Origin of the sequence: Gloeocapsopsis crepidinum LEGE 06123 (assembly GCF_015207655.1) — a bacterium.
GTDB lineage: Bacteria > Cyanobacteriota > Cyanobacteriia > Cyanobacteriales > Chroococcidiopsidaceae > Gloeocapsopsis > Gloeocapsopsis crepidinum.
Genome location: NZ_JADEWN010000052.1, coordinates 1 through 45142, shown reverse-complemented (window position 1 = coordinate 45142; position 45142 = coordinate 1). Strand labels below are relative to the sequence as shown.

The 45142-nt window shown below is 41.1% G+C and carries 44 protein-coding genes and 2 pseudogenes; 15 read left to right on the top strand and 31 right to left on the bottom strand.

Going from position 1 to position 45142, the window contains the following annotated elements; genetic code table 11:
• Positions 1–87: 87 nt before the first annotated feature.
• The 4 genes from IQ230_RS18745 to IQ230_RS18730 all read right to left on the bottom strand — a co-directional run bounded on the left by IQ230_RS18745 (position 88) and on the right by IQ230_RS18730 (position 3461).
• Positions 88–438, bottom strand: a complete 351-nt coding sequence (locus IQ230_RS18745; protein WP_228055125.1) for a hypothetical protein — start codon at positions 436–438, stop codon at positions 88–90.
• Positions 439–534: 96 nt separating this feature from the next.
• Positions 535–1530, bottom strand: a complete 996-nt coding sequence (locus tag IQ230_RS18740) for a helix-turn-helix transcriptional regulator (protein ID WP_193933778.1) — start codon at positions 1528–1530, stop codon at positions 535–537.
• A gap of 153 nt (positions 1531–1683) precedes the next feature.
• Entirely contained in the window at positions 1684–2121 is a 438-nt protein-coding gene (locus IQ230_RS18735; RefSeq protein WP_193933777.1) for a DoxX family protein, read from the bottom strand.
• Positions 2122–2321: 200 nt separating this feature from the next.
• Positions 2322–3461 (bottom strand): AI-2E family transporter, encoded by a 1140-nt coding sequence (locus IQ230_RS18730; protein WP_322742479.1) that lies wholly within the window; start codon positions 3459–3461, stop codon positions 2322–2324.
• Positions 3462–3680: 219 nt separating this feature from the next.
• Here IQ230_RS18730 and IQ230_RS18725 point away from each other — a divergent pair, with 219 nt between their 5' ends.
• The gene (locus IQ230_RS18725) at positions 3681–4322 is read left to right on the top strand and encodes an endonuclease dU (RefSeq protein WP_193933776.1); all 642 of its coding nucleotides are present in this window, start codon (positions 3681–3683) and stop codon (positions 4320–4322) included.
• 80 nt (positions 4323–4402) lie between these two features.
• A complete protein-coding gene (locus tag IQ230_RS18720) occupies positions 4403–4816 on the top strand; it encodes a gamma-glutamylcyclotransferase family protein (RefSeq protein WP_193933775.1) in 414 nt (137 codons plus the stop codon).
• Positions 4817–4843: 27 nt separating this feature from the next.
• Here IQ230_RS18720 and IQ230_RS18715 read toward each other — a convergent pair whose 3' ends face one another.
• The 13 genes and pseudogenes from IQ230_RS18715 to IQ230_RS18650 form a co-directional block, all read right to left on the bottom strand.
• Positions 4844–5404 (bottom strand): anti-sigma factor family protein, encoded by a 561-nt coding sequence (locus IQ230_RS18715; protein WP_193933774.1) that lies wholly within the window; start codon positions 5402–5404, stop codon positions 4844–4846.
• Positions 5405–5564: 160 nt separating this feature from the next.
• Entirely contained in the window at positions 5565–6221 is a 657-nt protein-coding gene (locus tag IQ230_RS18710) for a sigma-70 family RNA polymerase sigma factor (protein ID WP_193933780.1), read from the bottom strand.
• A gap of 218 nt (positions 6222–6439) precedes the next feature.
• Complete coding sequence (locus IQ230_RS18705; RefSeq protein ID WP_193933773.1) at positions 6440–6625, bottom strand: hypothetical protein; 186 nt, start codon at positions 6623–6625, stop codon at positions 6440–6442.
• Between the two features lie 154 nt (positions 6626–6779).
• Entirely contained in the window at positions 6780–7364 is a 585-nt protein-coding gene (locus IQ230_RS18700; protein ID WP_193933772.1) for a late competence development ComFB family protein, read from the bottom strand.
• 99 nt (positions 7365–7463) lie between these two features.
• Complete coding sequence (locus IQ230_RS18695; RefSeq protein ID WP_228055124.1) at positions 7464–8246, bottom strand: M23 family metallopeptidase; 783 nt, start codon at positions 8244–8246, stop codon at positions 7464–7466.
• Positions 8247–8983: 737 nt separating this feature from the next.
• The gene (locus IQ230_RS18685) at positions 8984–9559 is read right to left on the bottom strand and encodes a slr1658 superfamily regulator (protein ID WP_193933770.1); all 576 of its coding nucleotides are present in this window, start codon (positions 9557–9559) and stop codon (positions 8984–8986) included.
• Positions 9560–9609: 50 nt separating this feature from the next.
• Positions 9610–10248 (bottom strand): annotated as a pseudogene (locus IQ230_RS18680) (PP2C family protein-serine/threonine phosphatase).
• 176 nt (positions 10249–10424) lie between these two features.
• Entirely contained in the window at positions 10425–11354 is a 930-nt protein-coding gene (locus tag IQ230_RS18675) for a response regulator (protein ID WP_193933769.1), read from the bottom strand.
• Position 11355: 1 nt separating this feature from the next.
• Positions 11356–11730 (bottom strand): response regulator, encoded by a 375-nt coding sequence (locus tag IQ230_RS18670; protein WP_193933768.1) that lies wholly within the window; start codon positions 11728–11730, stop codon positions 11356–11358.
• Positions 11731–11827: 97 nt separating this feature from the next.
• Positions 11828–14782, bottom strand: a complete 2955-nt coding sequence (locus IQ230_RS18665; protein WP_193933767.1) for a response regulator — start codon at positions 14780–14782, stop codon at positions 11828–11830.
• A 207-nt stretch (positions 14783–14989) separates the two neighbouring features.
• A complete protein-coding gene (locus tag IQ230_RS18660; RefSeq protein ID WP_193933766.1) occupies positions 14990–18001 on the bottom strand; it encodes an amino acid adenylation domain-containing protein in 3012 nt (1003 codons plus the stop codon).
• A gap of 116 nt (positions 18002–18117) precedes the next feature.
• Positions 18118–18771: a diguanylate cyclase gene (locus IQ230_RS18655; RefSeq protein ID WP_228055123.1), complete on the bottom strand. Its 654-nt coding sequence runs from the start codon at positions 18769–18771 to the stop codon at positions 18118–18120.
• 245 nt (positions 18772–19016) lie between these two features.
• Positions 19017–19313 carry a hypothetical protein gene (locus IQ230_RS18650; RefSeq protein ID WP_193933765.1) on the bottom strand — a complete coding sequence of 99 codons (297 nt, stop codon included), beginning with the start codon at positions 19311–19313 and terminating at the stop codon, positions 19017–19019.
• Between the two features lie 286 nt (positions 19314–19599).
• Between IQ230_RS18650 and IQ230_RS18645 the strand changes: the two genes are divergently transcribed.
• On the top strand, positions 19600–21879 hold the full coding sequence (locus tag IQ230_RS18645) for a cation:proton antiporter domain-containing protein (RefSeq protein ID WP_193933764.1): 2280 nt from the start codon (positions 19600–19602) through the stop codon (positions 21877–21879).
• A gap of 271 nt (positions 21880–22150) precedes the next feature.
• Here the strand turns inward: IQ230_RS18645 and IQ230_RS18640 are convergent, their stop codons facing one another.
• On the bottom strand, positions 22151–23041 hold the full coding sequence (locus IQ230_RS18640) for a LysR substrate-binding domain-containing protein (protein ID WP_193933763.1): 891 nt from the start codon (positions 23039–23041) through the stop codon (positions 22151–22153).
• A gap of 138 nt (positions 23042–23179) precedes the next feature.
• On the opposite strand from IQ230_RS18640, the gene IQ230_RS18635 reads away from it, so the two are divergent.
• The gene (locus IQ230_RS18635) at positions 23180–23698 is read left to right on the top strand and encodes a GNAT family N-acetyltransferase (protein ID WP_193933762.1); all 519 of its coding nucleotides are present in this window, start codon (positions 23180–23182) and stop codon (positions 23696–23698) included.
• A 139-nt stretch (positions 23699–23837) separates the two neighbouring features.
• Complete coding sequence (locus IQ230_RS18630) at positions 23838–24254, top strand: GNAT family N-acetyltransferase (RefSeq protein ID WP_193933761.1); 417 nt, start codon at positions 23838–23840, stop codon at positions 24252–24254.
• 24 nt (positions 24255–24278) lie between these two features.
• Here IQ230_RS18630 and IQ230_RS18625 read toward each other — a convergent pair whose 3' ends face one another.
• A complete protein-coding gene (locus tag IQ230_RS18625; protein ID WP_193933760.1) occupies positions 24279–24494 on the bottom strand; it encodes an Hfq-related RNA-binding protein in 216 nt (71 codons plus the stop codon).
• Between the two features lie 120 nt (positions 24495–24614).
• On the opposite strand from IQ230_RS18625, the gene dapF reads away from it, so the two are divergent.
• On the top strand, positions 24615–25460 hold the full coding sequence (gene dapF / locus IQ230_RS18620; protein WP_193933759.1) for a diaminopimelate epimerase: 846 nt from the start codon (positions 24615–24617) through the stop codon (positions 25458–25460).
• A 44-nt stretch (positions 25461–25504) separates the two neighbouring features.
• Here dapF and IQ230_RS18615 read toward each other — a convergent pair whose 3' ends face one another.
• The 3 genes from IQ230_RS18615 to cofH all read right to left on the bottom strand — a co-directional run bounded on the left by IQ230_RS18615 (position 25505) and on the right by cofH (position 29258).
• Entirely contained in the window at positions 25505–27019 is a 1515-nt protein-coding gene (locus IQ230_RS18615) for a family 10 glycosylhydrolase (protein ID WP_193933758.1), read from the bottom strand.
• A 449-nt stretch (positions 27020–27468) separates the two neighbouring features.
• Complete coding sequence (psb27, locus tag IQ230_RS18610; protein ID WP_228055122.1) at positions 27469–27879, bottom strand: photosystem II protein Psb27; 411 nt, start codon at positions 27877–27879, stop codon at positions 27469–27471.
• Positions 27880–28094: 215 nt separating this feature from the next.
• The gene (gene cofH / locus IQ230_RS18605) at positions 28095–29258 is read right to left on the bottom strand and encodes a 7,8-didemethyl-8-hydroxy-5-deazariboflavin synthase subunit CofH (protein ID WP_322742477.1); all 1164 of its coding nucleotides are present in this window, start codon (positions 29256–29258) and stop codon (positions 28095–28097) included.
• 142 nt (positions 29259–29400) lie between these two features.
• Between cofH and IQ230_RS18600 the strand changes: the two genes are divergently transcribed.
• Complete coding sequence (locus IQ230_RS18600) at positions 29401–31071, top strand: glycosyltransferase family 39 protein (RefSeq protein ID WP_193933755.1); 1671 nt, start codon at positions 29401–29403, stop codon at positions 31069–31071.
• A 46-nt stretch (positions 31072–31117) separates the two neighbouring features.
• Here IQ230_RS18600 and IQ230_RS18595 read toward each other — a convergent pair whose 3' ends face one another.
• Positions 31118–31720: a DUF3318 domain-containing protein gene (locus IQ230_RS18595; RefSeq protein WP_193933754.1), complete on the bottom strand. Its 603-nt coding sequence runs from the start codon at positions 31718–31720 to the stop codon at positions 31118–31120.
• 205 nt (positions 31721–31925) lie between these two features.
• Between IQ230_RS18595 and IQ230_RS18590 the strand changes: the two genes are divergently transcribed.
• The gene (locus IQ230_RS18590; protein ID WP_099701571.1) at positions 31926–32180 is read left to right on the top strand and encodes a hypothetical protein; all 255 of its coding nucleotides are present in this window, start codon (positions 31926–31928) and stop codon (positions 32178–32180) included.
• 69 nt (positions 32181–32249) lie between these two features.
• On the opposite strand, the gene IQ230_RS18585 is transcribed toward IQ230_RS18590, so the two are convergent.
• The 6 genes from IQ230_RS18585 to IQ230_RS18560 all read right to left on the bottom strand — a co-directional run bounded on the left by IQ230_RS18585 (position 32250) and on the right by IQ230_RS18560 (position 39789).
• Positions 32250–33908, bottom strand: coding sequence for an iron uptake porin (locus tag IQ230_RS18585; protein ID WP_193933753.1), 1659 nt, complete (start codon positions 33906–33908; stop codon positions 32250–32252).
• 250 nt (positions 33909–34158) lie between these two features.
• The gene (locus IQ230_RS18580) at positions 34159–34725 is read right to left on the bottom strand and encodes a Crp/Fnr family transcriptional regulator (protein WP_193933752.1); all 567 of its coding nucleotides are present in this window, start codon (positions 34723–34725) and stop codon (positions 34159–34161) included.
• Between the two features lie 568 nt (positions 34726–35293).
• The gene (gene phoU / locus IQ230_RS18575) at positions 35294–35953 is read right to left on the bottom strand and encodes a phosphate signaling complex protein PhoU (protein ID WP_193933751.1); all 660 of its coding nucleotides are present in this window, start codon (positions 35951–35953) and stop codon (positions 35294–35296) included.
• 58 nt (positions 35954–36011) lie between these two features.
• Positions 36012–37286, bottom strand: a complete 1275-nt coding sequence (locus tag IQ230_RS18570; RefSeq protein WP_193933750.1) for a sensor histidine kinase — start codon at positions 37284–37286, stop codon at positions 36012–36014.
• A 266-nt stretch (positions 37287–37552) separates the two neighbouring features.
• On the bottom strand, positions 37553–38305 hold the full coding sequence (locus IQ230_RS18565) for a response regulator transcription factor (RefSeq protein WP_193933749.1): 753 nt from the start codon (positions 38303–38305) through the stop codon (positions 37553–37555).
• Positions 38306–38562: 257 nt separating this feature from the next.
• Positions 38563–39789 carry an FAD/NAD(P)-binding protein gene (locus IQ230_RS18560; protein ID WP_193933748.1) on the bottom strand — a complete coding sequence of 409 codons (1227 nt, stop codon included), beginning with the start codon at positions 39787–39789 and terminating at the stop codon, positions 38563–38565.
• A 54-nt stretch (positions 39790–39843) separates the two neighbouring features.
• On the opposite strand from IQ230_RS18560, the gene IQ230_RS26855 reads away from it, so the two are divergent.
• The 7 genes from IQ230_RS26855 (at position 39844) to IQ230_RS18525 (ending at position 44279) form a co-directional block, all read left to right on the top strand.
• Positions 39844–40635 carry a GTP-binding protein gene (locus IQ230_RS26855; protein WP_228055120.1) on the top strand — a complete coding sequence of 264 codons (792 nt, stop codon included), beginning with the start codon at positions 39844–39846 and terminating at the stop codon, positions 40633–40635.
• Positions 40636–40958: 323 nt separating this feature from the next.
• Positions 40959–41525 (top strand): Crp/Fnr family transcriptional regulator, encoded by a 567-nt coding sequence (locus IQ230_RS18550; protein ID WP_193933747.1) that lies wholly within the window; start codon positions 40959–40961, stop codon positions 41523–41525.
• Between the two features lie 87 nt (positions 41526–41612).
• Positions 41613–41738 (top strand): hypothetical protein, encoded by a 126-nt coding sequence (locus IQ230_RS27480; RefSeq protein ID WP_265576234.1) that lies wholly within the window; start codon positions 41613–41615, stop codon positions 41736–41738.
• Positions 41739–41928: 190 nt separating this feature from the next.
• A complete protein-coding gene (locus tag IQ230_RS18540) occupies positions 41929–42762 on the top strand; it encodes a class I SAM-dependent methyltransferase (protein WP_193933746.1) in 834 nt (277 codons plus the stop codon).
• Between the two features lie 126 nt (positions 42763–42888).
• Positions 42889–43053: a hypothetical protein gene (locus tag IQ230_RS18535; RefSeq protein ID WP_193933745.1), complete on the top strand. Its 165-nt coding sequence runs from the start codon at positions 42889–42891 to the stop codon at positions 43051–43053.
• Positions 43054–43320: 267 nt separating this feature from the next.
• Positions 43321–43737 carry a DoxX family protein gene (locus tag IQ230_RS18530; RefSeq protein ID WP_193933744.1) on the top strand — a complete coding sequence of 139 codons (417 nt, stop codon included), beginning with the start codon at positions 43321–43323 and terminating at the stop codon, positions 43735–43737.
• A 110-nt stretch (positions 43738–43847) separates the two neighbouring features.
• Entirely contained in the window at positions 43848–44279 is a 432-nt protein-coding gene (locus IQ230_RS18525) for a SufE family protein (RefSeq protein WP_193933743.1), read from the top strand.
• Positions 44280–44354: 75 nt separating this feature from the next.
• Here IQ230_RS18525 and IQ230_RS27735 read toward each other — a convergent pair whose 3' ends face one another.
• Positions 44355–44711: a hypothetical protein gene (locus IQ230_RS27735; RefSeq protein WP_322742474.1), complete on the bottom strand. Its 357-nt coding sequence runs from the start codon at positions 44709–44711 to the stop codon at positions 44355–44357.
• 42 nt (positions 44712–44753) lie between these two features.
• Positions 44754–44978, bottom strand: a pseudogene (locus tag IQ230_RS27730) (hypothetical protein); the annotation flags it as partial.
• Positions 44979–45142: the final 164 nt, after the last annotated feature.

The window sequence follows — 45142 nt, the reverse complement described above, 5'->3', positions numbered from 1 at the left end:
AATTTCTCTACAAATCAAGTTTTCTGAATTACTCTCTGCCACAAAAGCGAATTTCCGCTTCTGCTGTCACTTTCTTACACTACTTATTCATGTATTAGTGGTTTTCCTGATAGGTGCAAGATGTGAGACTACCTGCAAGCCTGTTTCAGTTGCTTCCACACGCACATTCGTAATTTGCACTATCGATGCTTCGATTTGCGCGAGCCACTCGGCAACGGTTGTCGCGGGTTGGTTTCCAGTAAGCTGAGGTAAAGAAGATACCCGTTCTTTTGTGTTAACGTTCTCTGACGCATAAACTGCTGAAGTTAGCAATAGGGTAAAGGCGATCGCTCCCATTTCCGCTACGCCTTGAATTAGCCATAGAAATCTGCCCTGCAAACCCATACTAACCATGCCCCATACCAAAAGAGAATCTTTATCAACAAACCTAGATTGCAAGATTACAGGATTTGTATGAGAACCGCCACACGGTAGAACGCCAATTTTTTATCCCCAAAGCGTCATTGAGTGAGTTAATTTATGACAACTCTTTAATTACAATGCATTAACTTTCCCCATCTGACATTGTTTTGGTGTCATACCAAACTTACGCTTGAATGCCTCGGTGAAATGTCCCAAGTGAGAATAGCCTACCGCATGAGCTACTTCCGAGACTCGCATTTCTCGGCTTCGTAAAAGCTGTTCTGCTTGCTCCATGCGAAGATTGTGCAGGTAGCCAAACACTGTTGTACCGAATAGTTCGCCAAATCCACGCTGGAGGGTGCGATCGCTTACCCCTACTTGCTGTGCCAACTCCGATAGCGATGGCGGGTTCTCAAATTGTATCGTCAAAATTTCTTTAGCGTATTGCAAACGCGCGATTGTCTCAGGCTTTAGCTTTGGTAAGTTACGCAGCTTTTGCTCGGCTGCAATCAAGTCGAGATGCATTGCTAATAACTCAAGCACCTTTCCCTGAAGATACATCCGTCTTGCCACACCTCGATAGGGTACATTCCATAACTGTTGCGCCACTGATCGCATTTTCAAAGTTACTGTTGGATAAAGCGATGTTTTCCAGTCATCCCCTTTAAACAGTAGTTTCCGAATGCCACAATCGTATTGCTTATCCTCTTGTAAAAACGAGTCCAGCCATTCTGGCTCAATGTCTACACCTATAGTGATTAAACGCTCTCCGCATCGGTACTTTTCAACATACGCTGGTGAAATTCCGCTACCGGAAAAATAGCCACACATCCCGCCCAAATTTGGATGAACTGCCTCGAAGTAGATAAATCCTGAAAGATTAATCCAAATTTGGATATCATGCTCGTGAACAGGTGCTTTCACCATCAAGTCCTGATAGTATTCGCAATCATAGAAATTCACCCACAGCCCTGGTGATAGCTCTATTCTGTGATTGTAGCCGCGACCTATGTACTCAGGTACGCCTGTAATGTGCTCCACATCATCAAGTACTAGATTGTCAAGTTGAAGTCTGGGAGCCTGCTGTTGCAATTCATCCCAGTCTGCTTGGTTGAGGATGAGTGTCATGATGGAGCTAAAGTGCTAAGTCAATAAATTAACACTAGATGAGAATTATTTTAATTAACTCTATCACACTCTTGCTTGCCAACCACAGAAATTGTGCAAGGTCAATGTAGCCACGCCACAAGCGATCGCCGTTTTAGCAATACGTATTATGACCTAAGTTTCTATTTCATACAAATTGATAATTGCTGCTTGGTTTTTAATATTATTTGCAGGCTTTGTATACCACCATGCCCACGTAATTAAAACGGCTTGAAAAGGCAACCTCACAACTTGAAACCAAGGTGAATCAGGAATGCCATCAATATGAATATGATTTACAGCCATATTAATATTAGCAGGAAACACTGCAATAAAAAGTGCGATTAGTCCCCAAGCAGCAGCACGACTAACTGTAGGAACAAGTAATCCAAATCCTCCTAAAATTTCAAAAACACCACTAAGATAAACCAACTCTAAAGGATACGATAAAAAAGAAGGTACAATGCTGACAAATGTTTCAGGTACGGCAAAGTGAAGCATACCAACTACAACAATCGAAGCTGCAAGAATGACGCGTAAAAGTTCTTTGTTTTTAGAAATTATCTTAAGCATAAAACGATTTATCTTAAAAAAAATGCTTAGCTTGCTAATAAATTAAATATACATTTTTATTCATATATATTAACAAAAAAAAAGTATTTTGAGTAAATTAACTTAATTATCAAAGCAGAAAAAATACCTTGCTCTGTAACTAAGTTATAGTAGCAAAAATAACAAAGTAATAATTAAATCAACTGTTTAAATGGCTACAACTAATTTACCTCATCATTTACTCTCGAACTGACCTTGAGTAAGATTTGATCGCTACTATCGAGTGGATTGTAAAAAAATGAACCAGTTTGAGGTGGTAGTGTCGGATCAAACACAATTTCTGACAAACTCTTAACCACACCAGTAAGAGGAATTGCTAAAATTACTCCTAAGAATCCACCAAATTGTGCCCCTAATAGTAAAGATACAAAAATAATTACTGGAGATAAACCTGTCAGGTTTCCCATAATTCGGGGAGCAACTAAATTATCTTTGATTTGTTGCAACGCCACTGCTGTTGCTAAAACTTGCAATGCCAGCAACCAGTCAATAAATGCCACAACGATTGTTACCGTTGCAATTCCTAAAGTAGCCCCAATAAAGGGGATGACTTCCATAAAACCAATAAAAACAGCAAATAAAAGAAAGAATGGTACGTGCAACGCCCAAAAAGCAGGTGTAAGCGTCGCTGCCATAAATAAACCTAACAACAATTGACCAGAAACAAATCTCTGGAGGTTACGCTGAAGTGATTCTGTCAGTTTTTCACGAATTGTTGGTGCAAAAATGCGCGTTAACCCTTGCCACAATCGCTCTCCGTCAATGAGCATATAAAATGAGATCACTAAAACAAAAATCAGGTCTAATACCCAGTTAAAAGTTCCTAGTACTAAACCAAAACCTTTAGTGGCGATCGCCTCACTTAAAGTTTGTGCCCGTGCAAGCAACTGTGATGCCAAGATCCGAACATCAAACGGTAAGTTGTGTTCTACACTCCAAGTTTGAAACATTGTCAACTGCTGTTGTGCAGAGCCTACCAGCGATGGTAAATTTACGACTAACTGCCGTGCTTGATTGAATACTGGTGGTACTAATGTCACAGCAGTAAGAACGACAACGACTCCAGCTAATAAGTAAACCAGAACTGCGGCAATACTTCGAGGTAAAAACGATTGCAAGGCTGCAACCGCATAATTGAGTAAAAATGCAATCAACCCAGCAGTAATCAAAATGCTGAGTAGTTCTCCGATATATCTTAAGGCATTTAGCGTTACCCAACCTGTGATTAAAATCAGCAACCAGGTAATCAAAAATTGTTGCAGTGGCGAAAAGACACGATTCATTACTAAAGCTGTGTTCACAAGCTACTTTCCAAAATGTAGCAGTAAATAAACACTATAGTCAGCGCAAGTAGGCGGGCGGAATGATTGAGCGCATATTTTATACTGATTAATGGTTAATAGCTGCTTAACTGACTATTGACCGATCGTAGCCCTTAAGTTACATTTATTTTCACCCACTTACTTAGCAACAACGCTTGTTGAATTGAGCTGTTGGCTGATCTCATTACCAATTGCTAAATGCTCGTCGTTTTGCTAAGTTTTGTTTACAAGTGTTGTGGTTTCAATCCACTGCAGGATTTAGAGACTCTATTACGACGGCGTCGTACTATTCGTGTTATTGGCTTTGATGATGCACCGTTTTCCCGCCTGAACAAAAGCGGAAAAGTCTGTATTGCTGGTGTAGTTTGTGCAGATACTCGGTTTGAAGGTATGGTTTGGGGAGAAGTGCAGCAAGATGGCTTGGATGCGACGGAAATCATTTGTCAATTGCTATTAGGAAAAAAGTTTTTACCGCAATTGCACATTTTGCTGCTTGACGGTATCGCTTTTGGTGGATTTAATATTATTGATTTACCCTTGCTTTCGCAAACGCTTTTGCTTCCATGTGTTACTGTCATGCGACGCTTACCTAATCTTCAAGCAATGCAAGAAGCAATACAGCAGCTACCGCAATCTACCCAAAGATTACAGACACTACAACATGCTGGTACGATTTATCAGTATCCACCTTTTTTCTTTCAGGTATCTGGTGTGAGTCCAGAAGTAACGTTTGCTGTACTACAACGCTTGACAGATCGTGGTAAAGTCCCTGAGGCATTGCGTCTAGCACATCTCATTGGCGCTGCTGTAGTCAAAGGAGAAAGCGGAAAATCGGCTTAAGCTTGATTTGGAAGGTTTTCCTACAGATTATCTAATTGCTAGAACTGTTATTGAGGTGCGCCAAACGCGTTTGATTTGTAATGAAATCAGAAGCCGTTAATGTATTTGTTTATGGAACACTAAAGCCTGGAGAGATCAATTATCAACGGTATTGTGCAGATAAGGTCTTGACAGTGAAACGGGCGATCGCATTTGGTCAGCTTTATCATCTTCCTTTCGGTTATCCTGCTATGACTCTTGGCAGCGATTGCGTTAAAGGTTTTGTCCTTTCGTTCCCTAATGTAGAAGTTTTAAATTATCTTGATTTACTAGAGGATTATCATCCTAGGCGACCTATTGAGGAGAATGAGTACTATCGCCAGCAAATAGATACTTATAATTTAGACTTAACTTCTCTTAGCTCTGCTTGGGTTTACTTGATGACACCAAAACAAGTTAATACATTTGGTGGTCGGCGGCTACCTGATGGTTGGTGGAGTGGTTGTTTGCCATAATTCAACCACTCTTACTATTTGCTTACCTTATTCATGTCGGTAGTCGGCTTGATTAACAAAGTGCGGTTCCGGAGCCACTACTGCTGCTTTGGGAATTTCAATAACTGGACTATTCACCGCAACCATCAAAGTTTCGCTAACTTCAGGTACTGGTTGCAGCCCAGCGATTTGAAGCGAAGGACGACCAGTAAATATACCCGATAAAGCGCCGACAAACATTGCAGCAACCGCTGTTCCTCCCCAAATCGCTACCCGCCGCGATCTTCGCTGTTCAATTCGAGTAAAGACTTGCTGGACAGTTTGTTCTACAGGTTGTTGTGGTGGTATTGGTAGGGTTCTTATACCTTGACGTAGCTTGAGTAATCTAGCGTACAAACGCTGAATTTCCGCATCATTTGCTAGCCATTCTTCGACTTGCTGCCGTTCTGCTGCCGTTACCTCACCATCGAGAAAAGCACTTAATAACTCGAAGCGATCGCGCTGACATCTATCCATAGCACCCATTGGTTGATTAGTATAACCAGTGTGTATTGCTTGCATACCCCTGTTGCGGGGTTGCTTACGTGGCAACTTTACCTCAGACGTCATTTTAACACTACTACCAAATGTGATTAGGGGAACACACTAAATATTCACGCCAGCTAACTGCTGCTTTTATTAATCTTCAAAGACACTGATATTTTGGGAATCTCCTTTAAGACATAATCCTCCTCTATTTTTTTACCTGTCTTCATAAAGTCAAGGATTGCTAACCATCTAAGTACTGTTGGAGCTGTGATTGTAGTCTAGAGCGTGCTCGCGCAATTCGAGACTTCACAGTGCCCAAAGAAACACCAGTAATCTCGGCAATGTCTTCGTAAGCCATACCTTCAATTTCTCGCAAGACGATTGTGGTGCGAAAGACTTCTGGTAAGTCCGCGATCGCTTCTTTGAGTTGTTCGTAGAACTCTCGTGTTGTTAATTCCTCATCAGGACTGGGGTGATCTCCTGCTATTTCCCAATCCATATCTCCATCTTCCACAGTACGAGGTGCATCCAATGACAACGGGCTAGCATTCCGCTTGCGTTTCCGTAGCTCGTCATAGAAGAGGTTTGTAGCAATCCGACTCAGCCAGCCGCGAAATTTAACTGGGTCGTTTAAGCGCTTGATGTTGCGATAAACACGAATCCAAACTTCTTGGGCTAAATCTGCGCGATCTTGCCAGTCGGGAGCCAGATGATATAGAACTTTATCGACATGGGACTGATACCGACGCAGCAATTCAGCAAATGCATTCCGTTCTGGGCGTAACCCAGCTTGACAACGCAAAATTAAGTCGTAGTTAGATAAGTTATCGATTTGCACTGGTGTTTGAGGAATATTTGCCTCAACAGATGACCAGCTTACAGGAATTGATTGACTCATAAAAGCCACTGGCTCAACACATCCCTCACTATTAGACATCACTAATGCGGGGAAGTTCCCTACCTGAGTGCCAGATTTATCACTGGCTCATTAGAGGGGTCAGGGATCAGAGGTCAGGGATCAGAAAATATCAATTTCAGTTGTAGTGAAAACAATTTTTATATTTTCTCTACTTCGAGGTGAATTTCCTCTTTCTCTGACCTCCGACCTCTTGTTAGCTACCATGGAATTGAAGCAGCAGGCAAGGACGGTATTTTTGAGCGACTCGCAGCATTAACTAATCGCGTAGGTGTTTCTCCTATGCGATAACTCGGATAAGTAACAGTTTTATTTGGTAGGTTAACTCCCAAAAACAAATTAAGGCAAAACGTAGCTGTGACCGCTAATACAAGTTTTTCTAGCATCACTTTTCCTCACGCCACACTATTCTTGCTGAATCACAAATTTCGATACCTAAGTTTGCACTGCTAAACCAAGTACCAAAAAATATGACGGAACTCCTAACTATAATGTGCCTGTGTTAAGGCAAAAAATGCATAAAAAACTCGTGAAGCTTTGTTAAAGTTCTGTCTTAGAATCAAAGGACAAATCAGATTTTTCAGTAGCTATTTGTTCTTCGTAGTTAGGTGCATAAGCTTGAAGTAAGCTACTAACTTGTTTGAGGACTTCATTGCCAGTATTTTTACTAATAGCTTGCCGTTCAGGGAAGAACTCAGGTCGATCTAAACTACGAGCGATCGCAGCACTGACTTGCTCGCGAATTAAATCTTGTAGTTCTTCACTAGCACGCTGGCTTTGATATTTAGCACCTTCTTCTGTTGTGGCATACAAAGGAGGAAGGCGATTTAAAGCGTAAGCAGCAATGTCACCTACATCGATGGTGTGTACACTTGTCACTTGAATTTCTGCTACCCGTGCGATCGCTTCTGTTAGTACCAATTCTTCCATCACGTTGATGAATTGCTTGCGTGGTACTGCTACAACTTCTCCTGTTAATAGCGCTCCCATTAATTTGTCGAGTGCCATGTAATCTTCAATGGAAAGTTCCGCTGCAGTGTCACAAATTCGACCAACTTCGGCCTCCATTGCTGGTGTTAGATAACCATCATGCAAAGCTTGTTCTACTATTTTCTGAATACTCATAACACTTTCAGACTCCACGGCGCTTGCTCACATAGATCGCAGTAACCCTATTTTGATTTTTCCCCGTTCTACCAGCAAAACGATCAAGCTCAACTTGAATTAATTAAATCCTCGTTCGCGCCAAGGTACAGGATCGACCGATTCTCCATGAACGTATAGCCCCCAATGTAAGTGAGGACCTGTAACTGCACCTGTAGATCCTACTGCACCAATGACTTGACCTGGTTTAACCATATCTCCCTGTTTAACATCAATTCTGCTTAGGTGTAAGAAAGCACTCGTCACACCTTGACCGTGATCGATGCCAACAATATTGCCATGAATGCGAAAGCCTTGAGATACTGTTCCTACCAAAGCAACACGTCCTGATGCTGGAGCAAAGACAGGCGAACCAACACCACCAGCATAGTCAACACCACGATGGTAGTAGTCTTTGGCAAATTTGCCGTTGTAGTAGCGGCGAACACCGTAAATTGCACTAATACGCCCTTTATTTGGTCTTGTAAATGGACCATTCCAGTATTTTTGTGGCGTTACCAGCTTTTTAAACTCTGCCACGCGGTCAAGTTCGTACTGTGTTGCGCTAGTTCCTGCTTTTCCTGGGGGAAGATTGATCCGCTGGATAGGGAATGAGCGATTCTTTACTTGTACTGCTAAATTACGTACCTGATCGCCAGCATTGACTCGAATTTGACGTACTCCTGGTTGTTCTAGGGGTGTTGTCGGTAACATTGCCCGAAATCGATTTGGGGCAATTTCAAAGGTAGGGTAAGTTTTCTGATTGATTGTAACTGATGGCTCACCTGCTCCGCGATTTTGCTCAATCAGAAGTGTCAGTGTATCTCCCAAATGAGGATTAGTTGGTGATATCTGCACTTGCATAGCCTGACTTGGAGTTACCAAAGCAACCAGCAATACTATGATGCTGCTTAGTAACAAGATGCTTTTAAGAAAACGTGAGTTTAGTTTCATCGTTGCTAAGTGGCGATCGCACACTTGGTATAGTTATTGCAGTCAAGAAAATCAATAATAACAATATCAACATAGAGTAGCTTATCTTTTTTGATTTTCATTGACATTACTTTTTTAGGTGAAAGTAAGTATAAAACTCACTGAAATCCCTTTCTTTTTATATATAAAGATTTTTTATAAGAAATGCTAAACGTTACCCTAATAAAAAAACATGAAATATTTAATTAGCTTTTTATATTTTTATTAAGTTAATTTAAACATAAAGTCTTAAATAATTTCTAGCTTAAGAGAAGGCATGAGCCGTTGTAATTTTTTTAATGACTTTCCTTGCCAGGGAATTTCTTGAGAACCAATGATAATCATCTGACTATTTTTTTATTGCGGACATTAATTACAAATTTTAATTACATACTAATACCCGAACTGTTGAGAAACTCCAATTTCTGCAAGTTTAAGATTATGATAGATGGATCTTGAGCTGTTACACTATTAAGGATCTGCTCAATCGGAGCATATTCTTCTGCTCCACTGAGACGAAGTGAACCTTGAAATATCACTGTAGCAGTAGAGACATCATAGAGAACACTATAACTTTTACCTTCTATTTTCATTACATCTAGTATTTTTTTCATAGTTGATTAAGTAGTTTATACTATCAACTGCACTATAGTGGTGACAGTTACCTGATGTGAGTTATCTTGACCTTCCTCAAATTTCCAACCTAGCTTGGTTGTATGGTCGTTAAGGATCGTTAGTAAACCCAATCCAGAGCAACTAGGTTCTTTGTCTATACTTTTTTCTATTTGACGGATATATAAATCATCTAAATCTGAGGTCAGTAATATGTTTATATATGACTGGAAAAATTCAAATTGTTGATAACTAATACTATTAGAAATGACAAAAATGATTCTATCACTATGCAGATGTAATTGAATGCTGATAGGAGCAGAATTTTCATAACTAAACTTCATGGAATTTTCTAATAGCTCGTTAGCAATATAGCTAACAGCCCTTTTTAGCTCAGTTTGCTTCTGGGCTATAATTGAACCATCATCATTGTCTGGAAAAAAAGTAGTTAAGTAATTGGCAAGAAAATCAGCCGAAATTCCGTTATTCCGCCATCTCTGCTGGAGTGAAGTATAACTGAGTGAAAAGCCAAAAATTAAATATTCTTGATTAAGAGGCAGGCAGGTTATAAAATCTCCAATTATTTGAGACATGACTTATTTATAGTAATTATTTTTATGATTAAGTAATAAGCTATTTCAAGCTATTTTTGTTTCAGAATTACTAAAGTGATATCGTCATAGACTTTATGCGAACCAATACGCCGGCAGACATCATCAAGAACAATTTTCCTAATTTCTTGAACTGATCTGTGCCAATTTTGTTTAACAACTTCACAAAGTCTTTCTAGTCCGTAGTGAACACCCAAACTATTTTCAGCTTCAGTAATACCATCGGTATATAGCACTACTACATCGCCAGCTTGTAACTGAATTTAAGTTTGGGAAACAAAGTTTTCAATGCTTTCCTCTAGCCCTATTGGAAAACCTAAATTTATAGTGTCAATGCATTCTAAAGTTTCATTAGAGCGGATGGCAATAATTTCTTCGTGTTGTCCGCTTAAATTTAATTTACAGTTATGAGAATTAACTAAAGAAAGAGTCAAATTCTTACTAGAATTCATGCGTTGAATATTATTATAAATTGTCCGGTTGAAAACTTCTAGAAATTTTATAGGGTCAGTTTCGTTGTTTTCTATAAGAGTTCTTACAGCAGTTTGCACCATGAGCATTAGAACTCCACTTTCTAACCCATGCCCAGTGACATCACCAATACCAATTTTGAACCCATTAGTTTGTAAAACGTCGTAATAGTCGCCGCCTACTTCGTCTGCTAGTTTCATATATCCAGCAATATCTAATCCTTCAATTTGACTTAACTCGCGATCTTTAGGTAAGATCATTTGCTGCAATTTACGTGTAACTTTGAGTTCAGCACTCAAGCGAAAGTTTTCAGCTTTAAGTCGTTCATTAAGAAAAGTTATTTCTTGATTAGCACTGTTAAGTTGAGCTAAATATTCTACTTCGCGATCGCGCAAGCGTTTTTTTCTAAGCAAGCCTCAAGGCGGGCGCGTAGCAAGATTGAATTAAAAGGCTTTGTCAGGTAGTCTTCTGCTCCCATTTCAATGCATTTAACAACACTATCAATTTCAGCCTTAGATGAAATTGCGATCGCTGGGATATGTCGAAATTGCTCGCGCAACCATTGTAATACCTCATATCCATTAACTTCTGGCATAAGGATATCGAGTAGAATCAGGTCATAGTTTGCTGTTTTAATCATTTGAATTGCTTGCAAACCATTAGCAGCAGTTGTGACAGTATAACCTTGCGCTATGATGAGTCTAGAAAGTAAGTCACGATTACTTTCATTGTCGTCAACAATTAAGATATGTCCTGAACGTTCTGCTGGCTTTTTCTGACGCTCTTCTAAATAAATCGCATCTGTAATAAAATCTTTTTTAATAGATGTAGTTAACTCTAAATAAGAATTCTTCCCCACAGTTTTAATATTGTGTAACTGGAAATAACGTTCAACTATACTAGTAATGTTATAAATTGTGCTTAGTAGCGATTGAGTAGCAGTACAAATTTTATCTACATCAGTTATTAGTTCTGCTGTAGCTTGTTTTAAGAGATGTTCGCAACAATCAATAACTATTTTTAAAGGAGGCTCTAATTCTAGAGGTAAAATTTCAATGACTGTAACTATAGTAAAATGTGAATTAGTAGCCAAATAAGCTGGATCGAGGTGTTTATTGATAAGTGTTAAAAGTTGACTGCCACAGCTAAAAATTTGTTTTAATTTAGAAGTTATGGATGAGTTAGAGTCAGTTGCTATTTCTTCAAGCAACATTTCACTATAACCAATGATGGCATTAATGGGCGTGCGTAATTTATGTTGCAGATATGAAATTAAAGCCAGTTGCGTAGAGTTATCGTTCTCCATGCTATTGATTCGTTTTCCTTAGAAGAACCTCAATTTTTTCTAGTAAACGTGGTAACTCGATTGGTTTAGTATCGTACTCGTCACATCCAGCAGTAAGTGCTTTCTCGCGATCGCCTGACATTGCATGTGCAGTCAAAGCAATGACTGGAATATTTTGAGTTTGAGGATTCACTTTTAGTTGTCGAGTTGCCTCCCAGCCATCAATTACTGGCAAACTCATATCCATTAAGATAATGTCAGGCTTTTCTGAAGAGGTCATTGATAAGCCTTGGGCACCATCAACGGCAAATACGATATCGTAACCTTTACGAGTTAACCGCCGAGAAAGCATATCTCGATTCATGTCATTGTCTTCGACTATCAGAATTTTGGTCATCGATTTCACCTAAAGCTTTGAATGTGACTGATTCGTAATCCTCGCGTGCACTCCTGCTGCTACTCAAGAAACTCCCGACTAATTACTAGCTATGCCACTATGACTGAGTAGTTATCAAAGTTTTTTGAAGATTGACCGCTTGTGACAACAGATAATGAACTTCTTTGAGCAAGGCTTGGCGATCGTAAGAACCTTTTTCAAAGACTTTGTAAACATGCTGTTGCAATCGTTGTTCTTCTGTCACTTCTTTCGCAGTAATAACAATGACTGGAATTGATGCCCACTGCGGAGTTTGACGGAGAATATGAATAAATTCAAAGCCATCCATTTCTGGCATCATTAAATCAGTAATAATTAGTCCTGGAGTATTCACTTGGAGAAGTTCTAGTGCTTTACGCCCGTTTTCGGCTTGAATAACTTGCCAGCCTTCTTTTTCAAGTTGACGACCGATCATCTGGCTGGTGACTTTATTATCTTCTACCATCATCACAGCCTTAAAAGATTGTGCTGCATGGTATTTGTGCAACATTGCCATCAAACGCTCGCGATCAATCGGTTTAAGAAGATAATCAGAAGCGCTCAGAGCATAGCCTAAATTTTTGTCATCGACAATAGTTGTCATAATGACTGGGATGTTAGCGACTTCAGGATCAGCTTTCAAGGAGGCTAACACTGTCCAACCATCCATACCAGGCATCATTACATCAAGAATAATTGCATCAGGTCGTATTTCTTTAGCCAGCGATAAGCCAGTAGCACCATTACTCGCGGCGATCGTCTGAAAACCCTCTTTATTGAGGTAGCGTTGGATCAAGTCCTTAATAGTTTGATCGTCATCAATCACAAGGATGGTGGTTAATTGGCAAGAAGAAGATTCCGCGATCGCAATTTTTTCAGTCGTTGCATCGTTAAAAGATTCAGGAATTTTAGTTGGTAACTCGATGATAAAGGTAGAGCCTTCACCTAGTGTACTACTTACGCTGATATCACCTTCCATTAGCTGACAAAATCTTTTAGTAATTGCTAGTCCTAAACCAGTGCCACCATATTTACGCGTTGTCGAAGCATCTGCTTGCGTAAAAGCTTGAAAGATTTTTTGTTGTTGTTCTAGAGTTAAGCCAATACCTGTATCTCTGACTTGAAAGCGAATCCAACCTTGGTTATCTTTCGTGTAGCGATTAACTGTCAGGACGATTTTGCCTTTCTCTGTAAATTTACAAGCGTTACTGAGAAGATTAAATAAACTTTGACGCACCTTTGTGAGATCGGCATACATTGTACCTGCGCGTTCAGGACAATTGACAATCAGGGCATTGTGATTTTTTTCAGCTAAAGGAGCGATCGTATTAATAACTTCATTAACAAGTGTCGTGATTTCAAAAGTTTCTTGATAAAGTTCCATCCGACCAGCCTCAATTTTAGACAAGTCAAGGATGTCGTTAATCAAGGACAATAAATGTTTACCTGCATTATGAATTTTGCGCAAGTCTGGGATAAACTCTTCTTGCTCCAAATCTTGTGCTTCTTCTTGCAACATTTCGCTGTAGCCAATGATTGCATTTAAGGGGGTCCGCAATTCATGGCTCATATTTGCTAAGAATTCACTTTTAGAACGGTTAGCAGCATCAGCAGTTTCTTTCGCTTCTTTAAGTTCAGCAGTTCTTGCTTCAACCCGCAATTCTAGTTCTTCGTTAGTCTTTGCTAGCTTCTGAAAAGATTCTCGTAACTGCTGTGCCATTTTGTTAAATAGGTAGGCTAAATGACCTAATTCATCTTGTCGAGATACATCTAGCTCAACGTTTAATTCACCTGCTGTAATAGTTTCAGTTGCCTCCATCATGTGAGTTAAGGGTTCAGAAATCTGCCGGCGTAAAATTAGAAAAATAATCGCAATTTCAATGGCTAGTGAGATAAGTCCTAAAAAAAGAATGAGCCGAGCACTAGAGAAGGCTTGCTGTTGAAGGAGACTTTTAGGATAAACTGTGACTAAATACCAATTAGGACCATCAATTTTAGTCACGGCTAGGTATTGATTATCCCTGTAATCATCAACAATGACTTGATTAGCTTGCTTATGCTTTACTAGTTTAAAAATATTACGTAAGTTAGCATTACCTGAGTGCGAAATGTTAAATTTTCCCTCTCCATCTTGAATTTCTTGCATAAAGTCAGGATGTGCTATCAAACGCCCATCTTCGCGAAAGATTATATTGTATGTTCCTTTTAAAGCATCTTGAATCGCGCGATCGCGTAATTCATCAATCAAAATATCGTGTCCAATTGTTGCGATGTGCTTACCATTTATATCTACTGGTGTAACGCAGGAAGCCATCCATCGCTTTGCAACTTTGTCGTAATATATACCAGACCAAACAGTTTGACGTTTTGGATTTTGGATTTTATTAGTAATATAAAAAGACTCATCATCAGTAACTCGAAATGATTTATCTGAAGGAGCACTTTGTGTCCAAGCATAACTAGGCATATAAATAGCAATTCCGTTTTCTGGAATTTGCATATAAGTGTTCACAAAGCGGTTGCGCCATGCAGGACCATAAGCACTAAGTAGCTCAAAGTAAGCAACCACCCGACGGCGTATGTCAGCATCAATATGAACATTGCTACCTAAGAACACTCCAGGAATCTTCTGTGGCTCAAAATTTTCAGGATGGTTGCGAGTAGTGCCATCAGGCATTTTGATAAATAGCTGTTCAAACTTGCTTTGAGGATCTTGTGTTTTCTCCTGAAGTGTTTCCAAAAGAGCCTGTTTGAGTATGACGTGATTATCTTCTGCCAAGCTAAAAATAGCTTCTTCTCTTTGTGCTCGCGAGAGAGCATACTTTTCAATTTGTGTTAGAGTCTGTGCTGTAATACGCGAAATCAACTGAAAGTATCCTACCCCAGTTGAGGCAACAATGACTGCGCCAATACTAAGTGCTGTTTTGATGAGGGTTTTGCGCGTTAATGATCCTGTATACTTACTTTGATTAGAAGCATCCCTCTGAGATGCACAAAAAGGGGTTTTTACTTTATTTATCCAATTTGCGTTCATTCACCAACTCTTGGACTTGCTTGGATGTTGTTTGGAGCAATCTACTAAGCCTGCCAACCTAGCAATTAGATTCAATTCAGTTAGAAGTCATAGAATCATCAGGGCAAGCTTAGTCGTACGTTATTAGTTTGCCCAAACCTGATTGCTAAACTCACCCTGATGAATAATCTGAGAGTAATAATTTTTATTGAATTTTCGTCAATCAAGCTAGACTGAGATCAAGCCTCCTGAGTGAGTAGTTAAGAGTTGCGACTTGCAGGAACCATGATACTTGAGTAAATGTGAAAAGTTATTAAGCAGTAACTCATCATCCACAGGAGGACACGTTAGATTGCTAGTAGCAAGAGTTTTTAAGGGTTCTTGTGAATCAAAGTAAAACGCTCCCAATAGTTTTTGAACTAAGTACTGATTAGCAAAAAGTCCTGCTAAGGGGGTTATGGTATTGTCTGAGGTCTGAGCAGCGAGCTTGAGTAGCTGAGAATACCAAGTAGTGTAAGAGTCTAAGTAAATTGAGTGACCCATCTTATTCAGCCATTCAATAAGTTGCTTCCACTCGATTGGTTCTGGATTGACTAGATGAAAAGCTTGAGTACAGGGTTCTTGCTTCTGTGACAGTAAAACAATTGCTTGACTGACATAATCTACTGGTACAAGATTCAACATTGCTTCTATGTCAGGAGCAACTCCCATCTCCAGACAACCCTTAAGCATTAAGGTAATGAATCCATCAGTTAGGCAAATGCCTGTTTTGCTATCTCCAACAATATTACTTGGTCGGTAAATGGAAATAGGTAAGCCTCTAGAAGCAGCCTCTATTAATAATTTCTCAGCCATGTACTTAGTTTGGGCATAGCCGTTACCAAGAGAAGATGTTGGACCTGCAACATCTTCTTCTTTGATTGTTCTAAGCGTATTGCTGCTAGTGACAGAAAAAACGTCGATTGTCGAAATAAAATGTACTGGTTTAGTTTTGGTTTGGCTTGCTAAGCGTAAAATCTCTTGAGTACCTAAAACGTTAGCGGCTTTCAAAGCTGAGTAAGGATATGCTACGTTAACCCAAGCTCCACAGTGGTAAATTAAGTCAATTTTTTCTGCTAGTCGAGCAAACTGTTCAGGTTTGATGCCTAGATAAGGCTGGCTTAAATCACCTAGAACAGGTATTATTCTTGTACTTAAGCGATCGCTCCAGAGTCCGTAACGCTTTAAAGCATTTTGAATTTTTGCCCGAACTTCCTCAATGCTACTAGCGCGAACAAGACAGTAGATGTCTGCACGAGTTTGCTGCAACAACTCATAAAGCAGATAAGCACCTAGAGTACCAGTAGCACCCGTTAGAAAAATTTCGGGAATAGGTTCAGTTAAGATATTTTCAGGATAAATAGCAGAATCTAGCTCTACTTCTGTTTCCTCATTTTTAGTTAATTGAGCAACATCTGCATGATAAAGCGACTCAATATTTTGAGCCATTCCCGCGATAGTTGGCATTTCTAAAAAACTTGCAAGGGGTAGCCTTATGTGAAAAATTTCATTAACCTGATGAACAAGTTGAATTGCCTGTAGGGAATGCCCGCCTAGTTCGCAGAAGTTGTCATGGATACTGGGTTGATCTACTCCAAGTAGTTGACTCCAAAGCTCAGCTAATTGTGTTTCTCTAGAGTTACGGGGTGCCAGATAAACTCCCTGTTCCATACAAGTCCACTTAGGGATAGGGAGTGCACGACGATCAATCTTACCGTTGAGAGTGAGTGGTAATTCTTCCAAAAAGACAAATGCTGCAGGAATCATAAAGTCAGGCAACTCCAGCTTAAGAAAATCACGCAAATCGCGGATCATCAAATTTTGTCGTGTTGGTTCTGAGGTAGAATTCGGAACTACATAGGCAACTAATCGTTTGTCGTTTGTAGAAACCTCACGGGCAACTACTACTGTCTGACTTACTTTAGGATGTTTTACCAAGACTGACTCAATCTCTCCTAATTCAATACGAAAGCCGCGAATTTTAACCTGGTGATCGATACGTCCTAAGTATTTGAGATTACCGTCAGGTAAACGAATTGCTAAATCTCCAGTTTTGTAGAGTCGCGAACCTGGCTCTTTACTGAGAGGATTGGGAATAAATTTCTCATCTGTCAAATCTGGACGATTGAGATAGCCTCTAGCTAAACCTGCCCCAGCAATATAGATCTCACCCTCCATTCCATCTGATACAGGTTTGAGTTGGGAGTCTAGCAGATAAATTTGGGTATTAGAAATTGGACGACCGATTGTCGGAGTTTCGGTGGCATCTTTTTGCATTAAAGCAACAGTGGAGTAGGTAGTGTCTTCAGAGGGACCATAAAGGTTAAATACTTGATGAACATGATCTAGCTGATAAAGTTGCTGTACTAAGCTATTTTGTAGCGGCTCTCCAGCAAGGTTGATCGTCTCAACAGAGGCAGGAATTCCCTTCATACGAAGTAAGGTAGCGATCGCTGAAGGTACTGTATTAATTAAAGTGACTTTTTGTGCTGCTGGTAGATCTGGTAATTGCAAGGCATTTTGTGCCAAGATTACCGTTCCTCCACAACTTAAAGTAACAAACAATTCAAAAACTGATAGGTCAAAGCAAAGTGAAGTAGAAGCTAACACTCCTTGTAGCTGCTTAGCGCTAAACCATTCTTTTGCCCAATCTATGAAAGCTACTGTATTACGATGTTCAATTGCTACTCCTTTTGGTTTACCTGTCGAACCTGATGTGTAAATGACATATGCAAGGTTGTGAGATTCGACCCCACTAAAAGAGTTATTTTCACTTTGTTGGGCAATTTTTTCCCAATCTGCGTCTATGTAGAGCGAATGTCCTTGATATAAAGGCAGCGAGCGTGCTAATTTTTGTTGTGTCAGTAATATAGGAATCTGAGTATCTTCAATAGTAAATGCTAGGCGATCTTTAGGATATGCAGGATCGAGAGGAACGTAGGCACCACCAGATTTGAGAATACCGAGTAGGGCAATAATCATCTCTATAGAGCGTTCAACGCAAACTCCTACTAAAACATCTGGTTTGACTCCTAATGATTTGAGGTAGTGAGCTAGTTGATTTGCTTTTTCGTTGAGTTCGCGGTAAGTTAATTGTTGATCTTGAAAAATAACAGCGATCGCATCGGGTGTTTTTGCTACTTGAATTTCTACGAGTTCGTGGATTAAAACGCCTTGATTAGAAAATGAGTTGCTTGACATTGTAATTTGCTTATTAATGTAAATAGTTAAATAGCTAGTTGAAATCTAGCCTCGAGTCAGGCTAAAGCTGTGTGTCGTAAAAAGACACAATCAGGTGATATGAAACCGATCAATCCTTAAGGTGTAAGGTTAGTAGGTAACGTCTGCAAGAACAAAGCGATCGCGTCCTTGGTTTTTGGCTGATACAGTGCTTTATCTGCTTTTGCCATCAATGCAACAGGTTCGCTGTCTGATGTCGGAATTGTGCTCGCAATTCCCAAACTCATCGTCACATAATCACTGATTACTGAGCCAGCATGGACAAGCTGAGAGTTTCTTAGTTGCATTTGAATCTTTTGGGCTACTTTAATTGCACCCTCAGCCTCAGTGTTGGGTAAGATGACTGCAAACTCTTCTCCCCCATACCGAGCAACTAAATCTCCAGGGCGCTCAAGCGTAGCACTAATGATTTGAGCTACTTGTTTTAAACAATGATCGCCTGCCTGATGGCCATAGTGGTCATTGTATGTTTTAAAGTAGTCAACATCGCAGAAAATTAAGGTTAAGGGTTGTTTTTCCCTTGCCATGCGCCACCATTCTTGAGCGATCGCTTGATCAAATTGGCGACGATTTGCTATTTGCGTTAAGCTATCGACGCAACTGAGGTTTTGCAGTCTTCTATTGACTTCTTGCAATGCAACTTCTGCTTTCAGGCGATCGCTAATTTCTCTATGTAATTCTAATTCTACAACGTCTAAATGTTCATTATTCGTCTCTAATAAAATTTCCAAATCGGTCTTTTCCTGCTTTAACTCTTCTAACTCTTGCTTAAGTCTTTCAATATGAATTAGTAACTACTCTCGAGAGAATTGCTCTTCTAAGTTACATTGAATTTTGTTTTTTTATGATGTTTTTGAACCAACAACTCAGACTCTATGAATGCCTCTATCCCCTGGCGTTCTAAAGCTTTGGAAAATAAAAAAACTTGACCATAAGTACACTTTAAAACTTTTAATTGAGCATATTGATGTGTTGTCTATATTCCTTCTGTAACTACTTCCATATCAAAGTTTAATGCATTATTTTTTATCTGAGATAAATGAATAAAGAGTGAACTAAATTTGAAGAATATTTGGTAATCAAAAGGCAAGAGAAATAGTTGCAACCAGCGCTCAGAAATTATTGTTGTGATATAGCAATCTCCAATATTTGATTTGCTGATACTACGAAATATGAGTTTTTTATTCTTTTGTTTAGTTGTAACTGCTCTTTTAATACCGTTTGAAGGTTTATCCAATTTTAGTTGGTTAGCTTTCTCGATAATTTCAATCATAAAATTACACCATAAACTCAGAACGCATTTCGCAGTAACCAATTTATAGCAAGGTTAAATTATTGATGAAAACCGTGAAAATATTGTCAGTGTTGGATTTTAGAAAAAGCTTTTTTTCTTAGAGATATACTGAAAATCGTTGAGGTTTGATAAAAATACGGAGAAAGTGAGTTTAGAGTTGAGTAAAGTAATTGCTATGTACTCAGTTAAGCTGACGCACTGGCTTTTAACTTAAAAAACCTTTATGGTGAAATTTATAGCTTTTATATAGTTCTGTTGAAGACTTGTGCAAGAAGATTTTCGGTTAATAGTTGATTTGGTGTTAGTTCTCGCGGTTGCAGCTGGTGGTGGGCTATTAGCCGCACTGTTGCGCCAACCAGTTCTCCTTGGTTATTTGCTTGGTGGTATGGTGGTTGGTCCTGCTGGACTAGGATTAATCAAGGAATTAATTCAAGTAGAAACGCTGGCGCAGTTTGGCGTTGCCTTTTTATTGTTTGCTTTGGGCGTTGAATTTTCTTTTGCAGAACTCAAAAAAGTCCAGGCGATCAGTTTAGGTGGTGGAGGCTTGCAAATTGCCCTCACTATTTTAGTGACAGCACTCGTATCGTTATTAGTAGGTTGGGTAAATTCTCCAGCACAAGGCGTATTCTTAGGTGCAATTTTATCTTTGTCTTCTACAGCAGTTGTACTCAAGTGCTTGATGGAACGCAATGAAACCGAAACTTCACACGGGCAAGTGATGCTGGGGATTTTGGTAGTTCAAGACTTAGCATTAGGGTTAATGCTTGCGGTGTTACCTGCGTTAGATCAACCTGCTGAAACAATTGGTATGGCAGTGTTGACTGCTTTGTTACGCATTGGATTATTTGCTGCAGGGGCTATAGCTGCGGGAATTTGGTTAATTCCACCTTTGTTGAAACTTTTGGCACGTACCGAAAGCCGTGAGTTATTTTTACTTGGTGTTGTGGCTTTATGTTTGGGTATTGCATTACTAACTGAACACTTGGGTTTATCGATTGAAATGGGGGCGTTTGTTGCTGGATTGATGATTTCGGAGGTAGAGTACGCCGATCAGACGTTGACTTATGTCGAACCGCTGCGAGATATCTTTGCGACATTATTTTTTGTAGCAATTGGCATGTTGATTGATCCTGTGTTTTTGTGGCAAAACCTAGAGTTGATTTTGGGGTTAGTAGCGCTGGTTTGGGTTGGTAAATTTTTGATTGTGACTCCATTAGTTAAAGCTTTTGGTTATTCAATAAAAACCGCGTTGCTGGCTGGTTTGGGTTTAGCCCAGATCGGGGAATTTTCATTTGTGTTAGCGAGTGAAGGGCAATCACTAGGGCTAGTTTCCCGCAGGGTATATTTACTAATTTTGGGAACAACTGCAGTCACGCTGGTTCTAACACCGTTTGTATTGCGGCTAGTTCCTTTATTTTTTAATTGGGCAGAATCGTTACCTTGGCTTAAGCCTTATTTGGACGCGGCTGATGTACCAAAAGAGGTTTCTCCAGAATTACCGATACAGGATCATTTGGTTGTTTGTGGTTATGGACAAATGGGACGTAACTTAGTTCGCTTGATGCAAGAACGCGGACTTTCTGTGGTAGTAGTAGATCAGTCGGAAAGTAAAATTCAACAGTTGCGTGAAGCTGGAGTGCCTTACGTGTATGGTAATGCCAGTAGTTTGCGAGTGTTAGAAACTGCTGGGGTGGATCGCGCGCGATCGCTAGCAATTGCTTTGCGAGATCCGATGAGTACCCGTTTGTGTCTTAAACGTGCATTAGAACTATCTCCTGAACTTGATACGGTAGTCTGTGCCAATAAAAATCAAGATATTGAATTGTTGTATCAACTAGGCGCAAGAGAAGTTGTACAACCTGAATTTGAAGCCAGTATCGAACTTTCCACACATTTATTAGCGCAAGTCGGCTTGGCGCTACCAGTAATTCAACAAGAAATGCAGCAAATCCGATCGCATCATTATCTCGAATTGCGCCCTGAACGATCGCCTGCACAAGTTTCGCGGGAGTTGCAGTTAGCAGCTAGAGATATGAATAGTCGCTGGTATAGTTTACCTAAGACATCTCCGCTTGCTGGTATGACGTTAGAAGAAGTAAATTTACGATATCTTACTGGTGTCAGTTTGATTGCAATTCGTCGAGCGAAAGGTGAAGAAGTTGATTATCCTGATGCAACGACAATTTTGCAGACAGGCGATCGCTTATTACTCGTTGGAACTGCTGAGGAACTCGCGGCGTTTGATGAATTGGCTAAAGGTGAAGTGGCAATTCATGATGAAAATATGTTGTGTCACTGGATTATGCTTGGAGTTAATAGCCCAGTGATTAATCAAACTTTGGCACAGTTAGATGTTTTCACTCGTTGCAGTGTGCAGGTACAAGCAATTCGACGCGATGGTAAATTCTTTTGGTTTCCTGATGTGAATATGAGCTTGCAAGCAGGCGACTTACTGTTATTATGCGGAGCTTACCCAGCTTTGAATCAACTCCAGGAGTGGTTGTCAACACAGGGCGTACAGGGTGTTTTTCCTATCTTGTCGTAAGTGTTTCTACTTGAACATTGCGGGTGGGAAATTGGGAATTGGGAATTGGTAATGGGTAATTGGTAATTAACTGGACTTGATATATAGCAATCCTAAATCATTTGTGAGAATCTCTCTCCTTCTCTTTTCTTTGTGTACTAGCCTAGCGCCTTCGGCTTCGCTACGCGCTTCGCTACGCTAACGGCAACCCTTACAGGAAATGTGTACTACCCTGCGGCATGCCGCTCCGCGTCTACGTTTGCCAAAAAATCTTACAACTCAAATAGGATCGCTATAGGTAGGATTTATGAATTAGGCTGACAGTATTAATAAAGTTCTGCAAAACTGGAGAGGAGTCTTGTTTTCGCCAGGCTAAAGCAATTTCAATCTCTGGCGTCGGTTCTTGAAGTGTTTTGTAGACAACACCTGATCTTTGTAAATTTTGGAGTGAAGCGGGTACAAGGGCTATACCTATACTTCCAGCTACTAAGCTAATTGTTGTTTGCAGTTGTGTCGCTTCTTGGAGAACGTTTGGTATGAAATTTGTCTGTTGAAAAAAGCGGAGAATTTGGTTGTATAATCCTCCTCCCAAGTGATGTGGAGGCATAATAAATGGTTCTTGAGTGAGTGCTTTGATAGATACTTCTGGTAGTGCTGCTAGGGGGTGAGTTGCTGCGAGCGCTAAAATAAGGCTTTCTTGTAAAATAGTCATAGTACTGAGGGTTTCACTTTCAATTGGTAAATAAAGAATTCCGACATCAATTTGGTTGTGGTGCAGGCGATCGCATTGTTGGCGGGTTGTTAATTCTTGCAAATCTAACTCTACATCTGGGCATTGCTCGCGAAAGACACGTAAAATCTTTGGCAAGATACTATACGTTGCTGAGCTATTAAAACCAATTACCAATCGACCAATTTCACCACGACTGGCTTTTTGAACTGCAATAACTGCTTGCTCAACTTGTTGTAGTGCTAGCCGCGACTTTTCTAAAAATACTTTTCCTGGAGTTGTTAATTCTACTCTGCGCTTGGTTCGCTCAAAAAGTTTGACTCCTAACTCTATTTCTAAGTCTCGGATTTGCTGACTTAATGGTGGTTGGGCAATATGCAATCGTTCTGCTGCACGGCTGAAATTTAGTTCTTCTGCAACTGTAATGAAGTAACGCAGGTGTCGCAGTTCCATTTGGGTAAATGGTAATAGGTAATGGGTAATGGGTGTTTGATTTATATATTTTGAGTATAAATAAACTGCTAAAAATATATTGGACATTTAGAAATTGCTTCTCTACAGTGAGTAGTAGGCGTACTCAGGAAGCTGAAAATGGATGAAATTGATATAAAAATTCGCTTGGCAACAATTGAAGATCTAGAGTTAATTCTTGCGTTTATTTCACAAAAAGCAAAATTTGACAGGTATCCCCATTCTCTAGAAATCACGATTGATAAGTTAAAGCAAACTTTATTCACTCAACCTCCACTTGCACAAGTGTTGTTAGCCCAAGTCGATGAGGTTGCAGTTGGATTCGCGCTATTCTCCTACGCTTACTCCAGCTTTTTAGCACAGCCGACGCTTTGGGTAGGCGATTTGTATGTACAGCCACTGATGCGCGGTAAGGGAATTGGTACAGCGTTGTTGCAACGTTTGGCGCAAATCGCACAAGAGGCAGATTGTGGCAGGTTAGAATGGACGGTTGCGGATTGCAATACCCGTGCGATCGCTTTTTATCAAAAACACGGTACGCAAGTTTTAAATGTCCGGCTGTGTCGAATCGAGCGATCTACAATTTTGCAACTAGCAGGTAAACGGATAGACAAAAGATTTACTGCTTTTTACAAGTAATATCAAATCCAGTTGATTAGTGATGATAAAAATGGTGAGTAAAGTGACTAGTGACTAGTAACTAACCACTAATAACAGCGTAACGATACCAACATTCTGGTTATCTCAGCGGAGATGATATAAATAAGTAACATAAAATATGCACAAAGTAAAAATTAGCTATAAGGAGAATCATGATATTGATTGCCTCAGCATTCTTAATTTATATAAAGCGAATCACTGGTCTTCAGCTAACAAACCTGAGCAACTCTACAACGCACTGATGCACTCCCAACTGCTAATTTCTGCGTGGGATAAAAGTAAGCTAGTAGGTTTAGGCAATGCTATCTCTGATAACTTTTTAGTCGTTTACTATCCTCACTTACTTGTGCTGCCAGAGTACCAGAAACAAGGTATAGGTAGACAAATTATGAAGATTTTAACGTCTCGTTACCAAGGTTTTCATCAACATATTCTCCTTGCAGACCAACAGGCAATTGAGTTCTATAAAAAGTGTGGCTTTAAGCGCGCCGGAAAAACTGAGCCGATGTGGATATATGCTGAACAAGAGGATTAGTTTTCTTTAAACCACTACTATCAACTAGTTTATTGGTTTGAGATAGGCGATCGCATTTCTCCAGACGAGGATAGTTTGATTATTTGCATCGATAATACTTAAACAGTTCTGATCTTGCCAGCTAATTTTGCCAATGACTAAATCACCAGTAACAAGTTTCAACTCGACGCGGTTTGCTTGTTTAATTAATGTTTGAACTTGACGAATGCTAGGTAATGCTGGATCGAATTCGCTAGGCATAATTTTTGATTGTTTTTCCGCAATGGTAATGGGTAATGGGAAAAGGCATATACCAATGACCAGTTACCAGTTACCAATCTTTAGGTTACATTTATTTTCACTTACTTACTATAAAATCCTATGACGATTGAATTTGCCAAATATCACGGACTCGGAAACGATTTTATTTTGGTTGACAATCGCTTGTCATCACAGCCTGTTGCTACACCTGAACAAGCAATTAAGTTATGCGATCGCCACTTTGGGATTGGTGCAGATGGCGTAATTTTTGCACTACCAGGGCAGAATGGTACTGACTACACAATGCGGATCTTTAATTCTGATGGTTCAGAACCAGAGATGTGTGGTAATGGGATTCGGTGTTTGGCGGCATTTGTCGCAGAAATAGATGGCAATCAGCAAGAAAATAGCCAGAAACGCATTCATACGTTAGCTGGCACTATTACACCGCAAATTATGCCTGATGGTCAAGTCAAAGTTGATATGGGCGTCCCTCGGTTACTTGCCAGAGAGATTCCGACAACTTTATGTTCAGAAGACATGAAAGTTGTTGACCAACCGCTAGAAGTTGCCGGACAAAGTTGGAACGTTACGTGTGTCAGTATGGGAAATCCACACTGTATTACGTTTGTGGAAGATGTCGCAGCAATTCCTTTAGAAAGCATTGGTCCGCAATTTGAGCATCATGTCGTTTTTCCACAACGGACGAACACAGAATTTATTGAAGTGGTGCGTCGCGATTACTTAAAAATGCGCGTATGGGAACGCGGCGCAGGGGCTACTTTGGCGTGTGGTACAGGTGCTTGTGCGGCTTTAGTTGCAGGTGTATTGACAGGAAGATGCGATCGCACAGCTACAGTCGAACTTCCTGGGGGTTGCTTACAAATCGAATGGTTCCAAGTCGATCAGCGGTTGTGGATGACTGGATCTGCTGAAAGAGTTTTTACAGGTGTTGTAGAAATTTAAGCACAGAGGTTCTAAACAAGATGCAACGCAAACCGCTGCTTTAATCAACGGACTCTACAAGATTTACGCTCGCTTTCTAGCTGCGGTTCTTGCCAAGACAATGCAAAATGACTGACGCCTTGAAGTCGTGGTGCATAGGCACGGAGTGCTTGCATTTGGGCTTCTAAGGATGGACGATTGCTAATAGGTTTACCCCAAACTCCTGCGATCGCAGGAATTACCTGTGTCCCAGGTGGTGCGTACTGCAAAACTCGCTGTACTAAAGCTGCAATACAACTTGTATTATTGCAAGCTGCGTAAGACATGGGATGCCATTCTAAAGTTGTTGGAAAGCGATCCCAAGGCTGCAAACGCGAATCATAACCTTGACGACCGATTGCTTGGTTGGCATCAGGGAAAAACACTGCACCTGCTTTCATTCCTTGTCGCTGTACAGGCCAAGCTGCAACTGCTAAAAAGTCGATAATGCCTTGAATTGCATGAGCAACGCTTAATTGCCATAACTCCCACTGTAATTGGGGCTGTCTTTGTGCAGCAGTGAGTGGTTTGTTTGGTGGTTGTGGTGCTGGAGGAGGGGTGCGCCCTTGCCATAAAGGTTCACCTTCTTGCGGATAAAGCTGATCGATGAGTTCGATATCTCCAGCAGTGATATATCCTTTGCTAAGAAAGCGCTGAATCAAGTTAAGTCCTTTATAGTTGAGTGCCCGACGATGTAAAGCTTGTTGAGCAGCTTCACTATGAATCCATAAATCTTGTACTCTATTGACAACAGATCCAGCACCTGAGCCTCTAGGATAGCGCACATAGTCAAAGAGAACCCCATCAGGACGACGCCGTACGACTTCTAGAATAAGCTGATAATAATCTCTTTTGGCTTGCAAATTGTAAGGATCAATAAACACCTGACTGGCGTTGTCAACCACATACAAACTTGTATCTCCTTTACTGTTACGTGCTAGCACCGATTGGCGGTCTGGGCGCTGCCCGTAGGAGTAGCCAAAATTCATCATGAACATCCAAGCGTAGACCTTCAACCCGCGATCTCGTCCTTTTTGAATTGCTTGGGCTAGCAAATCTGTCCTTTCACTACCAGGGGTCCTAACTACAGAAGGCCAAACGGTAGGATTTGCGGCTGTGGGTAGCAAAACTTGACCGTCGTAGAATACTTCAATATACACCTGGTTATAGCCACGATTAACGACGCGATCCATCACTTTATCGAGGATTCCAGGCTGAAGATCGCAGGGATACAACCGCAACCATACTGCTTGAGTTTGAGGCCAAGTGCGGTTGCGACAATCGCGTAAAATTTGAGCGTGTTGATTTATAAGTGCTCTATAGCGGTTCTGAGCTTCTGTGTTGCCCTGCAGTGCAGATTGACGTAAGGTTTCTTTTTCTTGTGTTGCTGCTGCTGTTAGCTGGCAATACGCCGTTGTTTGTGCCTTAGCTGGAAGAGGGCTACCAAAATTAGTACTCACTAAGCTACCTGTTAACACGGTGGCAAGCAAGCGTTGCCAAGCAAAGCAAGAACGGGCAAATCTCAAACGATGGTTGGACATTACCGCAAACACAACATAACTACGAACAATGAATCTGGTAGCAAGGCTAATCATTAACTTATAAGTGACAGCCTCAACTAGCGTTGTTCAAAAACAGCGCCTTAGCTTTATGTAACAGTTGCACTAGAACAACGTACCAGAACACACTAATAGTTCACTAGTGAGAACTTTGGGTTACATAAGTCTTGACTAGTGTTAGGACTACAAAAGCTCTCATTCGGTTTCCTTAACGATCTAATTTCTTAAGTGTGGCAAATAAGAAACCGCTTCAAATATTAAATCAACTGCTCAAATCATTACACCTAATAGTTTTTGTCCATTGCGATCGCAAGATCATCTCCAGTTAACTTGACTATCAATCAGAATCATCAGCAATTAACCGGATTTGATATCAGTACATCACTTAGTAATATTTCCCACAAGTTAGGAAAATATTGCTAACTACGAGTTTAGCTGTTTCGGTTCAGCGCCATTTCTACTTGTTTGAATTCTTGCTCTAACCGTTTTTTGAGCTTTGCTGGTACTGGGCGATTGGGATAAGAACTATAGTGTCCTGCCAAGGAGTTTAATGCGGTTCGCATTGTGGTGAAGGAACTTAAACTAGCAACAGCACCATCGCGTTGGTAACGGGCAGCAAATTCATTAATTTTTTGACGTGCTTCTGTTTGCGCCTCAGCTTTTTCAGGAGCATCATCGGGTAAATCGAGGGCGTTTCTCAATGTATTTACCACAGCTAGTGTATCTTGGCGATAATCTCCACTCAGACCATCTGAGAAAGTAGTGCTAGAACAGCCCATCAAGCCAATGACAACAACCAACGCGAGGGCGAGTAGACGTGACCAATAGCGCTTCATAAGCATTAAGTGAGAAAAGACAGAAATTAACGTCCATCCTATCTCGGATTGGTACTGCGGGGATCATGTATTTGGAGCTGGGGGAGTGTTGAGTAGTGAAGTGTTGAGCTTAAGAGAGTTATGAGTTATGAATTAAGAAAATTCTTTAGAATTCAAAACTCTTTCACTAGCCACTAGTCACTAGTCACTACTCTTTAGAATTCAAAACTCAAAACTTAAAACTAGCCACTAACTGCTTGCTTTTCATCTTTTTTTAGAAGGTAGTAGAGAGTATCGCGTTGTGCATGGGGTCTTTTGACGGAACTAATTGCGGTATGTAGAGTTTCTACTTCCATACACGTACCACCGATCGCACCTGCCATTGTGGTAATGTGTTCTTCCATTAAAGTACCGCCAATATCGTTGCAACCCCACTTTAAAGCTTCTATTGCCCCTGTTAGCCCTAGTTTGACCCAGCTTGGTTGATGGTTAGATATTGCCTGTCCTAAAAAGATCCGTGCTACTGCTGTCAGTAATAGTGCATCAGCAAGTACTGGTTGATCTCTACCAACTTTACGGCGTAGAGGTTTGGGAGCTTCTTGACCGACAAATGGTAGCAAAATGAATTCAGTTATGGTGGCGGGGTAATTTCTATCGTATGCGGTTTGTTGTAGCGATCGCAATTGTTGCAGGTGATAGATCTGCTGTTGTGGTGTTTCAATGTGTCCAGAAAGCATTGTACTAGTTGTTGGTACGCCTAATTGATGGGCTGTACTGACAATTTCTAGCCAAGTGGCTGTGTTAATTTTTTCAGGACACAAAATCCGCCTGACTCGATCGTCTAAGATTTCAGCAGCGGTTCCTGGCATTGAACCGACTCCGGCATCGCGTAAAGCAGCAATGACTGAGGCATAGCTAATATCATCTTTTCTTGCGATAAATTCTACTTCTTGGGGAGAAAATGCATGTAAGTGCAATTGAGGGAATTGTGCTTTGATGATTTTTACTAATTCCAGGTAATATGGCAGAGAGCGTCCGCTAATTTTCGCTTGCGGGTTTAATCCTCCTTGCATACAAATTTCTGTTGCACCGCGCTGTACCGCATCACTCGTTTTTTCAAGAATTTGTGCCCAGTTTAGCCAGTAAGCTTCTTCTTCACCAGCATCGCGCCGAAATGCACAGAAACTACAGTGCTGTTCGCAAATATTAGTAAAGTTAATATTACGATTGATGACATATGTTACAGTATCACCTGCTTGCAAGCGGCGGAGTTGATCGGCTGTATCCTGAATTGCTGCGATCGCTTCGATATCGGTCTGCTGTAACAATATTACTCCCTCTTGGGAGGATAGCTCGTATCCGGTTAAGGCACGCTCAAGAATCTTTTCAACAGCTTTAGTAGTCACAGAGCATTGGATAATTAAGTGCACTTTCTCAATTGTGTCAGTAAATGAAGCAAGAGGGCAGAGCAGGCAAATGAAACAAGAAGGCAGGCATCGGATGCCTGCCCCACATTTACACATACAGATAGTGAAAAATCTATGAGTTATGAATTTAAAACTCAATCCAAAGACTAAATATCAAGATATATTGCTGCTGTTGGTATGGACTGCGATCGCTGTTGGTTTGCGGTTAATGCTACTAGCAAGTAAACCACCTTGGACAGATGAATTCTCAACGTTAGTCTTTAGCTTGGGCAATAGTTTTCTTGGCGTTCCGTTAAATCAGGCGATCGCGCTTGATACACTACTGCAACCGTTGCAACATAATCCAGATCGTGGAGTTGTACAAGTTATTCAAAACTTGGTGACAGAAAGCAATCATCCACCACTGTACTTTGTGGTAGCTCATTTATGGATGAATTTTTGGTCGCCACACTCAACTGACTTAGTTTCGGTATGGACAGCCCGATCTCTTCCGGCATTACTTGGTGCAGCATCGGTTCCTGCAATTTATGGGTTGGGTTGGCTGACTTTTCGTTCTCGTTTAATCGGTCATTTATCGGCAGCAATGATGGCGGTTTCGCCTTATGGAATATTTTTAGCGCAAGAAGCCCGACATTACACGCTGGCAATTCTATGGGTTATTGCTTCCTTTGGTTGTTTGGTTGTTGCAATTCGACGTCTTGAGTACCGTAAACCAATTCCGGTCTGGTTAGTTGTTGTTTGGATTGCTGCAAATTTCATAGGGATCGCAACGCACTATTTTTTTGTGTTGACTCTTGGTGCTGAAGCCGCTGTTCTATGTGTGTTGTGGTTGCGTCATTATACATCTCGCACTGAATACCCTAGGTCTGGTTTTTGGTGGCAAATTTTGATGGTTGCGGTAGGAACATTTCTCGGTGGCTTAGTGTGGGTACCTGTGTTTTTCCAAAACAATTATGGCAGCGATCTCACCGATTGGATTCAAAACGGCACGAATGGATTATTAGCATTACTTAACCCAATTTTTCAAGCTCTGGCTGCTTGGCTGACAATGATATCTTTACTACCAGTAGAAGCCCCACAACTACCGATTGTGATTGCTTCTGGTTTTGTCATGCTGATTTTCTTTTTGTGGGCACTGCCTCAGTTGTATCGTGGTATCAAAGTAAAGCTCACGCAACCTAAAACACGCTTAATGACTTGGGTTTTTGTGGGAATTACGTGTAGTGCGATCGCATTGTTCTTTTTCTTTACTTATGTTTTTGGTATTGATCTCACTCGTGGCGCGCGCTATAACTTTGTCTATTTTCCTGCAGTTATGATTTTAGTGGGAGCAAGTCTTGCAGTTTGTTGGCAGACTCCTCATCAACAAGGAAAACGTGTTGTTGCCTTAATTTGGCTAATGGGATTACTCAGCGCGATCACAGTAGTTTGTAATTTAGGTTATCAAAAATACTACCGCCCTGACTTGATGGTAGAAATTATTCAAAACAATACATTGCACTCACCAATGTTGATTGCTACAACTCATAAAACTCATGTGCAAATTGGCGAAATGATGGGTATAGGTAGAGAATTTAAACTTGCTGGAGTTAATACGCCGCGATTCCTGTTAGCGAGTGAAACAAATGAAGCCCCTGCAACTTTACAACAAACTTTAAATAATTTTCCCCGACCTCTAGACTTGTGGTTGATCAATTTTCATGCGCCAGTGAAAGTAGATAGCTGTATTGCTGAACCTCAAGCTTTGCCATACGTTAATGGTTACAACTACCAGCTATATCGCTGCTATTAAGAGAGTCGTGAAGTGTTGAGTTAAGAAAATTCAAAACTCTTTGTTTCTACTTAAGTACTTCTGGAATACTCACAGAGGATAAACCTGCGATCGCTCGTAAATTTTGACAACGGATGAGTTCGATAAAAGTTAAGCTAGGACGTTTTTCAAGTTTGGCGACGGCTTCTATTGCAGTTAACAAATGTTCTGCTGCTTCAGCTTCAATGTAGCTGCGTCTTTGGGCAATTTGAATAGCGGCTTCGTCTGCTTCAACTTCTAATTGCGTACTGCGATTGTTGCGCCAGATGCGATTAAGTGCGATCGCACTCAAACCTCCTGCAACTAAAACTCCGACAGCATCTTGCTGTACTAATTCAATTGTTGCGCCTATTAGTCCTGCAATGACAACACCTTGATAAATGTCTGGCTTTAACCACTTGACTTGGAGAAGCCAAGATACAGTTCGTAACAGCAGCAGATCTCTTTGTGGCTGCGAAAGACGACGCCACAAGTCAAAATTGATATATATTAAACGCTGCTGGTTCCAAGGTAGGGGAAACGAGCTATCAATTACTGCTGCTTGCTCTGGTTTATTCACAATTTTAGTCATCATGCGACCAGAAGCTGGCATGATTTCTACGAGGCGGCGAATTTCAATAGCTGGCTCCATTGACTTTAGTTCAGCGCAACAATACGATCGCAATAAAAACTAACAACTGACTTAATGTAAGTAAGCATATTTATAGATTACACGCCAATTGAGCACCTACATCTGATATTTAGTTTGGTCGCTCTCTTTAATTCCACCTGATATACATTATTACTCTGTGTTTAAACAGATAATAGTAAGAAGCAGTTGAAATAAGGATTCCTGCATGGATGCATTTGCTCCTGTTCCTCCCGAATGGACTAATAAGGCAATTCACGCTTATGAGTTTTGTTGTCCTACTTGTCGTGCTTCGAGTCGAGAAGCGGAAAATGTTTGGCTGAATCGGCGATCGCCTGTAATGACAGATAATTATCGCCGCAAGTGGCAAGAATTTTATCAATGTCGTTGCGGTTGTGTGTGGTGGGCTTGGAGTAGCGATCGCCCGCCTTCGGAGTTCTCTTCATCTGAACTGTCAACGTAACCTAAAAAATAATTGGGGCGATCGCACAAAGATCGCCCCAACATCAGTTATGTAATACTAATCATCCTTTTAGAAGGAGAAAGTAGTACGAAGAGTTCCGACATAAATTGTGTCGTTATCGTTGTTATGCTCTGGATTAAAGATGACTAAAACACCAGGAGTGATAGCAACGTTATCAGTAAGTTGTAGACGATACAATCCTTCCAAGTGGTAGGAAGTATCTGGATCTTCAACAAGAGCACTGTCTGTAACCTTAGGTGGCTGACCAAAGATAACACCCAACTGACTGCCTTCTCTACCAAAGTCTTGTACTGCTAGTCCAGCTGCCCAGTAGAACATATCAGCATCAGCACCCGCATTAGGACCAGCTAACGCATCAGCAGTTGAATAACCTGCCCAACCTGAGAGGTTTAAGGTAGTACCAAGTTGTAAGCTAGCCTGCACGCCATAGTGGTTTGCTTCCGTAGCAACTTCGCCAAAAGGTTGGTTGGCATTAGCGCTACCTGTAGAGCCAAACAGATTGATACCGCTTTCTGTATTTTGATAAGTACGTGCATAGGTAGCACCGATACTGAAAGCATCGCTAAGGCGGTAGGAAAGTTGACCTAGAGCGCCGTAAGCACCGTTAAAGAGTCCCACACCTGTGCCAGGACCTTCGGCATTAGGTGCGAGGAAAGCTCCCGATACGGTTAGGGGGCCTTCTGGGTTCAGCGTTACTGTTAAGCCAGCACCACCTTCGGCTTGACGATAGATAGGGCTGAATCGACCATAACGAGATATTGCACCACGACCACTGCTTTCAAACGCTGGGTTGAAGGTGAAGACGTTATCGTTAAATTCAACATTCGCGAAGTCAACTTGGACTAAAACTGCATCGCCAACTGGGAAACGGTAGTAGAAGTCATCAAGTACGATGTCGTTATCAGTATCTGTCTCAAAGCCTAAGCGGGTCATTGCAGTACCCGTCTCATCGCTGTTATTGTCGATATTCCCAGCTTGTAGACGAACTCTTAAGCGATCTTCACCGCTGAAGCTCGCATCAAAGTTTAAACGCGCGCGAGCAGCAGCGATGGTGTTGTACTCTAGGTCTTCTCCACCTACAGCTTCATCACTAAATACATCTGCTACACCGAAGACGACTTCACCATTGAGGACGGTTGTTGTCGAGAACTGATTTGCTTCAAGTTCTGCGGTTTGCGCTTCTAAGGCATCAACTCGACCGCGTAGTGTAGCAATTTCTGCTGCAAATTCTTCTTGTAAACGTTGAAGAGTAGCTAAGTCTTCTCTTGTAACTTGATCTGCTGTGGCTGTTGCAATTAGCTCGTTTACACGGTCTAAACACGCATTCAAACCAGCTGCAAATTCGTAGCGGGTCAAGGCACGATTACCGCGATAGGTTCCATCAGGATAACCAGCAATACAACCGTAGCGTTCAACTAAAGATTGCAAAGCTTGAAATGCCCAATCTGTTGGCTGGACGTCAGATAACTGAGATACTGATGTTACCTGAGCTAGGGAATTTGCCGGAACTTGACTAACTAAGGTTGGAGCTTGGCTTGTAACAATTTGAGGGGCTGGTTCTACAGCCGCAGCTTGGTCAGCGGTTGCAGTCGGAACAACTACATCTACTACTGGAGCTTCAGTAGCTTGAACGCGGTTGCCTAGAAGCAAGGTTGCTCCTAAAATGACTGGACTGAGCCTCAAAGCATTCCAGAAAAATTTTGTCATTGTTTATCTCACTCACACCGATGTTATGAACAGATTTCAGATTTTAGGTATATCTGCTGTCAACACTAAAATTATACAAGCTGATCTCGCTAAAAAATCAATAGTAATATTTCGGATTTTTATGAGATCTTTAGAGCGATCACCTTTCAAAAGCAAGTGTTTGTTGCCCAGAGTACACTGGTAAACATTGGACATTCTTCGCTTCTGTTTAAAGATATAGAATAACAGGTTTGTTGAGGTTACAAAAGTGCTATTTGACTAAACATAAAATTATGCGTCTTTGATGACGAAGTAACATTCCTTCCTCTTCAAAGTGCTGTAACAATCGAGTGACTGAAACTCTTGTTGTGTTAATGACTTCTGCCATTTCCTGGTGAGTAATAGCTAAATCAATTAACCGACCTTGCTCTACTTCTCGACCAAATTTCTCAGAGAGCCAGATCAAAAAGTGCCACAGTCTCATAGAAACTGGTTTTCGATGTACGATACTCAGAAGCTCTTCAGATTGCTGGATGTGAAGTAACATAGAATCTACTGCTTGATGCCATAAGCCTGCTGGCAAAAGACTCATTTCCACACTTGTTAGGCACTCTATCTGGTATGGATTTACCCGCGATAATGGGTAGCCTACGACATCATCTGCGCCCCAGTATCCTAATGTTATGAGTGTGCCTTGTTCGCTCCAGGTAAAGGTACGTACGGCTCCGCGTTCTATTTTCCACAAAAGGTCTTGGCGGGGTGGAATAAGCTCTTTGCGGCTAAATATCCGCTGGCTCAGTGGCGAGGGGAGTGGTGGGTTTGGAGCGGAGATAGTCATGGATATAACCGTTGTTTTTGTTGTTAGTGTGGTTATTTTTTGTATCTATTACTTTTCACTTGTTTGAGAATAAACTCTGCATTTGATTGGCTGCAAATTTAGAAAATAACAGATGATTCTTTCTAGATATTATGTCAATGAAACTTAGTTCTATGTCTCCCATTCACAGGGAAAATTACCACTCCTGCAATGGTGCAAATCAACATATAATATGTAGCACTCGCGTTTCATTATATTCAGCTTAAGTGCAATTTTAAAAGAAAGTGTCCTGGAGTTTTTATTGTGAGTTTAATACTAATAGTAAAGCTATAAGTTTAAGAACAGGTAAGCCTTTGTTAAAGATTGTGTTGTTGTATACAGCACACAACATATTTAGTAATAGTTTCGGCGAATTAGTTTGAGTAAATCAAGGATATAGGAGAAAAAGATGACGACAAACTCTTTGTACAAAAAAATAATCTTATTCTCTTGTGCCTCAACTTCATACTTGTTTGCCCTAGGTAGGCATCCCACATTGAGTATTAACCTACTTTCTATCTGTGAAGCTTGTAGAGTGAGATAGTTAAGATTAGGCTCTGTGTCCTGTGACGATGTATGCTACTCTTTGACCAATATTTGTTGCGTGATCTGCCATTCGTTCTATGTGGCGGATAACAAGTGCTAAAAGCAAGATTGGTTCTACTACTCCTTTGATGTCGCGCTCGGTTGCCAAAGTTTGGTAGAGTGTTTGGTAGGCATCATCGACAAAATCATCGAGCCGTTTGACTGTTTTTCCAGCATCAGCATCGAGATCGGCTAGTGCAACTAAGCTAGTTGCTAGCATGGCTTGGGCGTGATGAGACATTTCCTCAATTTGAGGAACACAACGATGAGGCGGATAGGGAAAAAGTTTGATGGCTATTTCAGCTAAGTCCTCTGCATAATCGCCAATGCGTTCTAAGTCGCGGACGAGTTGCATAAACGCACTTAACAAGCGCAAATCTTGTGCTACTGGTGATTCTGAGGTGAGTAGAGTAGCACACTCTATCTCAATTTGTTTGTAGAAGCGATCGATTTGTTTATCGAGTAGAGGTAGTTGTTTAGCTACTTCTAAGTCACGTGCAAACAACGCTTGATGACTGAGCCTAAAGGAATTTTCGACTAAAGCTCCCATCCTTAAAACGTCACGCTCTAAGCTTTTGAGGCGACGTTCAAAATGGCGGCGCTCAGAATTATAATTAATATTCACGCTTCGCAATTTTGCACCAAAGAGATTGGTTACTGTTGTCTCAATGTTAGTGCTAATTTTAAGGATTCGCTAATACCTCTGGAAGCACAACTTGTAACCAAGCACCACCACTTTGGGGATGATTCATTGCTTTTATTGTGCCGCCGTGAGCTAAAACAATTTGTCGCGCGATCGCTAAACCCAAACCGCAGCCTGCACTGATAGGACAATTGGGATGAGTTAACGGTTGTCGAGTGCGTGAGGGATCTCCTCGGTAAAGTCGATCGAACACATAAGGTAAATCAGCGCTAGGAAAGCCTGAACCAGAATCAATGATATCAATTTGTACTTGATCTACTGGGATTAGACTGAGTTTGACTTCAATTTTTCCTTCGGGAGGACTATATTTGATGCTGTTATCAAATAAATTCAGAAACAGGCGATAAAGTCGCGATTCATCGGCTTTAAGCCATACGGCTTCGAGTCCAGAATAGCTTAATTGCATCTTTTTGTTTCGGGACAAAGGTTCGAGGGTTTCCCACACAGTGCTCATTAGCGATCGCAGTTCCACACTTTGGCGATTTAATTTACTGTTATTTTCAAGTTGATTGAGTTCTAGCCAGCCTTGCACTAAGTTAATTAAGCGATCAATTTCAGGGAGAATGCGTTCAGCCCAGCGTTGGAGTGGTGGTTGTAACTGTTGCTCTAAAGTTTCAGCAATGAGACGAATTGAGGTTAGTGGCGTTTTTAATTCGTGGGCTAAATCGGAAAGTGTGCGATCGCGGGAAGCTGCTAAATCTACCAACGGTTGACGATTTTCAATAAATACACTAACTTTTCCTTCAGGTAAAGGATAGCTGTAGGCTTGCAAAGTACGCGGTTGAGATTCTCCAAGCGAAACAGCATTAGTAAAAGTTGGATGAAACACCCATTCTATTGCTTGTGGTTGTTGGCGATCGCGTGTTTGCTCAATGAGATGATCTAGTTCATAAGAACGTACAAGCTCTAAAAGTAGCCTAGCTTGTCCAACTTTCCACCTTTGTATATTTAATAATTGCTGTGCTTGAATGTTACAACACAAAAGTTGATTTTCTTCATCTACTTGTAGATAACCTACGGGTGCAACTTCTAAGAGGTATTCACACAAGTCAATTTTTGCTTGTAGCTGAGTGCTATATTCTTTTTGTTTGACAATTGCCCGCTGTAACAAATTGATGGAAGGTAGGGAAATTTCTGTAGCTTCAGCAGGAAGCCTGCGCAATACTTGCTGCAACCTTTTTTGGAATCGGGTATATTGCCAACACCAAATTCCAAGTCCTACAGCTAGCCCCAAAAAGAATTCCAACAACGCCATTAAGAGCCACGAGCTTTTGAATGCTATCAGCTACTAGCTTATCTATTTTGGCTAGGAAGGGATCAATTTGAGGAATCAGAGATCGAGAATCAGGGGACGGAGAGTCGTGAAGTGTTGAGTTATGAGTTAAGACACTTCTTTGTAATTCAAAACGTGCTAAGGCACCGCTACGCTAACAAAACTTAGAATTCAAAACTCTAAAATGAATTCAAAACTCACAACCAGTCACTAGCCACTAGCCACTCATCACTCACCCCTTTATCTTCCTACCCAAATCGGTAGCCGAAGCCGCGTACAGTAATGATGTATTCAGGATGGCTGGGATCTTTTTCTAATTTTTCCCGTAGCCAACGAATGTGAACATCAACAGTTTTACTATCTCCGACAAAATCTGCACCCCAAACTTGATCGAGTAATTGCTCGCGCGACCAAACTCGGCGGGGATATGTGATAAACAGTTCGAGTAGGCGAAACTCTTTAGGTGAAAGATTAACTTCTTCACCACGCACAGTAACGCGACACTCTTGAGAATAGAGCGTGACATCTTTGAACTGAAGCAGTGGCAGTTGAGGTAAGCTGTTGAAGCGTTGGCGACGCAACAAAGCCCGACAACGAGCCACGAGTTCCCTCATACTGAAGGGCTTGCTGATATAGTCGTCGGCTCCGACTTCTAGACCTAATACGCGATCTGTTTCGCTACCTTTTGCACTAAGAATGAGGATAGGTATTTGGTTTCCTTGATGACGCAGTAAGCGACAGACATCTAGACCATTAATTTGAGGTAGCATTAAGTCCAAAATTAATAGGTCAAAAGGTACTTCACCTTGAGTTGCATCGCTATTTTGCAACAAAGATAAGGCACTTCTGCCATCTGCAGCAGTTGCGATCGCATAACCTTCAGCCTCTAACGCGAGAACAAGCATTTCGCGGATTAGCTCTTCGTCCTCTACAACTAAGATGCGGCTCATTTGCCCAATTTCTGCCCTCGGAGGACACTTGGCTGGTTCAAGAGTAAACATCAATCAAAAATTTCGCGAGTAGGCTGCATAACTATTATCTACCTCTAATGGTATAGATGTTTGCCTTACTTATGAAATTATTGAAAATTAGTAGATAAATTTATTTTAAATCTTATGTAGAAGCATGGTAGTTATAACAGGGGTCGGAGGTCAGGGTTAAAAGCTGGATACTCTTCGACTAAAATTTTGGCTACTCAAGCAAAGTGCAGCTTCGCACACTTAGGACAAATCCACAGAGGTGGACTGGGTTTAGCTGGTTATTGGTAAGAAAAAGAGAGACTAGGTTTGTGTAGTGCTGGAACAATTCTTTCGCTTGCCATTCTCGCACCAGATAAATTACGGGCTACAGGTCCAACCTGAAGTGCGGCTAATCCTCCGGTAATGAACAATTCGCAACCTACCCAACGTAAGTGAGAATCTAAAACGGGCAAACCTTTAGCGGTAGAAATCGGATACCGTTCGATTACTTCTTTAAGTAAAGGTTCGGTGGTGATGTCGGTTTTTGTTCCTGTAGCAAGCCAAATGCGATCGCACTCGTGTTTACTGCCATCATCACAAGAAATCTGCCAAGAGTTAGATTGCCATGTAGCATAGAGTACTTGACAATTTTCCATTAATTTAACGCATGTGTGATGTTGGGCGCGGCGCAGTTGTGTCATTATTGCTGGTGTCATGGAACCGCCATTTCTTGCCTTTTGAATTAATTCAGCGCGGGTTTGCCAATCGGGTTCTGCCCAAAAGCTTTTAAGGTATTTTGGTCCTAGCCAACCAGGATCTGCATCGAATAATTTTTCTTGCAGGTTGCGGCGTGACATTAATATAACTTTGGCATCACGAGCGATCGCTCCTAAAGCTAAGTGTCCGCTTGTTAATCCACTACCGATAATTAGTATCGTTTCTCCGCGTAAGTGTAAATGACGCAGATCGACATGACAAGAATGGCAAAGTCTTTCTTGCGGATAGGGAGATGAAATTTGTTGCGCCCAAGCAGGAATTTGGGGTGTATTGCCACCAGTTGCGAGAATGACTCGTCGGGCGACAATTGATTGACTGTTGTGCAACCACAGGCGAAATCGCGATCGCAAGTTTTGTTTAATTGGTTCAATGCGAACAACTTTAGCAGTGACAATGTGGTTTTGTAATGACCAACGACGAATTAATTCTTGACAAAAATCTTGAAACAATAAGGTTCCTGGCAGATCGTAGGGAGGATAGAGTTCGTGCGATCGCAAGTGGGCAAATTGTCTTAAAGCATAAGGGTTGGGATCGGGATGATGTACCGCAGGCGATCTTAAATGCGGAATCTCAAATGCAGCAAATTGATTTTGCCATTGTTGCATCCAAGTTCCACTAGGATCGAAGACTAATAACCGCTGACGTAGCTGCTGGCGTTTTTGTAATAAGTGTGTCACCACAGTCATCGCATGCGGTCCCGCGCCGATAACTGCAATATCTGTGTTATGAGGTAGTGAGCTTGCTACCATACTTAATGTTGAATTGTGTCATAATTTTTATACAATGATAATCATTATCACATCATGACGCAATTGATTACTGTTGTGGCTGGTCTTCTTGGTGTAGGAAAAACACACTGGATTCGCCAGCAATTTACTCAACAACCAACACTGTATTTTTCACCTGCAACGCGAATTAGCATCGACCAAACTCGTTTAGCAGCGGAGTTTCCTGATGTGCAATTTTTAGCTGACGACCAACAGACACAACTATGGAAGCTTGCTTCTGGAGTTAACACATACTTAGTCTTAGCCCAAATAGCGCCAATACTCGATACTCTCAACTGTCATCGTGTGGCGATTGTTCCTGCTGGAACGCAAGATTCTGATTGGGATGAATGGGCTGATGTAATTATTGCAGGGTCATTAGGTACAACTGATGCAACTGCGTTATGGCTTGCGAATACGACAGGTCATGTCATCGATCCTGATAGTTTAGAGGTTTTTTGGTACGAATTGACTCAAGGGGCTTACGAAGTCGTGTCGCGTACCAAGGGAATTTTTGAACTGGCGGATGGGTTATCCGTTGATGGTGACTTTGTTGCAGGGTTACAACCGAGGGAATTTGATGAATTAAATTTACCACGTTGGCTCGAAGGAAGACCGCAGCGCTTCACGTTAAATATTCCGACGTGTGCGGATTTCTGGGATGAAGATGTTGTAGAAGAACTCAATACTTGTGAATGTAGTTATCCTGATCAAATGCAATCAGGTTCAGTTACCGCAAGTGTCATGACGCTGGACGATCAAACATCACCGCGTGCGATCGCTTCGGATGCGCAATCGCCGCACAACCATGCCAAGTCGTTGGAGTAGGAAACGTAGGAAGGTTGCCAGAAATTGCTGTTTATACTTTGTTTGAACTAACTACTAATTCTGTATGGTTTGAAACAGTTAATTACTCAGTTGAAAAAAGTCGTTAAAGTGCTTTTCAAGCAAATAATCTTCTGTAAACGGGAGTTGTTAAGGTTTTGGTGTCATCTTCCTTTTGAAAGACTTTTCTATAAATATTTTTCTATATCTAAAATTAATTATTCCTTAATTGAGAATTATTTGCATTTAGGTTGCAATTTTAAGTCAACAAACCTATACTCAATTTCAAACAGTATCAGCACTCTTTAGTTTTTAATCCAAATGCTATGGCTTTTGTAACTCACACCCCAACGTCGCCTGCTAATTGGAGCCAGTATACTTTTAGCCGTGGTGATAAAATTCCACTCAAAGCAAACGTACTGCTGCGGATTGAGCGCGGGGCTGTACGTAGCCTAACCTGGAGTGAAGAAGGCACAACAGTAACTTTAGGCTATTGGGGTGCTGGGGATGTCGTAGGTCAACCTCTCTCAAAGATTCAGCCTTACCAGATTGAGTGCTTGACAAGTGTAGAAGCGACTTATGTTCCGGCTGTGCAGTGGTGTCAGGTCATTGATAGTATTTTACGGAACGTACAACAAGCAGAAGAATTGTTGTGCATTGTCCGCCACGAGAGAATTCCCAATCGTTTACTACAACTTCTGGCTTGGTTAGCTAGCAAGTTTGGGCGTAGTGTCGATCAAGGACAGTTGATTGATTTGCGTCTGACGCATCAAGAAATCGCTGAAGTTATTGGCACAACACGGGTGACTGTAACACGAATGCTTGCTCGTTTTGAGGAAGAAGGCATTATTTATCGTCCTCGGCGTCATTTTATTCTGTTGCGTCGGGTTTAGAATGCTCCGACTTTCTTTAGGGCTATACCAGCAAAGTGGATCTACGCGCACTCTTGTTAATGATTATCATTTTTATCAATTATCCTTATGACCTCACAAATTGTGCCAATCCACGAAATGTCTACAACAAATACATCGATAATTCGTCCACGGCGCTGGCAACGAACGCCTACATCGGCGGATGGTACGCGAAACACAATTAAGCGTGAATGATTCGTCCTCTGTTTGTGATGGAGGAAGCACGTAGAATTGAACTCTCTTCAATGCTAGGGTGTCGCTACTCGTTGAGGTTTGACGAGTATTAAACGGGCAGGTGTAAACTTGATTTTGACGTATTTTGCTAAGGAAGTTGCTTTCATTTTAGCTTTGTGAAAAGGTTACTCAATACAAATATTAGAGGCTTATGACTACTACAGCAAAAGAAGCTACAGATAAGATTTCTGGTGTTTCGGAAACTTTGATGATTACGCTGTATGCGCGGTATGTAGAGTCGCAACGTCATGATGCAATTCTTAAGGATAATAAAACAACAGAAATTGTCGAGAAGATTGATTATGATTTTTCAAAGTATGCTCAAGGATGGGCGTCGCAACTTGGATGTGTAATTCGTGCAGAAGTTTACGATCGCCTAGTTTCACAATTCATTCAAAATTATCCCAAAGCAACTATTATCAATTTAGGTGCAGGGCTTTGTACGCGTTTTTTTCGGGTTGACAATGGGGAAATAACTTGGTACGAGGTCGATTTTCCTGAAGTGATTGACCTGAAACGTAAGTTGATTGATGAAAGCGATCGCTACCGTTTTATTGCTAGTTCTATTTTAGAAGCTACTTGGATGGATGTTCAGCGCGTAGCACCAGTATTAATTATTATGGAAGGGGTATCAATGTATCTTACGGAAATAGAGATGAAAACTCTATTTCAAAACATTACTCGCGACCTTGCACCAGTCACAATACTTATGGATGTTATTGCTAGCAAAAGAGCAAAAAATACTCAGAAACATGATACTGTTTCTAAAACTAATGCAAAGTTTAAGTGGGGACTAGATAACTCCAAAGAATTGGAAAATTGGCAACAAGAACTTACAGTGACGGATGAAATTTACTATTTAACTCGCTTTGCAAATTATCCACATCGCTTACCTTGGTGGGGTAGATATTTGCGGTTCATTCTTGTTGCGGTGTTTAAAAACTTTGGGCGAGTAATTCAAGTGCAAATTAATCAATCAGTTTAACTCTTGATTAGCAAGTACATACAAGTAAACGAGGGTTTTTACAGAAACTGTTTCTGAAGATAGACGTACTTTAAATTATTCAATAGTATATCAGTAAGTACCTACCTTTAGCGAATAGCAGTAACTATGAGTCAGTTACAACCACGACTTGGGTTAGAAATAGAGGCGATCGCACCTCCTGTTGAACCTGATGCTGAGCCAATTCCGTCTCCTGAACCAGGTACTGAACCCGATCCAGAACCAACACCAGAAGAAGATCCGGATTTAGAGCCTGTTCCTGCTCCATCATAAACTTGCATATAAAACACAAGCACTAGTAAAATTTAATAAAATAATATCAGACTAAGCTTAGTTTTTAGCTGCAAAGAGTTGAAATAATGTTGGTAAAAAGAGCATTATCTAAAATTGAGCACTAAAATCAAGAGCATAAATTTAGCTATTTTTGATTGCAGCAAGTCAAAAATTAGAAAAAATATTAGTAGTCATTTCCCTATTTCTTCAGGTAGACGTCAGTTTGATAAGGCTGCTCTACTGTTTGATTAGCGTTTTTGGTTGCATATGTCTTCTACGTACAACACTCATCGCCGTAAGGAAATTCTTCGGGGTGTTCTTGCTGTATCTTTAGTTATTGTTGGTCTAACACATTTTATCCGACCTGAACAATATGCGCGTATTGTACCGCCACCATTTCCGCCCTTCGCCTCAGTCTATTTGAGTGGTATATTCGAGATCCTTGGTGGTATTGGGTTGTTGATTCCTGCGGTGAGTGTAACAGCAGCATGGTGTTTAATTGCTTTGTTTATCGGGGTGTTTCCGGCAAACATCTACATGACATTGCACAACATTAAAGTTGAGGGAATTCCCCACAGTCAACTGCTGTATTTGGCGAGACTACCACTACAGGGTGTGTTAATTGCCTGGGCGTATTGGTATACTCGAAACCCAGAAATACAATTAGAAACAACAGACGGGTAATTTGAACAAATGCGATCGGTTCGCGTGCTGCGCTACGCGCAATCGCTCCTAGATTTTTTAATCATGTTACTTGCAAAATGGAACAATGATAATCCTGATTGTTAGCAACTATGACTTCTACCGCAGCACCTCTACCAAATTCACTTGCGCGTGTTGTACAGCGCTTTCAACGACTTTCTAACCCGAAACAACGTTACGAACAGTTGATTTGGTATGCTAAACGGCTAAAAGAATTTCCTGAAGGCAATAAAGTGCCAGAAAATAAAGTTCCAGGTTGTGTTTCGCAGGTGTATATCACTGCGGGGCTAGACCAAGGAAAAGTTTGGTATCAAGGGGATTCAGATTCAGCACTTGTGAAAGGATTAGTTGCTCTTTTGGTTGAAGGTTTAAGTGGGTTGTCACCCGAAGAGATTTTGCAAGTGTCTCCAGAGTTTATCAAGGATACTGGATTGAATGCAAGTCTGACACCTTCGCGCAGTAATGGCTTTTACAACATCTTTCAGAAAATGAAGGAAAAAGCTTTGTTGTTGGCGAGCAAGTAAATTTTATGGGATGATGGGCAGGCAAGATGCCTACCCTACATGGCTAAACTCCTATTGACATCATGTTCAGATTGGTCAAGAAATTGATTGTGTGATATCAGTATCTACCAGTAGTGTTGCCGCTCCAGAAGCAAACTGATTGTACCTGATGCCATCAAGTGTAGTTGTGCCACCACGAAGCCATCCTTGACCAGTTGATGTTACTGAGTCACCCGCATTACCATTCACAATTAAACGATTAGTGGTATCAGAGAGATTGAGCAAGTTTAAGCGTGTCAGGATAAGGTTGTTGTCACCTGTACCAGTGAGGTCGATAATTTCAATAGAGCGAATTTGATTACGAGGGAGAGTAGTTAAGTCAATTGTGATGCCGCTAGTATCAACAGTGAGAGTATCTGTACCATTACCACCATCGAGACGGCGATCGCGCACGCCAAAGCTGAGAGTATCATCCCCAACACTACCGTAGAGAACATCAACACCACGCCCACCGATAAGGCGATCGTTCCCTCTGCCACCGATAAGGATGTCATCGCCATTAGTACCAGTGAGAGTATCATCGCCATCAGTACCAAGGTGAGTAACAGAATTTGTAAAGTCGCGACCAAAGATAACGTAGCTTTCTCCAGCGTAGATTTGACCATTGGGACTAGCATTAGGTGCGCTAATAATCAGGTCAGCAAAACCATCGCCATCAATATCTCCTGCACTGCTAACAGAACCGCCTGAAAAATCATACAGCCTATTGCAGTTTTATGAGGCACAGTAGCAACAGTGAGTAAACCAGTTTTTCAAATGCACGGGATTAATTAAATCGAGTGCAGTGGCAATGAGAAGATCAACCCTGAATGCAGTAGTTGGGG

Coding starts and splice junctions, on each gene's coding strand:
- IQ230_RS18735 (WP_193933777.1), bottom strand. CDS start 2,121: ATGCTTAAGATAATTTCTAAAAACAAAGAACTTTTACGCGTCATTCTT.
- IQ230_RS18590 (WP_099701571.1), top strand. CDS start 31,926: ATGGATGCATTTGCTCCTGTTCCTCCCGAATGGACTAATAAGGCAATT.
- IQ230_RS27480 (WP_265576234.1), top strand. CDS start 41,613: ATGACCTCACAAATTGTGCCAATCCACGAAATGTCTACAACAAATACA.
- IQ230_RS18560 (WP_193933748.1), bottom strand. CDS start 39,789: ATGGTAGCAAGCTCACTACCTCATAACACAGATATTGCAGTTATCGGC.
- IQ230_RS18550 (WP_193933747.1), top strand. CDS start 40,959: ATGGCTTTTGTAACTCACACCCCAACGTCGCCTGCTAATTGGAGCCAG.
- IQ230_RS18705 (WP_193933773.1), bottom strand. CDS start 6,625: ATGCTAGAAAAACTTGTATTAGCGGTCACAGCTACGTTTTGCCTTAAT.
- IQ230_RS18710 (WP_193933780.1), bottom strand. CDS start 6,221: ATGAGTCAATCAATTCCTGTAAGCTGGTCATCTGTTGAGGCAAATATT.
- psb27 (WP_228055122.1), bottom strand. CDS start 27,879: ATGCTTATGAAGCGCTATTGGTCACGTCTACTCGCCCTCGCGTTGGTT.
- IQ230_RS18725 (WP_193933776.1), top strand. CDS start 3,681: ATGCTCGTCGTTTTGCTAAGTTTTGTTTACAAGTGTTGTGGTTTCAAT.
- dapF (WP_193933759.1), top strand. CDS start 24,615: ATGACGATTGAATTTGCCAAATATCACGGACTCGGAAACGATTTTATT.
- IQ230_RS18525 (WP_193933743.1), top strand. CDS start 43,848: ATGACTTCTACCGCAGCACCTCTACCAAATTCACTTGCGCGTGTTGTA.
- IQ230_RS18625 (WP_193933760.1), bottom strand. CDS start 24,494: ATGCCTAGCGAATTCGATCCAGCATTACCTAGCATTCGTCAAGTTCAA.
- IQ230_RS18595 (WP_193933754.1), bottom strand. CDS start 31,720: ATGGAGCCAGCTATTGAAATTCGCCGCCTCGTAGAAATCATGCCAGCT.
- IQ230_RS18585 (WP_193933753.1), bottom strand. CDS start 33,908: ATGACAAAATTTTTCTGGAATGCTTTGAGGCTCAGTCCAGTCATTTTA.
- IQ230_RS18630 (WP_193933761.1), top strand. CDS start 23,838: ATGCACAAAGTAAAAATTAGCTATAAGGAGAATCATGATATTGATTGC.
- IQ230_RS18695 (WP_228055124.1), bottom strand. CDS start 8,246: ATGCAAGTGCAGATATCACCAACTAATCCTCATTTGGGAGATACACTG.
- IQ230_RS18675 (WP_193933769.1), bottom strand. CDS start 11,354: ATGGAGAACGATAACTCTACGCAACTGGCTTTAATTTCATATCTGCAA.
- IQ230_RS18580 (WP_193933752.1), bottom strand. CDS start 34,725: ATGACTATCTCCGCTCCAAACCCACCACTCCCCTCGCCACTGAGCCAG.
- IQ230_RS18715 (WP_193933774.1), bottom strand. CDS start 5,404: ATGACGTCTGAGGTAAAGTTGCCACGTAAGCAACCCCGCAACAGGGGT.
- IQ230_RS18570 (WP_193933750.1), bottom strand. CDS start 37,286: ATGGCGTTGTTGGAATTCTTTTTGGGGCTAGCTGTAGGACTTGGAATT.
- IQ230_RS18535 (WP_193933745.1), top strand. CDS start 42,889: ATGAGTCAGTTACAACCACGACTTGGGTTAGAAATAGAGGCGATCGCA.
- IQ230_RS26855 (WP_228055120.1), top strand. CDS start 39,844: ATGACGCAATTGATTACTGTTGTGGCTGGTCTTCTTGGTGTAGGAAAA.
- IQ230_RS18615 (WP_193933758.1), bottom strand. CDS start 27,019: ATGTCCAACCATCGTTTGAGATTTGCCCGTTCTTGCTTTGCTTGGCAA.
- IQ230_RS18700 (WP_193933772.1), bottom strand. CDS start 7,364: ATGAGTATTCAGAAAATAGTAGAACAAGCTTTGCATGATGGTTATCTA.
- IQ230_RS18720 (WP_193933775.1), top strand. CDS start 4,403: ATGAAATCAGAAGCCGTTAATGTATTTGTTTATGGAACACTAAAGCCT.
- IQ230_RS18530 (WP_193933744.1), top strand. CDS start 43,321: ATGTCTTCTACGTACAACACTCATCGCCGTAAGGAAATTCTTCGGGGT.
- IQ230_RS18540 (WP_193933746.1), top strand. CDS start 41,929: ATGACTACTACAGCAAAAGAAGCTACAGATAAGATTTCTGGTGTTTCG.
- IQ230_RS18565 (WP_193933749.1), bottom strand. CDS start 38,305: ATGTTTACTCTTGAACCAGCCAAGTGTCCTCCGAGGGCAGAAATTGGG.
- IQ230_RS18650 (WP_193933765.1), bottom strand. CDS start 19,313: ATGATTGAAATTATCGAGAAAGCTAACCAACTAAAATTGGATAAACCT.
- IQ230_RS18600 (WP_193933755.1), top strand. CDS start 29,401: ATGAATTTAAAACTCAATCCAAAGACTAAATATCAAGATATATTGCTG.
- IQ230_RS18660 (WP_193933766.1), bottom strand. CDS start 18,001: ATGTCAAGCAACTCATTTTCTAATCAAGGCGTTTTAATCCACGAACTC.
- IQ230_RS18665 (WP_193933767.1), bottom strand. CDS start 14,782: ATGAACGCAAATTGGATAAATAAAGTAAAAACCCCTTTTTGTGCATCT.
- IQ230_RS18640 (WP_193933763.1), bottom strand. CDS start 23,041: ATGGAACTGCGACACCTGCGTTACTTCATTACAGTTGCAGAAGAACTA.
- IQ230_RS18740 (WP_193933778.1), bottom strand. CDS start 1,530: ATGACACTCATCCTCAACCAAGCAGACTGGGATGAATTGCAACAGCAG.
- IQ230_RS18670 (WP_193933768.1), bottom strand. CDS start 11,730: ATGACCAAAATTCTGATAGTCGAAGACAATGACATGAATCGAGATATG.
- IQ230_RS18635 (WP_193933762.1), top strand. CDS start 23,180: ATGGATGAAATTGATATAAAAATTCGCTTGGCAACAATTGAAGATCTA.
- IQ230_RS18685 (WP_193933770.1), bottom strand. CDS start 9,559: ATGTCTCAAATAATTGGAGATTTTATAACCTGCCTGCCTCTTAATCAA.